We start from the raw sequence: 57,464 nt of genomic DNA, 5'->3' as shown, positions 1-57,464 counted from the left end.
TGTTCGCGGGCGAGGGTGATCATCCGCTCGGAGATGTCGAGTCCGACCACCTGCGCGGCACCGGCGCGACACAGCAAGCGGGTGAAATGCCCTTCCCCGCAGGCGACGTCGAGCACCTTCTTGCCCGTGACGTCGCCGATGACGTTCAGAAAGGAATAGGTCTCGACGCGCTCTCTCCAGGGCTGCGTCTTGGCCTCCTGGTACTGCTCGGCGATATGCCCCTCGTTGTAGTCGATCGCCACGGCGCACCCACCCCTACCTCCGACACGATCCGATCCCCCATGGCGGAGATCCACTTCACAACCTAGCCCCGATCGGTCGATGCACCGGGTCGGGACTGCACCTGCGTCGATGGGGCCTTTGATGGGACCTTGGTGTCTGAAGGCCGGTCGCCACCCGACGGTCAAGGCCGGCGAACACAGAGAGCAGCGTTGGCACCCACGGCCCATCAAAAAAAGCAGGTCAGGGGCGGAAATCGCCTCTGACCTGCTTTTCTTGTGGAGCTGCCGGGAATCGAACCCGGGTCCTACGGCATTCCCTCGAGGCTTCTCCGTGCGCAGTTCGCTGTGTCTCTACTCGGATCTCCCGGTCACGCGAACAAGCCGGGGATGACGATCCCAGTCGCTGTGGATGTCCCGATGAGTCCCGCGACCGAACTCATCGGTGGAGCCCTCTAGCTGATGCCAGGGTCCGGTCCGAGGGCGCTACCGGCCTGACAGACTAGCCGTCGCTTAGGCAGCGAGGGCGTAGTCGCGCTGATTGGTATCGGCGCTTAATTGGTTGCAACGACGCTTAACGGTGGTCTCTTGCCTGCACCGGCACGCTTCCCTTGATTCGATGCGCGAAGTCGAAACCGTTCAGCCCCTTGTCTTGGATATTGTCTGTGACACTTCGGCATCCCTGCCGACGATCGGCAGGACTCTCAATGATAGCCCCCGATACAACACAGTCCAGCCAATAAATAGTCCCGATCCGTCCCGGCTCAGATCCCAGCCTCAGATGACCGGGTCAGATCACGTAGTTGAGCCGGGTCACGATCGTCTCCCCCACCTCGACGTCGCCGGCGTAGTCCACGGCGTCCGGGCGCGCCGGGCACATCGGGCGCCCGCCGCACAGCCGGGTGAACTGCAGGCCGTCGAGGGTGATGGTGGTGGTCGCCTCGGCGCCGTCGAAGTCGTCGACCAGCGCGGCGCGCCCGTCGACGGCCACCCGCACCGTGCGCTGCAGCGGTCCGGTCAGCTCGAAGGTCACCCGTGCCCCGTCGGGGGCCTTACCCAGCTTGCCGACGACGAACGGCATGCTCGCGGCGATCTCGTCCAGTGCCAGCGCGGTGTCCGGACCGCTCAACTCCGCATCCGTCGACGGCTTGCCGACGGCCTGGCGGATGTCCTGTTCGTGGATCCAGCAGTCGAACACCCGGATCCGCATGAACCGGCCGTAGGTGTCGGGCCCGGCCGGGGTCATCGTCTTGGCGTTCCACGCCGGCTCGATCATGTTGCTCAACATGGTCCGCCGCTGCCCGGTGATGTCGCGGAACCGCTCCAGCATCTGCGCCGGAGTCTCGGCGCGCAGAAAGCGCACCCAGGCCTCGTTCATCGCACCGATCTCGTTGCGCACGTGCTCCAGTGCACCCAGGTCGACGTCCGGCTCCGGGGTGGGCACACCGAGCAGCATGGACTCGGTGCCAATGATGTGGGAGACGACGTCCTGCACGGTCCAGCCCGGCAGTGCGGTCGGTGTCTGCCAGTCGGCCTCGGGCAGGCCGGACAGCAGTGCGTCGATCCGGTCCCAGCTCGCGAAGAGCCCGGCCAGGATGTCGTCCTTGTCGAGGAGGGTCATGGGGCGTGCGGGGCTGCTCATTGGGCTGACGTTACGCCCCGGGGACGACGGACGGTCTCAGCCCGCGGCGATCATCGCCACCGACGCCAGCGCCAGCACCATCCCCAGTGCCTGCCACCGGGTCACCCGCTCCTTAAGCACCACGATGGCCAGCAGCACGGTGGCCGCCGGATACAGCGACATCAGCACACCGGCCAGCGACAACAGCGAGGCGTGCAGCGCCAGCAACATCGTCACGTTGGCGACCGCGTCGAGCACCGCGGCCAACAGCGCCAGCCGAAAGGGCTCGCCCCGGGGCAGCACCAGGTTGCCCGACCCGGCCGCCACCGCGAACACGATGACGGTGGCCGCGATCCTGGCGAAGACCAGGGGCCACAGGCCCGCCTCGACGGGAGCCTGCGCGATCAGCACGAAGTTCAGCCCGAACGCCAGCCCCGCACCGACGGTCAGCCACGCGACCGTTTTGGTGAACCGGTGGGCCTTGACGTCCTCGTCGGTGGCGTCGCGACTGACCAGCACGACCGCCACCAGGGCGATGACGACACCGATATTGGCCACCAGCGCGGGCCGCTCGCCCAGTGCGACCCCGACACCGACGGGTAGCCCGGCGACCAGGATCGCCGTCAGCGGAGACACCACCGAGATCGGGCCCGAACCCAGTGCCGCGTAGAACCACCACACCCCGAACGCCTGGCTGACCCCGCACAGCGTGCCCCACATCAGCGCCGGTGCGGACACCTGGCCGCCGACGGCGACGGCCGGGATCACCAGCAGCACGATCGCCACGGGGTAGGACACCAGCACGACGCGCAGGGCGGCCACCCGGCGCGACGCGATGCCTCCGACGAAGTCGCTGATGCCGTAGCCGAACGCCGACACCAGGGCGAACAGGATTCCGGTCAGGGCATGCCCTTGGCGCGGCGGCCCAGTTCCCGGCTGATCTCCCGCTGGGCGTCGCGGCGGGCCAGGTCCTGACGCTTGTCGTGGGCCTGTTTACCGCGGGCCAGCGCCAGTTCCACCTTGACCTTGCCGTCGGAGAAGTACAGCGACAACGGGACCAGGGTCAGGTTGCCGTCGCGGATCTTGCCGACCAGCGTGTCGATCTGGCGCCGGTGCAGCAACAGTTTGCGGTTGCGTCGCGGCGCATGGTTGGTCCAGGTGCCGTGGTGATACGCCGGGATGTGCAGGTTGCGCAGCCACACCTCGCCGTCGTCGACGGTGGCGAACGCGTCCGCCAGCGACGCCTGGCCCTCGCGCAGGCTCTTCACCTCGGTGCCCTGCAGCACCACGCCGGCTTCGAAGGTGTCCACGACGGCATAGTTGTGCCGCGCCCGGCGGTTGGTCGCCACCACCTGACGCCCGTGGCCGTCGGCCTTGTTGGTCTGCTTGGGTTTCTTGGCCACGGAAACCTACCTGCGCACGTACAGGCGCAACGTCACGTAGCCCGTCACGCCGGCCATGATCACCCCGACCGCCAACAGGATCGGTGAGATGTAGAGGATGTCCGCATAGTCGATCCGGGCGATCAGATTGGCTTGGTAGAACTGGTCGAGGGCCCGCTCCAGGAACGCCGCACGCACCACGATCAGACCCGCGATCGCGATCACCACGCCGATGGTGGCGGCCAGCACCGCCTCGAGCAGGAACGGCAGCTGGGTGTACCACCTGCTGGCGCCCACCAGACGCATGATGCCGATCTCGGTACGGCGGGTGTAGGCCGCCACCTGGACCATGTTGGCGATCAGCAGGACCGCGCCGACCGCCTGGACCAGCGCCACCGCGAAGGCGGCGTTGGACAGCCCGTCGAGCACGGCGAAGAGCCGGTCGATGAGTTCCTTCTGGTTGAGCACACTGCGCACCCCGGGCTGGCCGATCATCGCCTCGTCGAAGGCGGCGTGCTGTTCGGGGTCGTCGAGTTTGACGATGAACGACGCCGGGAAGGCGTCCTTGCCGGCCACGTCCTTGAACTGCGGGATGCGCCGGATCGCGTCCTCGTAGGCGTCGTCGCGGTTGAGGAAGCGCACGGACTTGACGTCGTCGCGCTCCTCGATCTTGGCGCGCAACCCCTTGCACAGATCGGAGTCGCAGGTCATGTCGTTGGCCGAGATGTCGTCGGTCAGGAAGACCTGGGTCTCGACGCGGTCGAGGTAGATGTTCTTGGAGTGGTCGGCCAGCCGCAGCACCAGCAGCCCGCCGCCGAACAGCCCGATCGAGATGGCGGTGGTCAGGATCATCGCGATCGTCATGGTGACGTTGCGACGCAGGCCGGTGACGACCTCGTTGAGTAGGAATCCGGCGCGCACTTACCGGTCCATCCCGTAGACACCGCGCTGCTCGTCGCGGACCAGCCGGCCCAGTGACAGCTCGACCACCCGCTGGCGCATCGCGTCGACGATGTGGTGGTCATGCGTCGCCATCAGAACCGTCGTTCCGGTTCTGTTGATGCGCTCCAGCAGGTCCATGATGTCCTTGCTCGTTTCGGGGTCCAGGTTGCCGGTGGGCTCGTCGGCCAGCAGCACCAAGGGACGGTTGACGAAGGCGCGGGCGATGGCCACCCGCTGCTGCTCACCGCCGGAGAGCTCGGCGGGCAGCCGGTTGGCCTTACCGGACAGCCCCACCATCTCCAGGACGTCGGGCACCACCCGGTTGATGGTGTCGCTGCGCTTGCCGATGACCTCCAGGGCGAAGGCGACGTTCTCGAACACCGTCTTCTGCTGCAGCAGCCGGAAGTCCTGGAAGACGCAGCCGATCACCTGGCGCAGTCCGGGCACATGCCGCCCGGGCAGCTTGTTGACATGGAACTTCGACACCTGGATGTCGCCGGATGTCGGGGTCTCCTCGGCCAGCAGCAGCCGGATGAACGTCGACTTGCCCGAGCCGGAGGGGCCGATGAGGAAGACGAACTCACCCTTGTCGATCTTGAGACTCACGTTGTCCAGCGCCGGCCGCGCCGACTGCTTGTACTGCTTGGTTACGTGGTCGAGGGTGATCATCACGGCACGCCAGTGTAGCGGGGCCGAGGGCCCGCGCCGTTACTCCGACGTCGGCGCCGGTGTCGGTGTCGTCGCGGTGGTGGCCGGAGCCGGTGTCGTGGTGACGGTGGGAGTCGTCGCCGGGGTCTGCCCGAACGGGTTCGGCAACGTGAGTTCCGGTGGGGTGCTCCCGTCGGGCCCGGTGGTGTCGGTGGGAGTCTCCGGCGACGTGGTCGGGCTGGTCTCGCTGGTGGTGGGGGTCGTGGTGAGGGTGGTTGTCGGCGGCGCGGTGCGGACCTGGGTCCTCGGCACCCACGTGTACTCGGGGTCGGGCACGAACCCCGGTGGAACCACCTGGGTTTCGGGAGTGGGTGAGACCGGCGGCTGATAGGTCTGGTAGACCCAGGTCAGCGCGGCGAACACGATGACCAGGACCGCCGTGGAGGTGCGCAGCCGGCCGCCCGGCAGGTACTTCGGCCAGGTGTGGTCGGGGCGGTGCCACTTCTTCCAGAACCCGGTCATCACTGCCCCGGCCCCCGGGGTGTCTCGCGGGCGACCGGCGCCATGGTGCCGACGGTGGGCCCACCCGCCTGCTGGGTGGCGATGCCGGCCTGGGTGAGCGCGGCGATGATCCGCAACCGCAGCAGCCGGCCGACCTCGAACTGCTTACCCGGAAGCGTTCTGGCCACCATCCGCAGGTTCACCGTGTCGACCTCGATGCTCTCCACACCCATCAGCTGGGGTTCGTCCAGCAGCAGCGGACGCAGTTCGGAGTCCTCCATCGCCGTGGAGCCGACCTGATGCAGCAACTCGTTGACCCGGTTGAGGTCGGCGGTCGTCGGCACCGGGATGTCGACCACCGCACGCGCCCAGTCCTTGGACATGTTGAGCGAGCGCACGATGTTGCCGTTGGGGATGGTGTACATCTCGCCCTCGACGGTACGCAGCTTGGTGACCCGCAGCGTGACCTCTTCCACCGTGCCCAGCGAGTCCTGGGCCGCGCCGCTGCCCAGCTGGACGAGATCGCCGAACCCGTACTGGCGCTCGGTGATGATGAAGAATCCGCTCAACAGGTCCTGCACCAGCCGCTGCGCCCCGAAGCCCAGCGCCGCGCCCAGTACGGCGGCCGGCGCGGCCAGCGAGCCGATCGGGATGCCGACGATATCGGTGATCTGCACCGCGACGACGACGAACACCAGCGCGATGGACACCCAGGAGATCACCGATGCCACGGCCTGGCGGTGTTTGGCGGTCTCCGATCGCACCAGCTGATTGGTCTGCTGGTATTCGGCGTCGATCCGGCTGGTGATCCGCCGGGCTACCCAGGCGATGAACCGGGCGATGAGCATCGCCCCGACGACCAGGATCGCGATGCGAAGACCGGGACCGCGGATCCAGAGGCCGACCTCGTCGTTCCAGAAGTCGTGCCACCCCCGCGCCCACCCCAGGGCCAGATAGTCAGTCGTCATCTCTGCTGTTGCGCCATCTGATGCCGGCCTCGAGGAAGCCGTCGATTTCGCCGTCGAGCACCGAGGCGGGGTTGCCGACCTCGTACTCGGTGCGCAGGTCCTTCACCATCTGGTACGGATGCAGCACGTAGGAGCGCATCTGGTTGCCCCACGAGCTGCCGCCGTCGCCCTTGAGGGCATCCATCTCGGCGCGTTCCTCCTGGCGCTTGCGTTCCAGCAGCTTGGCCTGCAGCACGCGCATGGCCGCCACCTTGTTCTGTAGCTGTGACTTCTCGTTCTGGCAGGTGACCACGATGCCGGTCGGAATGTGGGTGAGTCGCACCGCGGAGTCGGTGGTGTTCACCGACTGCCCGCCGGGACCACTGGAACGGTAGACGTCGACACGGAGGTCGTTCTCCGGGATGTCGATGTGGTCGGTGGTCTCCACCACGGGCAGCACCTCGACGTCGGCGAAGGAGGTCTGGCGCCGGCTCTGGTTGTCGAAGGGACTGATACGCACCAGCCGGTGCGTGCCCTGTTCGACGGACAGCGTGCCGTAGGCGAAGGGGGCGTGGACGGCGAACGTGGCGCTCTTGATACCCGCTTCCTCGGCGTAGGAGGTGTCGAAGACCTCGACGGGATACTTGTGCTTCTCGGCCCACCGCATGTACATCCGCATCAGCATCTCGGCCCAGTCGGCGGCATCGACGCCGCCCGCGCCGGAGCGGATGGTGACCACGGCCTCGCGCTCGTCGTACTCCCCCGACAGCAGGGTGCGCACCTCCATGGCCTCGATGTCCTCGCGCAGCCGCACCAGCTCGGCGTCGGCCTCGGCGAGTTCGTCGGAGGCCTCCTCCTCGGCCGCCAGCTCATAGAGCACGGGAAGGTCGTCGAGGCGTTGCCTGAGTTCCTCGACCCGGCGCAGCTCTCCCTGGGCATGCGACAGGTCGCTGGTCACCTTCTGGGCGTGCACCTGGTCGTCCCACAGGTTGGGGTCGGAGGCCTCGGACTCCAATTTCTCGATGCGTCGGCGCAGCCCGTCGACGTCGAGCACCCTCTCGACGGTCGTCAGGGTGGTGTCGAGGGCAGCGAGATCGGTTTGACGGTCAGAGTCCACGACCATTGAGGTTACCGGCTCGCAACACCCGCACGGCCGATCGCTCCGACTCCGGGCGAGCGCCACAGGCGGCGTTTACCATCGGGTCTGTAAACAGCATGTGCATTTCGCGACTCGACACGCCCGGCCGGTCCAGCCCAATGACCGGTGACAGTCGCCTGCGCACTCCGCACCTCTTCCTCCGGCCGCCGCGCCACAGCCCCGTGCGCCTGGCCGGGCACCGACAGAAAGCGCACCATCCATGGCACAGACGCGCCCCTATCACGTCGCGATCGTCGGCTCCGGACCCTCCGGTTTCTTCGCCGCCGCGGCGCTGCTGAAGGCCGCCGACAGTTCTGAGGATCTCGACGTCCGCATCGACATGCTGGAGATGTTGCCGACGCCGTGGGGTCTGGTGCGCTCGGGCGTGGCTCCCGATCACCCCAAGATCAAGACGATCACCGCGCAGTTCGAGAAGAGCGCCAAGGACCCGCGGTTCCGCTTCTTCGGCAACATCCGGGTCGGCGAACACGTCCATGCCGGCGAGCTCGCGGAACGCTACGACGCGGTGATCTACGCGGTCGGCGCGCAATCCGACCGGCCCCTGGGGATTCCCGGTGAGGATCTGCCGGGCAGTGTGGCCGCCGTCGACTTCGTGGGCTGGTACAACGCCCACCCGCACTTCGAGCACATGGCCCCCGATCTGACCGGCGGGCGGGCGGTGGTCGTCGGGAACGGCAACGTGGCGCTGGACGTGGCCCGGATCCTGATGACCGATCCCGCGGCCCTGGCCAGCACCGACATCGCCGACCACGCGCTGGAATCGCTGCACGGCCAGGCCGTCGAGGAGGTCGTGGTGGTCGGCCGCCGGGGGCCGCTGCAGGCGACGTTCACCACCCTGGAACTGCGCGAGTTGGGCCATCTTGAGGGCCTGGAGGACGTCGACATCGTCTTGGACCCGACGGATTTCGCCGGTATCACCGATGCCGATCTGGAGGCGGCCGACAAGAAGGTGCGGCAGAACATCAAGGTGTTGCGGGGCTTCCTCGACCGGCAGCCGACGCCGGGCCACCGCCGGATCGTCTTCCGGTTCCGCACCTCGCCGATCGAGATCAAGGGCTCCGAGCGGGTCGAGTCGGTGGTCCTGGGCCGCAACGAGCTGGTGGCCGACGACAACGGCCGCATCGTTGCCAAGGACACCGGGGTGCGCGAGGAGCTGCCCGCTCAGCTGGTGGTGCGCGCGGTCGGCTACCGGGGTGTGCCCACCCCGGGACTGCCGTTCGACCAGCGCAGCGGCACGATCCCGCACACCGACGGCCGCATCCGGGACAGCCGCAACGAGTACGTCGTGGGCTGGATCAAGCGGGGCCCGTCGGGCGTGATCGGCAGCAACAAGAAGGACTCGGCGGACACCGTGGCCACGCTGCTGGCCGACCTGTCCGGGGCCGCGCTGGCCGAAGTCGGAACCGACTACTCCGACGCGCTCGTCGCCTGGTTGCTCGAACGGCAACCGAAGCTGGTCACCGACGACCACTGGAAGGTGATCGACGAGCACGAGCGCACGTCGGGCCGGCCGCACGGGCGTCCACGGGTCAAGCTGACCAGCGTCGCCGAGCTGCTGCGCGTCGGACACGGCTGAGCGCAAAGCCCGAGCCGCCCCCGGCGAGTACCCGACCGACCGTGAATTGTCGGCCCGCCGAGTACTATCGAACATATGTTCGAGACATTGTCGGAGGTGGCTCCCGACGCCGACGAGGCGCAGCTCATCGCGCGCATCGAATGGCTGGAGCGCCTCAAATCCGCGGCCGCGGCGGGCCAGGCCCGGGCCGCGGCCGCCTTCGACGCCAAGCGCCGCGCCGCCGAGCAGGAGGCCGGCCTGCCGGCGCGGCGGCGCGGCCGCGGGATCGCGGCCGAGATCGCGCTGGCCCGGCATGACTCCCCCGCCCGCGGCGGGCGCCATCTCGGATTCGCCCGGGCGCTGGTACACGAGATGCCGCACACGCTGGCCGCATTGGAGACGGGCGCACTCTCGGAATGGCGCGCCACCCTGGTCGTCCGCGAATCGGCGTGCCTGGATGTCGAGGACCGTCGCACCCTCGACGAAGAGATCTGCGGCGACCCCGGAAAACTGGCCGGACTGGGTGACGCGCGGATCGCCGCCGAGGCCAAGGCGATCGCCTATCGCCTCGACCCCCAGGCCATCGTCGACCGCGCGGCCCGGGCCGAGGCCGAGCGGCGGGTCAGTATCCGCCCGGCTCCCGACACCATGACGTATGTGACCGCGCTCCTGCCGGTCGCCCAGGGCGTGTCGGTGTACGCCGCCCTCAAACGCCAGGCCGATACCTGTTGTGACGGCCGCAGCCGGGGCCAGGTCATGGCGGACACGCTGGTCCAGCGGGTCACCGGGCAGGCCACGGCCGACGCCGCCCCCATCGCCGTGAACCTTGTCATCACCGATGACACGCTGCTGGGCGGCGACGACATCCCGGCCGACATCGCCGGCTACGGCCCGGTGCCGGCCGGGGTGGCACGACAGTTGGTTGCCACGGCCACGTCCTCGGCACGCGCGACGCTGCGGCGGTTGTACCGGCATCCGAAGTCCGGGGCGCTGGTGGCCATGGAATCGCGGGCACGGCTGTTTCCGAAGGGCCTGTCCGCCTTCATCGCCGTGCGCGACGGCACCTGCCGCACTCCGTATTGCGATGCCCCCATCCGTCACACCGACCACGCGACACCGAGCTCACGCGGCGGCGCCACCAGCGCCGACAACGGTGACGGCCTGTGCGCGGCCTGCAACTACGCCAAGGAGGCCGCCGGGTGGACGGTGACCACCCACACCGATGAGAACGGCACGCACACGGCGTTCGTGACCACACCGACCGGGTCTCGGCACAGATCGACGGCCCCACCACTTCGCGGACCGGCGCATTTCGACCTCGCCGTCACGGAGAAGTGCATCGCCATCGCGCTTGCCCGTCACGCGGCCTAGGTCGCGACACTCAGGCCGGCGGCGGCTCCGGTGGCGGCGCCGCCGGGGCGAAGTTCCAGTTGTCCGGGTTCTTCGGGGAGTACACGACGGGCATCAGCGCGCCCATCGTGGGCCACTCGTCGACGTCGACGGCCATCTGCTGATAGACGACGTGCTCGTTGACGGTGGGCCCGCTGATCACTCCGCTGATCGTCACGTACTGCTGTCCGGTCACGTTCTCCGGACGGGGGCTGACCCCGGTCACGAGCAGGGTCCCGTGTACCGCGTCGGCCCCGCGCGGGCCGCGCTTGATCAATCGCGGTCCGATGAGCAGCACGAGCGCACCGACCAGCAAGATGATCATCCCGAGTTCCCACACAAGGTCATGGTAGGTCGTGAGGACGCCGTGGTAGGACTGCTGCCATGAACGCCGATGACCTGTCCCTGGCTCTCGAGCTGGCCGAGCACGCCGATCGCTTGACCATGAACCGATTCGGCGCGCTCGATCTGCGCATCGACACCAAGCCCGACCTGACGCCGGTGACCGACGCCGACCGCGGCGCCGAGACCGCACTGCGCGAGCTGCTGTCCGCCGCACGTCCCGACGACGCGGTGTTCGGCGAAGAATTCGGTGGGCGCACCGATTTCACCGGCCGGCACTGGGTGATCGACCCGATCGACGGCACCAAGAACTTCGTCCGCGGGGTGCCGGTGTGGTGCACCCTGATCGCGCTCCTCGAGGACGGGGAGCCGACCGTCGGCGTGGTCAGCGCGCCGGCTCTGGCACGGCGATGGTGGGCAGCGCAGGACCGGGGGGCGTACGGCTCGTTCGCCGGGAACACCCGGCGGCTCTCGGTCTCCGGCGTCACCGACGTCGAGTCCGCCAGCCTGTCCTACTCCGACCTGACCACCGGGTGGGAGGACCGTCGGGAGCAATTCGTCGCCCTCACCGACGCGGTGTGGCGGGTGCGCGCCTACGGGGACTTCTGGTCGTACTGCATGGTGGCCGAGGGGGCGGTCGACATCGCCTGCGAACCGGAGGTGAAGGTGTGGGACATCGCCCCCCTCGACCTGCTGGTTCGCGAGGCGGGCGGCCGGTTCACCAGCATCGACGGGGCACCCGGCCCCCACGGCGGCAGCGCACTGGCCACCAACGGGCCGCTACACGGCCAGGTGCTCGAGCGCCTCTCGATCATGTGATATAGCTAACAAAATTACTGTATCTTACTCTGGAGTAAGATACCGTTGGCGGCACAAGCTTCCCCGACCTTGAGGCTGCAGACAATGACCAACACCATTTCTCGCCCCGGCCACGAAAGCGCGGTCGGCCTCCAGAAGCACCGGCGCAGCGTGACCGACATCGGCCTGGCGCTCATCACCCCGCTGGTTGGCCAGGAATTCCTCGACCGCTACAACCTGCGGGACCCGCTCAACCGGGGCCTCAAGTACGGCGTCAAGACCGCCTTCTCCGCCGCCGGCGCATCCACCCGTCAGTTCAAGCGCGTGCAGGCCCTCGGCAAGGCACCGACCCGGCTCAAGCCCAGCGGCGCAGACTATTTCGACCTGACGCCGGACGACGACCAGAAGATGATCCTGGAGACGGTCGAGGAGTTCGCCGCCGAGATCCTGCGCCCGGCGGCCCGCGACGCCGACGATGCCGCACGCTATCCGGCCGGCCTGATCGCCAAGGCCGCCGAACTGGGCATCACGGCGATCAACGTTCCCGAAGACTTCGACGGGATCGCCGAGCACCGCACCACCGTCACCAACGCTCTGGTCGCCGAGGCGCTGGCCTACGGAGACATGGGCCTGGCCCTGCCGATCCTGGCGCCCGGCGGCGTGGCCTCGGCCCTGACCCACTGGGGCAGCGCGGATCAGCAGGCCACCTACCTGGCAGAATTCGCCGGCGAGAACGTGCCGCAGGCCTGCCTGGCGATCGCCGAGCCGCATGCGCTGTTCGACCCCACCGCGCTGAAGACCACCGCGGTCCGCACGCCCAGCGGGTACCGGCTCGACGGCGTCAAGTCGCTGGTGCCCGCCGCCGCGGACGCCGAGCTGTTCGTCATCGCCGCCCAGCTCAACGGCAAGCCGACCCTGTTCATCGTCGAGGCGGCCAACCCCGGCGTGACCGTCAAGGCCGACCCGAGCATGGGTATCCGGGCCGCGGCCCTGGGTCAGGTGGAGCTGGACAAGGTCTCGGTGCCGCTGCACGCGCGCCTCGGCGAGGACGTCAGCGAGGCCGAACACGCCCAGAACTACTCCGAGGCCATCGCGTTGTCGCGGCTGGGCTGGGCCGCCCTGGCCGTGGGCACCTCGCACGCGGTGCTCGACTACGTGGTGCCCTACGTCAAGGAGCGCGAGGCTTTCGGGGAGCCGATCGCCCGCCGCCAGTCGGTGGCGTTCATGTGCGCCAACATCGCCATCGAACTCGACGGGCTGCGGATGATCACCTGGCGCGGGGCGGCCCGCGCCGAGCACGGTCTCCCGTTCGCACGCGAAGCGGCACTGGCCAAGAAACTCGGCACCGACAAGGGCATGCAGATCGGCCTGGACGGCGTACAGCTGCTCGGCGGCCACGGCTACACCAAGGAACACCCGGTCGAGCGCTGGTACCGCGACCTGCGGGCCCTCGGCGTCGCCGAGGGCGTCATCGTCCTCTGAGCCGGCCACCCGAGACGAACGGAAAGACCTGACATGGCAATCAATCTGGAAATGCCGAAGAAGCTGCAGGCCGTCATCGAGAAGGGCCATCAGGGCGCCGCGGAGATGCTGCGCCCCATCTCCCGCAAGTACGACCTGAACGAGCACGACTACCCCGTCGAGCTGGACACCCTGGCCAGCCTGTTCGAGGGCATCTCCGCGGCCAAGACCATCAGCTTCGCCGGCGCCGAAGCGTTCCGCGACGGCGAGGACGGCCCGAAGGGCAACGTCAACGGCGCCAACATGTCCGCGCTGCTCAACGCGCTGGAGATCTCGTGGGGCGATGTGGCACTGCTGCTCTCGGTGCCCTACCAGGGGCTGGGCAACGCCGCGATCTCCGGTGTCGCCACCGACGAACAGCTGACCCGTCTGGGCAAGGTGTGGGCCGCCATGGCCATCACCGAGCCCGGCTTCGGATCCGACTCCGCGGCGGTCTCCACCACGGCCACCCTCGACGGTGACGAGTACGTGATCAACGGAGAGAAGATCTTCGTCACCGCCGGGTCGCGTGCCAGCCATATCGTGGTGTGGGCGACGCTGGACAAGACCAAGGGCCGCGCGGCGATCAAGTCGTTCATCGTCCCGCGCGAGCACCCCGGCGTCACGGTCGAGCGCCTCGAACACAAGTTGGGCATCAAGGCGTCCGACACGGCGGTCATCCGCTTCGACAACGTCCGCATCCCCAGGGACAACCTGCTCGGCAGCCCGGATATCAACGTGGAGAAGGGTTTTGCCGGGGTCATGGAGACCTTCGACAACACCCGCCCCATCGTCGCCGCGATGGCAGTCGGCGTCGCGCGCGCGGCCCTGGAGGACCTGCGCAAGATCCTCACCGACGCCGGGGTCGAGATCTCCTACGACAAACCCGCCCACGCTCAGAGCGCGGCGGCCGCGGAGTTTCTGCGGATGGAGGCGGACTGGGAGGCCGGCTACCTGCTGACCGTGCGCTCGGCATGGCAGGCCGACAACGGCATCCCCAACTCCAAGGAAGCCTCCATGGGCAAGGCCAAGGCCGCCCGGGTCGCCAGCGACATCACCCTCAAGGCCGTCGAGATGGCAGGCACCGTCGGCTATTCCGAGCAGAGCCTGCTGGAGAAGTGGGCCCGGGATTCGAAGATCCTCGACATCTTCGAGGGCACCCAGCAGATCCAGCAGCTGGTGGTGGCGCGGCGGCTACTCGGGCTGTCGTCCACCGAGCTCAAGTAACGGGCCCGGCCACGCCGTCGAGCCGGGCGCGTACGTCGTCGCCGAGTTCGATGCCGGCGACGGCGAGGTTCTCCTCCAGGTGACCCCGCGAGGACGTGCCGGGGATGAGCAGCACGTTGGGCGCCGTGTTCAGAGTCCACGCCAGCGCCACCTGTGCCGGCGTGCACCCCAGCGCGGTGGCCGCCCGCCGCACCTCGGGGTTGCCCAGAACCGGGTTGTCGGGCGCGAAGGCCGATCCCAACGGGAAGAACGGCACGAACGCGATCCCGCGGGCCACGCATTCGTCCAGCACGCCCTGCGAGGAACGGTCGACGAGGTTGTAGGGGTTCTGCACGCAGCCGATCTCGGTGCGGCTCAGCGCGTGCAGCAGGTGTGCGCGGGTGACGTTGGACAGCCCGATGGTTCCGATCAGTCCGTCGTCGCGTGCGGCGATCATCGCGTCGAGCTTGGCGTCGAAGTGCTCATCGGGGCCCTCGTCATCCATCAGCCGCAGGTTCACCGCCGCGAGATGGTCGGTTCCCAGGGTCTGCAGGTTGGCCTCGATGTCCGCGCGCAGCGCCGCGGGATCCTCCACCGGCAGCCAGGCACCCGCGTCGTCACGCCGGCCGCCCACCTTGGACACCAGCGCCAGCCCGTCGGGATACGGATGCAGTGCCTCCCGGATCAGCTCATTGGCCACCCGCGGCCCGTAGTACTGGGCGGTGTCGATGTGGTCGACGCCCAGTTCGACGGCGCGCCGCAGCACGGCCACGGCCTCGTCGCGGTCACGCGGCGGTCCGAACACCCCCGGCCCCGGCAACTGCATGGCGCCGAAGCCCACGCGGTGGACAGACACCGAACCCAACGTGAAACGACTCATGCCGGTTCCCAACGGCCGGGGCGTCAGAATCCATCCCGCACGACGACCCGCGTCCGCCCGGTCACCCCGCCGCCCAGGATCGTCTTGAGCACCTCGGGGGTCTCCAGCACCGAGACGTCGCGGGTGATCCGCTCCAGGTGCGCGGGCTGGAGCCCGGTCTCGATCTGGCGCCACACCTCGCGCCGCTCGCCGATGGGCAGAAGCACCGAGTCGATCCCCGCCAGCGTCACTCCCCGCAGGATGAACGGATGGACCGTGGCCGGCAGGTCCGCCGATCCGGCCAGTCCGGAAACAGCCGCGAGGCCACGGTATTTCATGGTGCTCAGCGCGTAGGCCAGGGTCTTGCCACCGACACAGTCCACGACCGCGGCCCAGTGCGCCCTGCCCAGTGCGCGCACCTTGTCCTCGGGGCCGGGCACCCGGCCGATCACCTCACGGGCACCGAGATCGCGCAGCAGCTCGTGCGCGTCGTCCTTGCCGGTGGAGGCCACCACCTCGTAGCCCAGGCCGGCCAGCAGGTCCACACTGATGCTCCCGACACCGCCGGTGGCACCGGTCACCAGCACCGGACCGTCCGCGGGCAGCACACCGTGGGCGCGGATCGCGTCGACGCTCATCGCGGCGGTGAACCCGGCCGTGCCGATCGCGGCGGCCTGCGCCGTGCTCAGGGTGTCCAGTTTGACCAGGTAGTCGGCCGGGTAGCGGGCCACTTCGGCGTAGCCGCCGTGGCGTCCGGTGCCGATGTCGTAGCCGTGGGCCACCACCGCGTCACCCACCGCGAAGTCCTCCGAGGAGCTGGCCGTCACCGTGCCGGCGACGTCGATGCCCGGGATCAGCGGGTAGGACCTGGCCACACCCGCTTTCGGTGTGACGGCCAGCGCGTCCTTGTAGTTCACGCCGGAGTACTCCACCGCGATGGTGACCTCGCCGTCGGGCAGGAAGGACTCGTCGACCACCTCGTGCCTGACGACGACGCCACCTTCGGCGTCCTCGTGCGCGACCAGTGCGTTGATTTCCGTCATGGCTGCCATCATGCTCCCCGGGCGCGACGGGCCGACAGACCCGTCTTTGGCCTCCGCCCGGCACGGTGCTGGCAGAGTGGTCCTCGCGACATCGCGATCCGTGCGCGTAACGGCCTAGGGAGGACTCGTCATGGCGAAGGCAGTCAAGAAGTCGGCAGTCAAGAAGTCGGCAGCCACGAAGTCGGCACCGCAAAAATCGGCACCGCAGAAGTCGGCAGCGAAAAAGCTCCCGCCGAGTCCGGCCGAACCCCACCTGGCCCGCGAGCACCTGCCGATACCGGACACCAAACACGTCGGGCTGACCACCTATGACGCCAAGGACCCCAACACCAAGTATCCGCCGATCAAGGAGTTGCGCCCGCCCAAGGGCGCGCCGAATGTCCTGATCGTGCTGATCGACGATGTCGGGTTCGGGGCGTCCTCCGCGTTCGGCGGGCCCTGCCACACCCCGGTGGCCGAACAGCTCGCGGGCGAGGGCCTCAAGCTCAACCGGTTTCACACCACCGCCCTGTGCTCACCGACCCGTCAGGCGCTGCTGACCGGCCGCAACCACCACTCCGTCGGGATGGGAGCCATCACCGAGATGGCCACCTCGGCTCCGGGCAACAACAGCATCCGGCCCAAGGACAAGGCCCCGCTGGCCGAGACGCTCAAACTCAACGGCTACTCCACCGCCCAGTTCGGCAAGTGTCACGAGGTGCCGGGCTGGGAGGTCACCCCGGTCGGGCCGTTCGACCACTGGCCGACCGGTTCGGGTTTCGAGTACTTCTACGGTTTCGTCGGCGGGGAGGCCAACCAGTACTACCCCGGGCTGTACGAGGGCACCAACGCCGTCGAGCCGCCGCGCACCCCCGAGGAGGGCTACACGCTCACCGAGGACCTGGCCGACCACGCGATCACCTGGGTGCGCCAGCAGAAGGCGCTGATGCCCGACAAGCCGTTCTTCATGTACTTCGCCCCCGGCGCCACCCACGCACCCCACCATGTTCCCAAGGAGTGGTCGGACAAGTACCTCGGCGCGTTCGACGACGGCTGGGATGCGCTGCGGGAGAAGACCCTGGCGCAGCAGAAGAAGCTCGGAGTGGTGCCCGCCGACGCCGAGCTGACCACCCGCCACGACGAGATCCCGGCCTGGGACGACATGCCCGAGGACCTCAAGCCGGTGCTGGCCAAACAGATGGAGATCTACGCCGGCTTTCTGGAGCAGACCGATCACGAGGTGGGCCGGATCGTCGACGCGATCGCCGACCTGGGCGTGCTCGACGACACGCTGATCTACTACATCATCGGCGACAACGGGGCCTCGGCCGAGGGCACGCTCAACGGCTGCTTCAACGAGATGACCACCCTCAACGGGCTGCCCGGGATCGAGACGACGGATTTCCTGTTGTCCAAGATCGACGACTTCGGCACCCCGGCGGCCTACAACCACTACGCCGTGGGCTGGGCCCATGCGCTGTGTGCTCCGTACCAGTGGACCAAGCAGGTGGCCTCGCACTGGGGCGGCACCCGCAACGGGACAATCGTGCACTGGCCGAACGGAAACCTGGGCAATGGTGAGACCCGCGATCAGTTCCACCATGTCATCGATGTGGCGCCCACCATCCTGGAGGCCGCCGGCCTGCCCGCCCCGCACTCGGTCAACGGCATCGCCCAGGCGCCGCTGGAGGGCGTCAGCATGATGTCCTCGCTGCGCAGCGCCCGGGCCGCCGACACCCACGAGGTGCAGTACTTCGAGATGATGGGCAACCGCGGTATCTATTTCCAGGGCTGGACGGCGGTCACCAAGCACCGCACCCCGTGGAAGGCCGACACTCCCCCGCCCTTCGACGACGACGTGTGGGAGCTCTACGGCCCGGACGACTGGACACAGGCACACGATCTTGCCGCCGAGCACCCCGAGAAACTGGCTGAGCTGCAACGCCTGTGGCTGATCGAGGCCACCAAGTACAACGTCGTGCCACTCGACGACCGCGGGTTCGAACGCATCAATCCCGACATCGCCGGCCGCCCCCAGCTGATCAAGGGCAACACTCAGCTGCTGTTCTCGGGCATGCGGGTCAGTGAATGGTGTGTGCTCTCGCTGAAGAACAAGTCGCACTCGGTGACCGCGAACATCGACGTCCCCAAGGGCGGTGCCGGCGGAGTGATCGTCACCCAGGGCGGCAGTGCCGGCGGCTGGACCCTCTACGCCCACGAGGGCCGACTCAGATACTGCTACAACTTCCTGGGCATCGACTACTTCATCGTGAAGGCGTCCAGGAAGATCCCGCCCGGCAAGCACCAGGTCCGGATGGAGTTCGTCTACGACGGAGGCGGATTGGGCAAGGGGGCGAAGGTGACGCTCTACTACGACGGCGAGGCCGTCGGCAGCGGGCGGGTCAAACGCACTCAGCCCATGGCCTTCTCGGCCGACGAGGCCTGTGACGTCGGCTGTGACACCGGGTCACCGGCCTCCACCGACTACGGGCCGACCGGCAACGCGTTCACCGGCGTGATCGACTGGGTGCAGATCGATCTCGGCGAGGACAGCCACGACCACCTGATCACCGCCGAGGACCGGTTCAACATCGCCATGGCCAAACAGTAGGTACGGGGGTCGGCATGGGTGTCCTGATCAAGAATGTCCGCATCTTCGACGGCCTTTCGCGGCGCCTCGAACCCGGACACGTACTCATCGACGGACCGACGATCGCCGCAGTCGACACCTCGCCGATCGCGGAGTCGGGCGTGACCACGGTCATCGACGGGGCGGACCGGGTGCTGATGCCGGGGATGATCGACGCCCATGCCCACCTGGTCGGGATGGCCAACACCCTGCTCGATCTGGCGACGGCGTCCCAGACCCAGCTGGCGGCCACCACCCTGGCCCGCGCCAGGGGCACCCTGCTGCGCGGATTCACCACCGTGCGCGACATGGCGGGCGACACCGAGGGCATCCGGACGGTCATCGACGGTGAGCCGGAGTTGGGCCCACGGATCTACCCCAGCCAGGCCGCGATCTCACAGACCGGCGGTCACGGCGATTTCGGTTTCGTCTACGAGCGCCCGACGGCGTTGGGCGGCATCGAGTCCCGCGCCGAGACCATCGGATTCATGCGGGTGGCCGACGGGCCCGACCGGGTTCTGGCGGCGGTACGTGAACAGCTCAAACTGGGCGCCTCGCAGATCAAGCTGATGGCCGGCGGGGGTGCCGCGTCGCTCTACGATCCGCTGTACACGGTTCAGTTCACGACCGAGGAGATGCGCGCGGCGGTGCGGGCGGCCGCCGACTACGGGACCTACGTGGCCACCCACGTCTACAACGTCACCGGCATCCACCGTGCCGTGGAGGCCGGCGTGAAATCGATCGAGCACGGTCACCTGGCCGACGAGGCGACGATCGCGCTGCTGGCCGAGCGCGAGGTCTGGCTGTCCACGCAGCCGTTCGCCGAACACGACCACACCTTCGCCAACCCGGCGAGCGCGGAGAAGAACCGCGAGATCTGCGGTGGCACCCCGCACATCTACGACTGGGCCAAGCGGCACGGAGTGAAGCTGGCCTGGGGAACCGACCTGCTGTTCGAACCGGCGAACGTCTGGCGCCAAAGCGAGATGGTGGCCCGCCTGGGCGAGTACGTCAGCAATGTCGAGGCGCTCGCCATGGTGACGTCGGGCAACGCCACCCTGCTGCGCCTGTCCGGGGAACGCGATCCGTACAAGTCGGCCCGCCTCGGCGAGATCACCCCCGGGGCGTGGGCCGACGTACTGCTGGTCGACGGCGATCCCACGGCCGACCTCGCCGTCCTCGCCGATGCAGAGAAGGGCCTCGCCGCCATCGTGAAGAACGGGGTGATCGTCAAGAACACCCTGACCGGTTAGCCCGCGGCCGCCAGCCGCGGGATCAGGCCGCCGGCCAGTACGTCGTCGATCTGGCGTGCCGAAAGCCGGTGGCGCACCGGGAACGAGGTCTTCCTGGTGAGGTTCTCGACGTGCAGTCCCGGTTTGGCGGTTAGGGTGTCGCGCAGGTCGGTGAGGCGCAGCACGTCGTCCCGGTCGATGCCGTCGTAGTCGGCGGGGTCCTCGAATTCCAGGGCCAGCACACCGAAGTTGGCCAGGTTCTGCCAATGGATCCGGGCGAACGATTTGGCGATCACCACGCGCAACCCCAGGTAGCGGGGCGCGATCGCCGCGTGCTCACGCGAGGAACCCTGCCCGTAGTTGTCCCCGCCGACCACGATGTGGCCGCTCTCCTGGTTCTTCAGCGCACGGTCGGGGTAGGTCTCGTCGATCTGGGTGAAGCTGAACGTTGCCAGCCTGGGAACGTTGGAACGGAACGGCAGGGCCCGGGCGCCCGCCGGGGAGATCTCGTCGGTGGAGATGTTGTCACCGACCTTGAGCAGCACCGGCGCCTCGATCCGGTCCGGCAGGGGTGGCAGTTCCGGCAGGCTGGAGATGTTCGGCCCCTTCACCAGCTCCACGTGTTGCGCCGCCTCGGGCTCCGGCGGGGCGACCAGCATCGCGGTGTTGACCGAACGTTCGGCCGGCAGATCGAGCACCGGATAGTCGAGCCCGGTGTCCTCGGCCCACCGGCGGGGGTCGGTGATCACCCCGGTCAGCGCGGAGGCCGCGGCCGTCTCCGGCGAGCACAGCCACACCGAGTCCTCCTTGGTGCCCGACCGGCCCGGGAAGTTGCGGGGCATGGTGCGCAGGGAGTTTCGGCCGCTGGCCGGGGCCTGGCCCATCCCGATGCATCCCATGCACCCGGCCTGGTGGATCCGCGCGCCCGCCATCACCAGTTCGGTGGCGGCGCCCATCCTGGTCAGATCGGTGAGGATCTCCCGGGAGGTCGGATTCACGTCGAAACTGACCTCGGGCGCGGTCTGGCGTCCGGCCACCATCGCCGCCGCGATGGCGAAGTCGCGCAGCCCGGGGTTGGCGCTGGAGCCGATCACCACCTGGGAGACCTCCTCCCCGGCCACCTCGCGCACCGGCACCACATTGCCCGGCGAGGACGGCTTGGCGATCAGCGGTTCCAGTTCCGCCAGGTCGATGGTCTCGTCGATGTCATAGCCGGCACCGGAATCCGCGCTCAGTTCGCGGAAGTCGTCCTCGCGGCCCTCGGCCCTCAGAAAATCACGGACGGCCTCGTCGCTGGGAAAGACGGTGGTGGTGGCGCCCAGTTCGGCGCCCATGTTGGCGATCACGTGGCGGTCCATCGCCGTCAGCCCCGCCAGGCCGGGCCCGTGATACTCGATGATCCGGTTCAGGCCGCCCTTGACGTCGTGGCGACGCAGCATCTCCAGGATGACGTCCTTGGCCGAGCACCACGGTGGTAGTTCACCGTCGAGGCGCACCCCCCAGATCTCCGGCATGCGCAGGTGCAGCGGCTCGCCGGCGATGGCCAGCGCCACCTCCAGCCCACCGACGCCGATGGCCAGCATGCCCAGCGAGCCGGCCGCCGGGGTGTGCGAGTCCGACCCCACCATCGTCGTGCCCGGGATGCCGAACCGCTGCATGTGGGTCGGGTGGGACACCCCGTTGCCGGGTTTGGAGAACCAGATGCCGAATCGTTCGGCGGCGGTGCGCAGGTAGTCGTGGTCCTCGGCGTTCTTCTCGTCGGTCTGCAGCAGGTTGTGGTCGACGTACTGGACGCTGACCTCGGTCCTGGCCCGGTCCAGTCCGAGCGCTTCGAGTTCCTGCATGACCAGCGTCCCGGTGGCATCCTGGGTGAGCGTCTGGTCGATGCGGATCGCGATCTCCTCGCCGGGGGTCATCTCCCCGGACACCAGGTGCGACTCGATCAGTTTCCGGGCGATGTTGGCAGGCATCGCGGTGTTGGCAGGCATCGCGGTGTTGGCAGGCATGGTGTCGTCTTCCGTCGGGCTGCGGGGCAACACGGTCGGCGAACACCGCCCCGCGTATCAGAGCCGTACCCATCGCCGTACCCATCCACGCCGGAGCGCAACCCACACCCTTGTACCCGGACAGAACAAAAAGTAATGTCACCTTTAGTTTTGTCCCCCAGGGCCGGGAGCCTACCTCATGGAATCGTTCGTCCACCTGCGCAAAGGCACGACACCGCGGCGCCTGCACGCCGACCTCGACGGCCTCAAGGACGACGAACTCGGCCGCGGCGGCTTCACCGGACGCACCGCCAACCTGTACCGCCGCCACGACCCCACCGCCTACCGCTCGGCGGGCCCGCTGCGACCGGTCGATGTGCTCTCCGGCGAACTCAAGCCCGCCGATGCCACCGACGCATACGGCACCCCGATGCTGCTGTTCTCCAACGCCGACTGCCGCATCCACCTGTCCCGGCGCAACGAGGCGATGCCCTACTTCGCCCGCTACGTCGACGGCGACCTGCTGTGCTTCGTACACCACGGAGCGGGCCGGCTGGAAACCGAATTCGGACCGCTGGACTACCGCGACGGCGACTGGATCTACCTGCCGAAGGCCTGCACCTTCCGCCAGGCCCCCACGAGCGAGACCACGCTGCTGATGATCGAGGCCACCGACGAGTTCCGGGTACCGCCGCCGGGGCCCCTGGGCCGGCACTTCCCGTTCGACCCCTCGCAGGCGACGGTTCCCGAGCCGGCGCCCGTCGACGACGGTGACGGCCCACGGGTCGACGGCGAGTACGAGGTGCGGCTGATGCATCGCCCGATCGACGGCATCGGCACGACGACGCTCTACTACGCCCACCATCCGCTCGACGTCGAAGGCTGGCGCGGTGACAACTTCGCCTTCACCTTCAACATCGCCGACTACAACGTGGTGACCTCCGACAGCGTGCACCTGCCTCCCACCGTGCATCTGTTCATGCAGGCCACCGGGGTGTACGTGATGAATTTCCTGCCCAAGCCCGCCGAGGGTGTCCCGGGAACCGAACGCACGCCGTGGTTTCACCGCAACGTCGACTTCGACGAGATCGCGTTCTTCCACGGTGGCTCCCTCTACGGCATCCCGATGCCGCCGGGGCTGATCTCGCACGCCCCGCAGGGCGTGCACCACGGCGCCCCAGAGAAGGCACGTGAACGCGCGCGCCGTAAGTTCGACGAGTTCGACAGCGTCGACTGGAAGGTGATCGCGATCGATACCCGCGCGCGGCTCGTCCCCTCGGCCGAGGTCCTGGCCAACGATCTGGGGCAACACTGATGACCACGGCCGAGAAGGTTCCGGCCCCCGTCCGGCACGAATACGACCGAATCCCCTATCTGGTTGCCTTCCAAAACAATTCAACGGTCCGCGATGTGTACGGCGGCCTCGCCGAACTGGTGGTGCTGGAGAGCTACCTACTGCGGCCCAAGGACGCGCCGTCGGACACCGTGCTGGTGTTCATGCACCCGATCGGCGGGGGTGCCTACCTGCCGATGATCAACGCCCTGGCCCGCGCCGGACACCACGTCATCTACTGCAACAGCCGTTTCCGCGGTACCGACTCGGCGCTGCTGATGGAGAAGGTCGTCGAGGATCTCGGCGAGTGCATCAAGGACGCCAAGAACCGGCTGGGCTATTCGAAGGTCGTGCTCGCGGGCTGGAGCGGCGGCGGCTCACTGTCGGTGTTCTACCAACAGCAGGCCCAGCACCCGACGGTGACCGCCAGCCCGTCCGGGGACGGTCCGGACCTGACCAAGCTGGGGCTCATCCCCGCCGACGGCATCATGCTGCTGGCCGCCCACATCAGTCGGCACGGGACGATGACCGAGTGGCTCGACGCCTCGATCCTCGACGAGTCCGATCCCACCGACCGGGATCCCGAGCTGGACCTGTACAACCCCGACAACCCCAACCAGCCGCCGTACTCGGCGGACTTCCTGCAGCGCTATCGCGCCGCCCAGATCGCCCGAAACCGCCGAATCACCGCGTGGGTCAAGGACAAACTGGCCGAGCTCAGAGCGAGCGGCGCCCCCGGTGCGGACGTGGCCGAATTCGCCTTCGTCGTACACGGCACGATGGCCGACCCCCGCTGGCTCGACCCCGCGGTCGATCCCAACGAACGCACCCCCGGGACCTGCTACCTGGGGGATCCTCGGGTGGTGAACAACAGTCCCGTGGGCCTGGCCCGGTTCTGCACCCTGCGCAGCTGGCTGTCGCAGTGGAGTTACGACGACGCCAACGGCGACGCCGTCGAGGCCGGACCCGAGATCGCGATACCCGCGCTGGTGATCGGCAACCTCGCCGACGACGCCTGCACCCCCAGCCACACCCGCCGGATCTTCGAGGCGATCGGCCATCCCGACAAGGAGATGCACGAGATTCCCGGTGCCAACCACTACTACACCGGCCCCGATCAGCGGGAGCACCTGCGCGAGGCGGTCGGCATCTGCACCGACTGGCTGGCGCGGCACGGGTTCTCCGGAGCTCCGGCATGACCCCGACGGGTCCCCTCGACGGTGTGCGCGTCATCGAGGTCGGCACGCTGATCTCCGGGCCCTTCGCCGGCCGGCTCCTCGGGGACATGGGCGCCGAGGTGATCAAGATCGAGCCGCCGGGCCAACCGGACCCGCTGCGCACCTGGGGCCAGGCCGAACTCGACGGGCACCACTTCTTCTGGACGGTGCACGCCCGCAACAAGAAGGCCGTCACCCTGAACCTGCGCGAGCCCCGGGGCCGTGAACTGTTCCTGGACCTGGTCGAACGCTCCGATGTGATCGTCGAGAACTTTCGGCCCGGCACGCTGGAGAAGTGGAACCTCGGCTACGACGTCCTGCGCGAGCGCAACCGGGGGATCATCCTGGTGCGGGTGTCCGGCTACGGCCAGACCGGACCGGAGTCGGCCAAGGCCGGGTACGCCTCGGTCGCCGAGGCCGCCAGCGGACTGCGGCACATGAACGGCTTCCCGGGCGGACCCCCGCCGCGGCTGGCGTTGTCGCTGGGCGACAGCCTGGCCGGCATGTTCGCCGCGCAGGGAGCCCTGGCCGCGCTGTACCGCCGCACCGTCACCGGCGAGGGGCAGGTGGTCGACGCCGCCCTCACCGAATCCTGCCTGGCGGTGCAGGAGTCGACCATTCCCGACTACGACGTCGGCGGGGTGGTCCGCGGCCCGTCGGGCACCCGGCTGGAGGGCATCGCACCGTCGAACATCTACCGTTCCGCCGACGGCAGCTGGGTGGTGATCGCCGCCAACCAGGACACCGTGTTCCGGCGTCTGTGCGCGGCGATGGGCCGGCCCGAGCTCGCCGAGGACGACCGGTTCGTCGACCACCTGGCGCGCGGCCGAAACCAGGACGAGCTGGACAAGCTCATCGGCGACTGGGCCGCGCAGCGGCAGCCGGGCGACATCATCGAGACGCTGTCGGCGGCCGGGGTCATCTCCGGACCCATCAACACCGTGGCCGAGGTGGTGCGCGACCCTCAGCTGCGGGCGCGCGGAATGATCGCCGACCACTGGGACGAACGTGTCGGCCGCAACGTCAAGGGCCCCGGCGTGGTACCGGTGCTCTCGGAGTCCCCCGGCACCATCCGCGGAGCCGGACCCGCGCGGCCGGGCCAGCACAACGACGAGATCTACCGCGGCCTGCTCGGACGCACCGCCGAACAGCTCGAGCAGCTCGCACAGGAGGGAGTGCTGTGAGTGACCTACCCGCCGCGGTCACCATCCGCGAGGTCTGCCTGCGCGACGGCCTGCAGATCGAAGCCCCGATCCCGTTGTCCGCCAAGATCGAGCTGCTCGAAGCGGTCGCGGCCACCGGGGTCCGCGAGGTGGAGGCCACCGCCTTCGTCTCACCGAGCAAGGTGCCCGCGCTGGCCGACGCCGAGCAACTGGCCGCCGAGCTCGCGCGATTCGACACCATCGAGTTCTCCGCGCTGGTGGCCAGCCCCAACGGTGCGAAACGGGCGATCGCGGCCGGACTCGGCTCGATCGAATACGTGGTCTCGGCCGCCGACTCGCACAGCCGCGCCAACGTCGGCCGCGGAACCCGGGAGGCCACCGCGGCCATCGCCGACGTCGCCCGCATCGCCCACGACGGCGGGGCCTCCGTCGAGGTCATCATCGCCACGGCCTGGGACTGCCCCTACGACGGCCCCACCCCCGCCCACCGGGTGGTCGACATCGTCACCGCGGCCTGCGAGCTCGGCGCCGACCGCATCGCCCTGGCCGACACCATCGGCACGGCGACACCTCGCCGGGTGAGCGCGCTGATCGAGCAGGTTCGGCCCCTCCTGTCCGACGGGGTGTCCGACACCCCGCTGGGGGCCCATTTCCACAACACCCGCGGATCGGGTCTGGCCAGCGCATACGCCGCCGTGCAGGCCGGGGTGACCCGGCTGGACGCCTCGGCCGGCGGCCTCGGCGGATGCCCGTTCGCCCCCGGCGCCAGCGGCAACATCGCCACCGAGGACCTGGTCTACCTGCTGCGCGACAGCGGGATCGAGACCGGTGTCGACCTGCAGCGCGCCATCGACGCGGCCGGCGTCGCCGCCACCGTCGTCGGTCACGCACTGCCCAGCGCACTGCTGCGGGCCGGCGACCGGATCACGGGCTGAGCCGTGCCGCGCGAGCTGAGCACCAAGGGCCGCCAGACCCGCGAGGCCATCGCACAGGCGGCCCGGAAGCTGTTCGCCGAGCGCGGTTTCCACGGCACCACCCTGTCGGACATCACCACGGCGGCAGGCAAATCCCCGGCGGTGTTCTACCGCTACTTCGACGACAAGGAGGACCTGCTGGCGGTGCTGGCGGGGTCCTTCCTGCAGCACCTCGTCGCGAGCACCGGGCCGCAGGTGCCGCTGCCGGACTCCCCCGACGACGACGAGTACTTCACCGCCGCGGTCACCGAGTACTGGAGCACCTTCAAGCAGAACCTCGGGATCATGATCGCCGTGGCGCAGCTCGGCGCCACCCAGCAGCGCTTCGCCACCGTCCAGAACGAATTCCGCCGGTTCGGCATGAACATCGTCAGGGCGTCGGTGCTGCGTGCCCAGCAGCAGGGCTACGGGGCCGACCTCGATCCCGACCACATCGCGCTCGCGATGTCCCTGCTGTTCGAGAACTTCACCACCGTCTACCTCCGGCCGGCCGCCGGGGCACTCGGGGTGCACCCCACCGACGAGGACGCGGTGCGCACCCTGGCAACGATCTGGAAGAGAACCCTCTACGGAGACACCCAGGGAGACACCCTCGGGGGAGACACCCTCTACGGAGACTAGGAGAGTCATCAGCGTGGATTTCACTCTGCCCGAACATCTTCCCGAGCTGCTCGCCGACATGGACGCCTTCATCGAGGCGGAGATCAAACCGCTGGAACGCGAGCACATGCAGTACTTCGACCGGCGGCGCGAGTTCGCCCGCACCGATCTCGAGCGCGGCGGGATACCACGACGCGAGTGGGAGGACCTGCTCGACGAGATGCGCCGGCGCGCCGACGCGGCCGGGTGGCTGCGCTACGGGCTGCCCGCCGAGTTCGGCGGCCGGGACGGCACCAACCTTGACATGGCCGTCATCCGGGAGCACCTGGCACATCGGGGGCTCGGCCTGCACAACGACCTGCAGGACGAGTCCTCGATCGTGGGCAACTTCCCGCAGGTGATCATGATGTCGCGGTTCGGCACCGACCAGCAGCGCGAGGACTGGTGCGAGGCGCTGATCACCGGTGAGCGTTCGATGGCGTTCGGCCTCACCGAACCCGACCACGGCTCGGATGCCACCTGGTTGGAGACCCGCGCCGAACGCGACGGAGACCAGTGGGTGATCAACGGGGCCAAACGCTGGAACACCGGGGTGCACCGCGCCACCCACGACCTGGTGTTCGCGCGCACCTCCGGTGCGGCCGGGCAGGCCACCGGGATCACCGCGTTTCTGGTTCCCACCGACGCCGACGGATTCGAGGTGCCCTACTACTGGTGGACGTTCAACATGCCCAGCGACCACGGCGAGGTCGAACTCAACGACGTCCGGGTGCCCGCCGACGCCGTGCTCGGCGAGGTCGATCACGGTCTGGCGGTCGGGCAGACGTTCCTGCACGAGAACCGCATCCGCCAGGCGGCCAGCAGCCTGGGTGCGGCCCAGTACTGCATCGACCGGGCCGCCGACTACGCGGGTGACCGCGTGGTGTTCGGCAAACCGCTGTCGGTGAACCAGGCCGTGCAGTGGCCGCTGGCCGAACTGCAGACCGAGGCTCAGATGGTGCGACTGCTGGTCTATTACGCGGCCTGGCACCTGGACCGCGACCATCACATGGAGGTCTCCGACAAGGTCTCGATGGCCAACTACCGGGCCAACCGACTGGTGTGCGAGGCCGCCGACCGGGCCATGCAGATCCACGGCGGCGTCGGGTACAGCCGGCACGAACCCTTCGAGCACATCTACCGTCACCACCGCCGCTACCGGATCACCGAGGGCGCCGAGGAGATCCAGATCCGCAGGGTCGCCCAGCGCATGCTGAAGTTCGGCCGGCGGGGCTGACGTGACCGCCGCCAGGTCCGAACCGGCAGAAACCGACCTGCAGGAGCGCCTGAGGACCGCGCTGCGCCCGGTGCTGGGCGCCGACGTCTCGGTCTCGGCGCTGCGCCGGCTCACCGGCGGCGCCAGCCGCACCACCTGGGCGTTCACCGCCGACACCGGCACCGGGGCGCGCGGGTTGATCCTGCGCACCGGCCCGCCCGACGAGGTGCACGCCGGCATGGAACTGGAGGCCCGCGTGCAGACACTCGCCGATGCGGCGGGCACCCCGGTCCCCGAGATCCTGGTGGCATCCAATTCCGCTGAACTACTGGGCAATCCGTACCTGATCTGCACCGAGATCCCCGGTGAGACGATCGTGCGCCGCATCCAGCGCAGCCTCGACGACGACGGCCGGGCCCGGCTGCTCCACCAGTGTGCGGCCGCCCTGGCGGCCGTACACCGCACCGACCCGGCCGAGGCCGGCCTGTCCCCCACCGACCCGCTGGCGCAGTGGCGGGCCGAGCTGGACGCGATGGGCGACACCACGGCGACCTTCGAGTGGGCGTTTCGCTGGCTGCAGGCGCGACGACCGCCCGCGTCGACGCCCACCCTGGTGCACGGCGACTTCCGGATGGGCAACCTGATCGTCGACGACCGGGGCCTGGCCGCGGTGCTGGACTGGGAGCTGGTGCACGCCGGCGACCCGGCCGAGGACCTGGCCTGGTTCTGCATCCGGGCCTGGCGATTCGGCGCCGGCGGCGACCGCGGGGCCGGCGGCCTGGGGCCGATCGAGGATTTCCTGGCCGCCTACCGGGAGGCCTCCGCGACGCCCGTCGACCGCGACACCTTCCACTGGTGGCTGGTGCTGGCGACCCTGCGCTGGGGGGTCATCTGCCGCTATCAGGCCGAACGTCACCTCTCGGGGCAGACCCCGTCGGTCGAGCTGGCCACCATCGACCGGCGGGTCTGCGAAACCGAATGGGATCTCCTCGAGCTGCTGGATTCGGTGGCCTCCCCAATGCTCCAACACCCGGCGGCCCACCCGGCAACCGCGCCGGCGGCGCGCCCGGGACCGCACGGACGCCCCACCGCCGCCGAACTCGTCACCGCCGTGGCCGACTTCCTGGACGGCGACGTGCGGGCGGCCACCACCGGGCAGGTCAACTTCCACGCCCGCGTGGCCGCCAACGCGTTGCGCATGGTGCAGCGCGAACTGGACTCGACCGACACCTCGGCGGTCACCGCGGCACTCGCGGGTCTCGGCGTGGCCGACGAGGCCGCGCTGGCCGCCGCGGTGCGCCGCGGCGATTTCGACGACCGGCGCGATGCGCTGGCCTCCTGCCTGACCGTGTTGGTGCGCCATCGGCTCGCGGCGGCCCACCCCGGATACGCGGCGCACCGACCGGGAGCACCGCCGCCTCCGACGTAGCCGACCCGCTGTGAGAATGCTGTACGGGCCGGGTCGATCCCGGGGTTGATCAAAGTGCGCTGGCCGGAAGGGAATTGTTTGTAGCATCGGCGATGTGCCCGATCCCCGGCCGACACCCGCCGCCGCGCTTCGCGTCCTGGTGTACAGCAGCAACGCGCGCACCCGCGAGCAGGTGATGCTCGCCCTCGGCAGGCGGATTCACCCGGAGCTGCCCGAGCTGAGCTACGTCGAGGTCGCGACCGCACCCGTGGTCGTCCAGCAACTCGACGCCGGCGGGATCGATGTGGCGATCCTCGACGGTGAGGCCACCCCGGCGGGCGGGATGGGAGTGGCCAAGCAGATCAGGGACGAGGTCGCCGACCCCCCACCGATCCTGGTCCTGACCGGCCGCGCCGACGACGCCTGGCTGGCGAAATGGTCCCGCGCGGACGCGGCGGTGCCCCACCCCATCGACCCGATCCGCCTCGGTGACGCCGTGGTCGGCCTGCTTCGCGCGTCAGTGTAGGCACGTAGCCACCGACGCCACTGCCCGGACACGCCCGCCAAAATCACAGCGCCCCTTGATTGTTCGCAATCCATGCAGGCAGCGGCGGAACGCCGATATTTCGTGATCGATCCTATCGAAATAGGCCAACCCGGCAGTCAAGATCGCTAGGCTGTGTCTGAGCTCACATCCACAGCCCAGCGAGGAGCGATACGGCCGGATGAATCTCTACGTCCCCATCCTGGTTCTCGGCGCGATCGCGACGGCGTTCGCGGTCGGATCGGTCGGGATCGCGCTGGCGATCGGGCCCCGGCGCTACAACCGGGCCAAACTGCAGGCCTACGAATGCGGCATCGAACCGGCGGTCCAGGACGCCGGCGCGGGCCGGTTTCCGATCAAGTTCTACCTGACCGCGATGTTGTTCATCGTGTTCGACATCGAGATCGTGTTCCTGTACCCGTGGGCCGTCGCCTTCGACCAACTCGGGGTGTTCGCGCTGGTGGAAATGGTGTTGTTCATGCTCACCGTCTTCGTCGCCTACGCCTACGTGTGGCGGCGCGGCGGTCTGGACTGGGACTGAGGCGCATGGGACTGGAGGAACAACTGCCGGGCGGCATCCTGCTGTCCACGGTGGAGAAGGTCGCGGGATTCGTCCGCAAGGGCTCGTTGTGGCCGGCGACATTCGGGCTGGCCTGCTGCGCCATCGAGATGATGGCCACCGCGGGCCCGCGGTTCGACCTTGCCCGGTTCGGCATGGAGCGGTTCTCGGCGACGCCCCGGCAGGCCGATCTGATGATCGTGGCCGGTCGGGTGAGTCAGAAGATGGCCCCGGTGCTGCGGCAGGTGTATGACCAGATGGCCGAACCGAAGTGGGTGCTGGCAATGGGGGTCTGCGCCTCCAGCGGGGGGATGTTCAACAACTACGCGGTGGTGCAGGGCGTCGACCACGTGGTCCCGGTCGACATCTACCTGCCCGGCTGTCCACCCCGCCCGGAGATGCTGCTGCACGCGATCCTGACGCTGCACGCCAAGATCGCGGAGATGCCCCTGGGCGTGCACCGCGACGAGGTCGTCGCCGCCACCGAGCGGGCCGCCCTGGCCGCCCCGACAACCCTGGAGTTGAAGGGACTGTTGCGGTGAGCGCGCGGCGGGGCATGTTCGGGGTGTCGGGGTCCGGGGACACCTCGGGCTACGGGAGGCTGGTGCGCGAGCAGCAGGCACCCCAGAGCAGTCCGCGCCCCTTCGGCGGGTACTTCGACGAGGTGGTCGACCGGTTGGCCGAGATGCTCGCCGGGGCCGGTATCGACCTGAACGAGGCGGTGCCCCGGGTGGTGGTGGACGCCGGACAGCTCACCCTGGAGGTGCACCGCGGGCACCTGGTCGCGGTGACGCGGGCGCTGCGCGACGACCCCGGACTGCGGTTCGAGCTCTGCGCCGGGGTGTCGGGGGTGCACTACCCCGACGCGGCCGGGCGGGAGCTGCGCGCGTTCTACCCGTTGATGTCGATCACCCACAACCGGCGCATCGCGCTCGAGGTGGCCTGCGGCGACACCGATCCCCACGTGCCCTCGCTGGTGTCGGTGTATCCGACCACCGACTGGCACGAACGCGAGACCTACGACTTCTTCGGCATCGTCTTCGACGGGCATCCCGCGCTGACCCGCATCGAGATGCCCGACGACTGGGTGGGGCACCCGCAGCGCAAGGACTACCCCCTCGGTGGGGTGCCCGTCGAGTACCACGGCGCCCAGATCCCCCCACCGGATCAACGGAGGGCCTACCACTGATGACCGGAACCGACTTCTCCGGCACCACGATCACCCTCGGTGGCCAGGACTGGGACGAGATCGTGGCCCTGGCCCGGGACGCGGCCCCGGATGCCGCCGAGCGGATCGTGGTCAACATGGGCCCCCAGCATCCGTCCACCCACGGGGTGCTGCGGCTGATCCTCGAGATCGAGGGCGAGACCGTCACCTCGGCGCGCTGCGGTATCGGCTATCTGCACACCGGAATCGAGAAGAACCTCGAGTTCCGCACCTGGACGCAGGGCGTCACGTTCGTCACCCGGATGGACTATCTCTCACCGTTCTTCAACGAGACGGCCTACTGCCTGGGCGTGGAACGCCTGCTCGGCATCACCGACCAGATCCCCCAGCGCGCCAACGTGATCCGGGTGATGCTGATGGAGCTCAACCGCATCTCCAGCCACCTGGTGGCCCTGGCCACCGGTGGCATGGAACTGGGCGCGATGAGCGCGATGTTCTACGGCTTCCGGGAACGGGAGCTGATCCTCGGTGTCTTCGAGGCGATCACCGGGCTGCGGATGAACCACGCCTACATCCGCCCCGGCGGCCTGGCCGACGACCTACCGGAGGACGGCGTCACCCGGGTCACCGAGCTGCTCGACGTGCTGCCCGGACACCTGCGCCAGCTGGAGGAGCTGCTGCGCGAGAACGCCATCTGGAAGGCCCGCACCCGCGACATCGGCTATCTGGACCTGACGGGGTGCATGGCGCTGGGCATCACCGGGCCCGTCCTGCGCTCGGCCGGACTCCCCCACGATCTGCGCAAGGCCCAGCCCTACTGCGGCTACGAGGACTACGAGTTCGATGTGATCACCGACGACGCCTGTGACTGCTACGGGCGCTACCTGATCCGGGTCAAGGAGATGAACGAGTCGCTGCGGATCGTCCGGCAGTGTGTGGAGCGCCTGGAACCCGGACCGGTGATGATCGACGACAAGAAACTGGCCTGGCCCGCCGATCTGTCCCTGGGGCCCGACGGGCTGGGCAACAGCCCCGCCCACATCGCCCGGATCATGGGAACCTCGATGGAGGGCCTGATCCACCACTTCAAGATCGTCACCGAGGGATTCCGGGTCCCCGCCGGGCAGTGCTACGTGGCGGTGGAGAGCCCCCGCGGCGAACTCGGGGTGCACATGGTCTCCGACGGCGGCACCCGGCCCTACCGCGTGCATTACCGCGATCCGTCCTTCACCAATCTGCAGGCGGTCGCGGCGATGTGCGAGGGCGGCATGGTCGCCGACGTGATCTCCGCGGTCGCCTCGATCGACCCGGTCATGGGAGGGGTGGACCGATGAGCTCCGTGGACCTGCAACTCGGCCCGCGCCCGGACGAGCCCGGACCGCCGATCGGCGGGCCGCGCGCCTACCCCGCCGATGTCACCGAGCGGTTGGCCGCCGAGGCCGCGGCGATCATCGACCGCTACCCGCAACCGCGCTCGGCGCTGCTGCCGCTGCTGCACCTGGTGCAGGCCGAGGACGGGTACCTGACGTCCGCCGGAATCGGCTTCTGTGCAACACAACTGGGCCTGTCCGAGGCGGAGGTCAGCGCGGTGGCCACCTTCTACTCGATGTACCGCCGCACGCCCACCGGCACCTATCTGGTCGGCGTGTGCACCAACACGCTGTGCGCGGTGATGGGCGGCGACGCGATCCTGGAGGCACTGGAGCAGCACCTCGGACTGGAGCCCGGTGAGACCACCGCGGACGGCGCCGTCACGCTGGAACACATCGAGTGCAACGCCGCCTGCGACTACGCGCCGGTCATCATGGTCAACTGGGAGTTCTTCGACAACCAGACACCGGCCGGCGCGCGCGAGTTGGTCGACGCCCTGCGGGCGGGCGGGCAGGTCAGTCCCACCCGCGGCGCACCGCTGTGCGGCTTCTCCGAGACCGCACGCATGCTGGCCGGTCTGCCCGCCGGACACGGCGAGACGGGGCCGGCGGGCCCCGCCACCCTGGCCGGGCTGCGGATCGCCCGCGAACGCGGCATGGTGGCTCCCCCGCTCACCGACGGCACCGACCCGGCTGCAACGGAATCGGGAGACTGAATGCCCAACACCGCGATGCCCAACACCGCGATGCCCAACACCGCGCTGACCCCCGTCCTGAGCCGATTCTGGGACGAGGACGAGTCCTGGACCCTGGCGACGTACCGCCGCCACGACGGCTACCGCGCCCTGGCCAAGGCGCTGGCGATGGATCCCGACGACGTCATCGCACTGGTGAAGGAGTCGGGGCTGCGGGGCCGGGGCGGGGCCGGTTTCCCGACCGGGACCAAATGGTCGTTCATCCCCCAGGACGACACCGGCGCCGGGGCCAAACCGCACTACCTGGTCATCAACGCCGACGAATCCGAGCCGGGCACCTGCAAGGACATTCCGCTGATGCTGTCGGCTCCGCACTTCCTGATCGAGGGTGCGGTCATCGCCGCCTACGCGATCCGGGCCCGCCACGCGTTCATCTACGTGCGCGGCGAGGTGGTGCCGGTGTTGCGGCGGCTGCAGAACGCCGTCGCCGAGGCCTACGAGGCCGGCTTCCTCGGGCACGACATCGCCGGCTCGGGCTTCGACCTGGACCTGATCGTGCACGCCGGTGCCGGCGCCTACATCTGCGGTGAGGAGACGGCGCTGCTGGACTCCCTGGAGGGCCGGCGTGGCCAGCCCCGGCTGCGCCCGCCCTTCCCGGCCGTGGCCGGCCTGTACGCGTGCCCGACGGTGGTCAACAACGTCGAGTCCATCGCCTCGGTTCCGCCGGTGGTGCTCGCAGGGGTGGACTGGTTCCGGTCCATGGGCTCGGAGAAGTCCCCCGGGTTCACGCTGTACTCGCTGTCGGGGCACGTCGCGGCGCCGGGACAGTACGAGGCCCCGCTGGGCATCACGCTGCGCGAGCTGCTGGAGTACGCCGGTGGGGTACGCGCGGGCCACGAACTGAAGTTCTGGACCCCGGGCGGCTCGTCGACACCACTGCTGACCGCCGAACATCTCGACGTACCACTGGATTACGAGGGAATGGCGTCGGTCGGGTCGATGCTCGGCACCAAGGCGCTGCAGATCTTCGACGAAACCACCTGCGTGGTGCGGGCGGTCCGTCGCTGGACACAGTTCTACGCCCACGAGTCCTGCGGGAAGTGCACCCCGTGCCGGGAGGGCACCTACTGGCTGGCCCAGATCTACGAACGGCTGGAGACCGGCCGGGCAACCGAGCGGGACCTCGGCACGCTACTGGACATCTCCGACGCCATCCTCGGCAAGTCGTTCTGTGCGCTCGGCGACGGCGCCGCCAGCCCGATCATGAGCTCGCTGAAGCACTTCCGCGCCGAATACGAGGCACACCTGGCCGGCGGCTGCCCGTTCGACCCCTACGCCTCGATGCTGGACGCGCCGCAGGAGGTGGGGGCATGACACTGGCCGACAGCGCACGGGACGACACCGACGTCGAGATGGTCCACCTGACCATCGACGGTGTGGACGTGTCGGTTCCCAAGGGCACGTTGGTGATCCGGGCCGCCGAGCTGATCGGCGTGCAGATCCCGCGGTTCTGCGACCATCCGCTGCTGGACCCCGTCGGTGCGTGCCGGCAGTGTCTGGTCGAAGTGGAGGGCCAACGCAAGCCGATGGCATCGTGTACCACCACCGTCTCCCCGGACATGGTGGTGCACACCCAGTACACCAGCGAGGCCGCCGACAGGGCGCAGCACGGCGTGATGGAACTACTGCTGATCAACCACCCGCTGGACTGCCCGGTCTGCGACAAGGGCGGCGAGTGCCCGCTGCAGAACCAGGCGATGTCCAACGGCCGCGCCGAATCGCGGTTCGTCGACGTCAAACGCACCTTCCCCAAGCCGATCAGCCTGTCCAGCCAGGTGCTGCTGGACCGCGAGCGCTGCGTGCTGTGCGCGCGGTGCACCCGCTTCTCCAACCAGATCGCCGGGGATCCCTTCATCGAGCTGCTCGAGCGGGGGGCGCTGCAGCAGGTCGGCATCGCCACCGGGGAGGCGTTCGACTCCTACTTCTCCGGCAACACCGTGCAGATCTGCCCGGTGGGGGCGCTGACCGGCACCGCCTACCGGTTCCGCGCCCGGCCCTTCGACCTGGTGTCCTCGCCGAGCGTGTGCGAACACTGCGCCTCGGGCTGCGCCCAGCGCACCGATCACCGCCGCGGCACCGTCCTGCGCCGCCTGGCCGGCGACGATCCCGAGGTCAACGAGGAGTGGAACTGCGACAAGGGACGCTGGGCGTTCACCTACGCCCGAGTCGGCGACCGCGTCACCACCCCGCGGGTGCGCGACGCCGACGGCACCCTGCGGCCGGCGTCGTGGTCGGAGGCCATCGGGGTGGCCGCCGCCGGACTCTCCGCGGCCACCCCGATGGCGTCCGGGCGGGCCGGGGTGCTCGTCGGCGGCCGGGCCACCGTGGAGGATGCCTACGCCTACTCGAAGTTCGCCCGGATCGTGCTCGACACCAACGACATCGACTTCCGCGCCCGCGCCCACAGCGCCGAGGAGGCCCGGTTCCTCGCCGGCCGCGTCGCCGGCCGGCCGGCCCCGGTCGGCTACGCCGAGCTGCAGCGGGCACCGGAGGTGCTGCTGTGCGGCTTCGAACCCGAGGAGGAGTCGCCGATCGTCTTCCTGCGGCTGCGCAAGGCCGTCCGCAAGCACGGCCTGCGGGTGCGTGCCGTCGGCCCGTTGCGGTCCCGGGGGCTGGACAAGCTCGACGGCGAGCTCATATCCACCGCGCCCGGCGCCGAGGCCGCCGCCCTGGAATCCCTGGACCTGCCCGCCGGCGCGGTGGTGCTGGCCGGGGAGCGGCTGGCCGCGGCCCCGGGCGCGTTGTCGGCGGCGGCCCGGCTGGCCGACCGGACCGGGGCGCGCCTGGCCTGGGTGCCCCGCCGGGCCGGAGAACGCGGCGCGCTGGAGGCGGGCTGTCTGCCCACCCTGCTGCCCGGCGGCCATCCGGTGGCCGACCCGCGGGCCCGGGCCCGCATCGCCGCGGCGTGGAACGTCGACGCCCTGCCGGACGGGCCCGGACGCGACACTGCGGGAATCCTCGAAGCGGCCGCCGCCGGGGAGCTCGACGCGCTGGTGATCGGCGGCGTCGAACTGGATGACCTGCCCGACCCGGCCGCCGCCCGGGCCGCGGTCGCGGCCGCCCCGTTCGTCGTCAGCCTGGAGCTGCGCGAGAGTGCCGTCACCGACCTGGCCGACGTCGTGTTCCCCGTCGCCCCGGTGGCCGAGAAGGGCGGCTCGTTCCTGAACTGGGAAGGCCGACAGCGCGCCTTCGGCCCCGCCCTGACCACCAACGCCACACCCGACCTGCGGGTCCTGGCGATCCTGGCCGACGAACTCGGAGTGGATCTGGGGGTCCGCACCGCCGAGCGGGCCCATGACGAGCTGGCCGGCCTGGGCAGCTGGTCCGCGACGACGGACGTGGCCACCGATGTCGGGACGGACCTCGGGGCCGACACGGCCGACTCGCCGCCACCGGCGGCCGGGCAGGCGGTACTGGCGACGTGGCGGATGCTGCTGGACCGGGGTCGCCTGCAGGACGGTGAGCCGTACCTGGCCGGAACCGCCCGCCCGGTCGTGGCCCGCCTCTCGGCGGCGACCGCGGCCGAGATCGGCGCCGGCGACGGGGATCTGGTGTCGGTCCGCACCGACCGGGGAGCCATCGTGGTGCCGCTGGTGATCACCCCGATGCCGGACCGGGTGGTGTGGCTGCCCACCAACTCCCCCGGCTCGGCGGTGTACGCCACGCTGGGCGCCGGCGCCGGCGCGGTCGTCGGCATCTGCCGCGGGGAGGTGTCATGACCTACCCGGACCCCACCGTGTTCGGGCACGACCCGTGGTGGCTGATCCTGGCCAAGGCGCTGGGCGTGTTCGCGTTCCTGCTGCTGACCGTGCTGGTGGCGATCCTGGCCGAACGGAAGATCCTCGGCCGCATGCAATTGCGCTACGGACCCAACCGGGTCGGCCCGTACGGGCTGCTGCAGAGCCTGGCCGACGGCGTCAAACTGGCCCTCAAGGAGGGCCTGACCCCGGCCGGGGTGGACAAACCCATCTACCTGATGGCCCCGGTGATCGCCGTCATCCCGGCCATCCTGGCGTTCGCGGTGATCCCGATGGGGCCGGTGGTCAGCGTGTTCGGCCACCGCACCCCGCTGCAGCTGACCGACCTGTCCGTCGCGGTGCTCTACGTGCTGGCGGTCACCTCGATCGGCGTCTACGGCATCGTGCTGGCCGGCTGGTCCTCGGGGTCGACCTATCCCCTGCTGGGCGGGCTGCGCTCCTCGGCGCAGGTGGTGTCCTACGAGATCGCCATGGCGCTCTCGTTCGCCGCGGTGTTCCTCTACGCCGGCACCATGTCGACCTCGGGAATCGTGGCCGCCCAGACCCACACCTGGTTCGTGTTCCTGCTGCTGCCGTCGTTCCTAGTCTACGTCACCGCCATGGTCGGGGAGACCAACCGGGCCCCGTTCGATCTGCCCGAGGCCGAGGGCGAACTGGTCGGCGGCTTCCACACCGAGTACAGCTCACTGAAGTTCGCGATGTTCATGCTCGCCGAGTACGTCAACATGACCACCGTCTCCGCGCTGGCCACCACCATGTTCCTGGGCGGCTGGCATGCGGTCTGGCCGATCAGCCTGATCCCGGGCGCCAACACCGGCTGGTGGCCCCTGATCTGGTTCGTCGCCAAGGTCTGGGCGTTCCTGTTCTTCTACATGTGGCTGCGCGCCACGCTGCCCCGCCTGCGTTACGACCAGTTCATGGCGCTGGGCTGGAAACTGCTCATCCCCCTGTCGCTGACCTGGATCATGGTGGTCGCCCTGGCGCACACCCTGCGGTCCGGCGGGGCCGCCCCGTGGACCACCGCCGTGCTCTACGTCGGGTTCTTCCTCGCGGTCATCGGACTGGCCGCGCTGTGGAACCGGCACCGCCGCGCACGCCGCCATCGGCGCGCCCCGAACCCGTTGGCGTCCACCGGCTTCCCCGTGCCCCCACTGCCACCTCGATCCGAGGAGACAACCCGTGTCTAAGCTGCTCGACACCGTCGCCGGTTTCGGTGTCACGCTCGGCTCGATGTTCAAGCGCCCGATCACCGAACAGTATCCCGACGACAAACGCCCGACCGCGCCGCGCTACCACGGCCGCCACCAACTCAACCGCTACCCCGACGGCCTGGAAAAGTGCATCGGCTGTGAGCTGTGCGCCTGGGCGTGCCCGGCCGACGCCATCTACGTCGAGGGCGCCGACAACACCGAGGCGGAGCGCTACTCCCCCGGCGAACGCTACGGGCGCGTCTACCAGATCAACTATCTGCGCTGTATCGGCTGCGGGCTGTGCATCGAGGCCTGCCCCACCCGCGCCCTGACGATGACCAACGACTACGAAATGGCCGACGACAACCGTGCCGACCTGATCTACGGCAAGGACAAGCTGCTGGCCCCCCTGCAGCCGGGGATGGACGCGCCTCCACACCCGATGGCCACCGACGCCACCGACGACGACTACTACCTCGGCAACGTCACCCCGGACGGGGTACGCCGGTGACCGCCACCTCCACCACCGAGGCCGTCGTGTTCTGGGTGCTGGCGGTGCTGGCGGTGGCCGGGGCGATCGGGGTGGTGGCCGCGCCGAAGGCCGTCTACTCGGCGATCTTCCTGGCCTCCACCATGATCAGCCTGGCGGTGCTCTACGTCGCACAGGATGCGCTGTTCCTCGGGGTGGTCCAGGTGGTGGTCTACACCGGCGCGGTGATGATGCTGTTCCTGTTCGTGCTCATGCTGATCGGCGTCGACTCCTCGGAGTCACTGGTCGAAACGATTCGCGGCCAGCGGGTCTCGGCCATCGTGCTGGGCGTCGGTTTCGGAGTCCTGCTGATCGCCGGGATCGGAACCGCGTTCGCCGCCCCCGGCGCCGGCTTCGCCGGGATGGCCGAGGCCAACGCCGGCGGCAACGTCGAGGGACTGGCGGCACTGATCTTCACCCGCTATCTGTGGACGTTCGAGTTGACCAGCGCCCTGCTCATCACCGCCGCGCTGGGGGCCATGGTGCTCACCCACCGGGAACGCTTCGAGAGGCGAAAGACCCAACGCGAGCTCGCCGAGGCGCGGTTCCGCAACCTCGACACCGGCGCCGACCCCGACACCGGCCCCGGCTTCGATCCGGCACGGTATCCGGGGACGCTGCCGGGTTCGGGCGTCTACGCCCGCCACAACGCGGTCGACATCCCGGGCCGGCTGCCCGACGGCACCGAGGCGGCCGTCTCGGTCAGCGCCATCCTGACCCGGCGCGGCGTCGCTCCCGAGACCCCCGGGGACGGCGGGAGCCACCCATGAACCCCGCGAACTACCTGTACCTGTCGGCGTTGCTGTTCACCATCGGCGCCGCCGGAGTCCTGCTGCGGCGCAACGCGATCGTGATGTTCATGTGTGTGGAGTTGATGCTCAATGCCGCCAACCTGGCCTTCGTCACCTTCTCCCGGATGCACGGGCACCTCGACGGGCAGGTGGTGGCGTTCTTCACCATGGTGGTCGCGGCCTGCGAGGTGGTCGTCGGGCTGGCGATCATCATGACCATCTACCGCACCCGACGCAACGCCAACGTCGACGACGCGCACCTGCTGCGCCACTAGGGGGCGAGGATGGGACTGGTCTGGCTGATCGTGGCGCCGCTGGCCGGGGCGGTGGTGCTGCTGCTGGGTGGGCGGCGCACCGACCGGTGGGGCCACCTGCTGGGCTGCGCCACCGTGGTGGCGGCCTTCGGCGTGGCGGTGGCGGCCTTCGCCGGACTGCTCGGGCGACCCGCCGAGGACCGCACCGTGCACCAGGTGCTGTTCTCCTGGGTTCCGGTGGGCGAGCTACGGGTCGACTTCGGCCTGCAACTGGACCAGCTCTCGGTGTGTTTCGCGCTGCTGATCACCGGGGTGGGCGCGCTGATCCACATCTACTCGATCGGATACATGGCCCACGATCCGGATCGGCGGCGGTTCTTCGCCTACCTGAACCTGTTCGTGGCCGCGATGCTGCTGCTGGTCCTGGCCGACAACTACCTGGGGCTCTACGTCGGCTGGGAGGGCGTCGGTCTGGCCTCCTACCTGCTGATCGGATTCTGGTCGTCCAAACCGAGCGCGGCGACCGCGGCCAAGAAGGCGTTCGTGGTCAACCGGGTCGGCGACGTCGGCCTGGCGGTCGCGGTGATGGTCATGTTCGCGACTGTCGGATCCATCTCCTACGCCGGCGTTTTCGCCGCCGCCCCCCGGCTCGGTGACACCACCCTGACGGCGATCGGGTTGTTGCTGCTGCTGGCCGCCTGCGGCAAGAGCGCCCAGGTGCCGCTGCAGTCCTGGCTCGGCGACGCGATGGAGGGCCCCACCCCGGTGTCGGCGCTGATCCACGCCGCGACGATGGTCACCGCCGGGGTGTATCTGATCGTGCGGTCGGGTCCCGTGTTCGACCTGGCGCCGGCCGCGCAGACCGCTGTGGTGATCGTCGGGGCCGTCACCCTGTTGTTCGGGGCGATCATCGGCTGCGCCAAGGACGACATCAAGAAGGCCCTGGCCGCGTCCACCATGAGTCAGATCGGCTACATGGTGCTGGCCGCGGGGCTGGGCCCGGCCGGCTACGCGGTGGCGATCATGCACCTGCTGACCCACGGCTTCTTCAAGGCGGGACTGTTCCTGGGGGCCGGGTCGGTGATGCACGCCATGGCCGACGAGACCGACATGCGCCGCTTCGGCGGCCTGCGCAACGTCCTGCCGATCACCTTCCTCACGTTCGGGCTCGGCTATCTGGCCATCATCGGGATCCCCCCGCTGGCCGGATTCTTCTCCAAGGACGCCATCATCGAGACCGCGTTCGCCGCCGGCGGACTGCGCGGCGCGCTGCTGGGCGGGGCGGCCCTGCTGGGCGCGGGTATCACCGCCTTCTACATGACCCGGGTCATGCTGATGACCTTCTTCGGGTCGCGCCGCTGGACCGAGGAGGCCGCCGGCGCCCACCCGCACGAGGCCCCCGCGGTGATGACCGTCCCGATGATCATCCTGGCCGTCGGCTCGGTGGGCGCCGGAGCCGTGCTGGCCGTCGGCGGCACCCTCACGCACTGGCTGGAGCCGGTCGTCAACCCCGCCGGCGCCCACGAGGCCCACCTCGGGATCCCGATCTGGGCGCTGACGGCGATCACCCTGTCGGTGGTCGCCGTCGGGGTCGGTCTCGCCTACCGGATGTACGCCGCGACGGTGCCCGAGACGGCCCCCGAGGATGTCTCCGCGCTGACCGTCGCCGCGCGGCGCGACCTGTACGGCGACGCGGTCAACGAGGCGGTGTTCATGCGGCCCGGCCAACAGCTCACCCGCGACCTGGTGACCCTCGACAACCGTGGCATCGACGGCGCCGGCAGTGCCCTGGCCGCCGCGGTGGCCGCCCTGTCCGCCGGATTACGCCGCCTGCAGACGGGTTTCGCCCGTTCCTACGCGCTGTCGATGCTGGGCGGTGCCGCGCTGATCGTGGCGCTGATTCTGGCGGTGAGGGTGTGGTGAGGGTGTGGTGACGCGATGCTGCTGACGGTTCTGTGGGCGGTACCCCTGGTGGGGGCCGCGATCATCATCGTGCTGCCGCCGGCGGCGCGGCTGGCCGCCAAGTACGCGGCGCTGGCGGTGGCGGTGGCGGTGCTGGCGGTCACCGCGGTGCTGGCGGTGCGCTTCGATCCGGGTGGCGACCGCTACCAGTTCGTCGTCGACTACAAGTGGATTCCGTCGTTCGGCACCGGCTACATCCTGGGCGTCGACGGCATCGCGCTGGCCCTGGTCGTCTTGACCGCCGTGCTGGTCCCCATCCTGTTGCTGGCCGGGTGGAACGACGCCGCCGGCCGCAGCGGCCTGGCCGGGCGCTCCGAGCACAGCTACGTGGCGCTGATCCTGGCCGTCGAGGGCATGGTGTTGATGTCACTGGTGGCCCTCGACGTGCTGCTGTTCTACGTGTTCTTCGAGGCCATGCTCATCCCGATGTACTTCCTCATCGGCGGGTTCGGGGCGTCCCCGCAGCGGGCGTCGAAGGCCGCGGTGAAGTTCCTGCTGTACAACCTGTTCGGTGGGCTGATCATGCTGGCCGCGGTGATCGGCCTCTATGTGGTCACCGCCACCAGCGGCGCCTTCGCCGCCGGCACGTTCGACTTCCGCGCCGTCGTCGACGCGGTCTCCGCGGGAACGCTCGGCGCCAGCCCCGCCGTCCTCAACGCCCTGTTCCTGGGCTTCATGTTCGCCTTCGCCGTCAAGGCCCCGCTGTGGCCGCTGCACCGCTGGCTGCCCGGGGCGGCCGCCGAGGCCACCCCGGCCTCGGCGGTGCTGATGATGGCGGTGATGGACAAGGTCGGCACCTTCGGCATGCTGCGCTACTGCCTGCAGCTGTTCCCCGAACCGTCGATGCTGTTCCGTCCCGCGATCATCGCCCTGGCCGTCATCGGGATCGTCTACGGCGCCGTGGTGGCCATCGGCCAGACCGACGTGATGCGCCTGATCGCCTACACCTCGATCAGCCACTTCGGCTTCATCATCCTGGGCATCTTCGTGATGACCAGCCAGGGCCAGGCCGGGTCCACCCTCTACATGGTCAACCACGGCATCTCCACGGCCGCACTGTTCCTGGTCGCCGGGTTCCTGGTGTCGCGGCGGGGCAGCCGGCTCATCGCCGACTTCGGCGGGGTGCAGAAGGTGGCGCCGGTGCTGGCCGGCACCTTCCTGATCTCCGGGCTGGCCACCCTGTCGCTGCCGGGTCTGGCACCGTTCATCAGCGAGTTCCTGGTGCTGCTGGGCACGTTCACCCGCTACCCGGTGTTCGCGGTGATCGCGTCGAGTGCGCTGGTGCTCTCGGCGGTCTACGTGCTCTGGCTCTACCAGCGCATGATGACCGGCCCGGTCCGCGACGGCAACGAGCGGCTGCGTGATCTGGTGCCGCGCGAGATCGCGGTGGTGGCGCCGCTGGTGGCGCTGCTGCTGGTGCTGGGGGTCTATCCCAAACCCGCCCTGGACGTCATCAACCCCGCGGTCGATCACACCCTGACCACGATCGATCAGCACGACCCGGCACCCCGGGTGGCGGAAGGTCCGGTGAAATGAGTCTCCCCACACCGAGTATCGAGTACGGCCTGCTCTCCCCCCTGCTCATCGTCTTCGGTGTCGCCGTGGCCGGGGTGCTCGTCGAGGCACTGCTGCCGAGGGCCGCCCGCTACCGTGCGCAACTGGTGTTGGCACTGGGCGGCCTGGCCGCGGCCCTGGTCGCCGTGGTGGTGCTGGGCCGCCACCTGGCCGGCACCGGCCGGGTCGCGGTGCTGGGCGCCGTCGCCGTGGACGCCCCGGCCCTGTTCCTGCAGGGCACGATCCTGCTGGTGGGCCTGCTGGGCGTGTTGCTGATCGCCGAGCGGCGGATACCGGCCGCGGAGGATCCCGACGGCGGCGCGGGCGGGCTGGACGCCTTCACCCCGCAGGCTCCGGCGGTGCCGGGAAGCGTGGCCGAGAAGACGGCCGCCAGGGCCGGCATCACCCAGACCGAGGTCTTCCCGCTGACCATGTTCGCCACCGGCGGCATGCTGCTCTTCCCGGCGGCCGACGACCTGCTGGCCATGTTCATCGCGCTGGAGGTCCTCTCGCTGCCGCTGTATCTGCTGTGCGGGCTGGCCCGCCGCCGCCGGCTGCTCTCCCAGGAGGCCGCCCTGAAGTACTTCCTGCTTGGCGCGTTCTCCTCGGCCTTCTTCCTGTACGGAATGGCGCTGCTCTACGGCTACAGCGGGACGTTCTCGCTGACCGGTATCGCCGCGGCCGTCGAGAGCGGAACCGACACCCGGAACGCGTCCCTGGCGCTGATCGGGATGGGCCTGCTGGCCGTCGGCGTGCTGTTCAAGGTCGGCGCGGTGCCGTTCCACTCCTGGATTCCCGACGTCTATCAGGGTGCGCCGACCCCGATCACCGGCTACATGGCCGCGGCCACCAAGATCGCCGCATTCGGTGCGATGCTGCGCATCTTCTACGTCGGCCTGCCCGGGCTGCACGTGGAATGGCGCCCGGTGCTGTGGGCGGTGGCGATCGCGACCATGGTGGTCGGCACGGTGACGGCGGTGAGCCAGAACGACGTCAAACGCATGCTCGCCTACTCGGCGGTGGCCCACGCCGGGTTCATCCTGACCGGCGTGATCGCACTCACCGACAGCGGTGTCTCCGCGACGCTGTTCTACCTGTTCGCCTACGGGTTCTCCACGCTGGGGGCGTTCGCGGTGGTCAGCCTGGTCCGCGACCGCTCCGGGCACGAGGACACCGAGCTGGCGCACTGGGCCGGCCTGGGACGTCGCTATCCCGTTGTGGGAGTGGTGTTCTCGCTGTTTCTGCTGGCGTTCGCCGGTATCCCGCTGACCAGCGGGTTCGTCAGCAAGTTCGCGGTGTTCAAGGCCGCCGGCGAGGGCGGGGCGATCCCCCTGGTCATCGTCGGCGTGATCGCCAGCGCGGTGGCCGCCTACTTCTACGTCCGGGTGATCGTGCTGATGTTCTTCACCGACCCGCCCGAGGACGCACCCGAGGTGGTGACCCCGAGCTGGACCAGCACCGCGACGGTGACCCTGACCGCGGCCATCACGCTGGCGTTGGGCGCGTTGCCACAACCGCTGCTCGACCTGGCCAACGAGTCGACGCAGTTCGTCCGTTAGCGTCATCGGATGACGCCCGTCCTCATCGCCGACCACCCCGCAGACCAGATCTCCGGCCACGGCACCGTCCGGATCGTCACGATGAACCGGCCCGGGGCGCGAAACGCCTTGAACCGTTCACTGATCCACTCGCTCTTCGATGCGCTGACCGATGCCGACGCCGACCCGGCCGTGCGCGCGATCGTGCTGACCGGCACCGACCCGGCATTCTGCGCCGGCGTCGACCTCAAGGAGGCCCAGCGGCTCGGCACCGAGTACTTCGGGGAGTTCCGGTCGCACAACTGCATCACCAAACCCGCGGAGCTGGCCACCCCGATCCTGGGGGCGGTCAACGGTGCGACGTTCACCGGCGGGCTGGAGATGGCGCTGGCGTGCGATTTCCTGATCGCCTCGGAGCGGGCGGTCTTCGCCGACACGCACGCGCGGGTGGGGATCCTGCCCGGCGGCGGCATGACCGCCCGCCTGCCGCGACTGGTCGGTGCGGCCATGGCACGCCGGTTGTCCATGACCGGCGAGGTCGTCGACGCCGCCCGCGCCGAACGCATCGGACTGGTCACCGAGGTGGTGCCGCACGGCGATCTGCTCGACCGCGCGGTCGAACTGGCCGCCGGCATCGCGGAGGTGCCCGCGCCGACCATGGCCGGGCTCAAGGCGATCTACCGCGGCGGGCTCGATCCGCTCATCGAACCGGCGTTGCGCGCCGAACAGGACATCGCCGGGGCGCAGTCCCGCGACTTCGCCGGTCTCGGTCAGCAGTTCCGTTCGGTGAGCCGGCGCAACAAGCAGCAGATCACGCCGTCCTGACGGCACCGCCCCGGCGGCGGCACACTCCCCCGCGCCGCCGGCGCCTGCAGAATCCACTACTGTAAGTTTTCCCGTATCAGCCTCCGCGAGGATCGCAGCAAGGACATGCCATGCCGACCGCCAGCCTGACGCCCTTCTTCGTGCCCGACGGCGACACCTTCGTCCCCCACGAGGTGGCCCAGGGCGGCTGGGGCCCCACGCTGGGCGGTCAGGTGGTCGGTGGCCTGCTGGCCCGCGCCGTCGAGGGCCGTCGCGCCGATCCGGAGCTCGTACCCGCCCGGCTCACGGTGGACATCCTGCGCCGGGTGGCCACCGAACCGGTCACCGTCGACGCCGAGGTGCTGCGGGTCGGCCGGCGCATGCAGGCGATCGACGCGGTCATGACCCAACGCGGCGAGACGGTGGCACGCGCGTCGGCGCTCTACCTTCGCGGCGGTGAGCAACCACCCGAAACCCCCTGGAGCACCCCCGTTTCCATACCGCCGCTGCCCGCGGAGCCGGAGCGGTTCGACACCTCGGTCCCGATGTTCATCCGCGCCTACGGCCGCGATCCCGACCACGGCGGCGGCGGATTCGAGTGGCAACACGACGGTCCGCGCTACGCCTGGCTGCGTGAGATCCGCGCACTCGTCGACGGCGAGGAGATCTCGCCGTTCGTGCGCGCCGCGATGGCCGTCGACGTCACCGCCTCGATGACCAACTTCACCACGGCGGGGCTGGGGTTCATCAACGCCGACTACACCCTGACCCTGTGCCGCCTGCCCGAGGGGCCCTACATCGGGCTGGCCGCACTGACCCACTGCAGCGCCGGCGGCGTGGCCACCGGCACCGCCGCCCTCTTCGACACCGTGGGGCAGATCGGCGCCGGTGTGACGACCTCGGTGTCGAACCCCCATTTCGCCGGAACCCCGGCCCGGGCCTGACTCAGACCGTCAGGGCGGCACTGGCGGGGTCGATCAGGACCTTCGCGTGCCGGCCCGGCGCGCCCAGCGCGTCGAAGGCGGCCTCGACCCCACCCAGGCCGACCGTCCCGGTGACCAGCGCGGAGGCGTCCAGCTTGCCGTCGGCCAGCATGTGCAGGGTGTCGCGGAATTCCAGCGGCGTGTACCCGAACACGAACCGCAGGTCGAGTTCCTTGCCGATCGCGATCGCCGGGCGCAGCCGATCGACCTCCATGCACACCCCCACCACCACGATCCGGGTGGCCACCGGCGCCTCGGCGGCCACCGCGTCGATCATGCCGGGCACCCCGACGCATTCGAAGACGACAGGGCGCTTCGGGCCGGCCGCCCCGAGGCGGTCCGCGAGCCGGTAGAGCCTGGCCCACCCCGGCAGCCGGCGCATCCTCTCCATCGAGCCCACCCCCAACGAATACAGCGAGGCGGCCGAGGTGAACACGCCCCGGTGTTCGGCCATCGCGTCATACGGTGAGTCCAGCGCCGGGTCGACGACGACGTCGGCTCCGCACCGGGTGGCCAGTTCCCTGCGTCGGGCGGAGAAGTCGCTGGCGATGATCGTCGCCACACCGAGGGCCTTGAGTTGGCAGATGACGGCCAGCCCGACCGGGCCGCAGCCCACCACGGCCGCGACGTCGCCGCGCCCGATCTCGCTGCGGCGCACGGCATGCAGTGCAACCGCCATCGGTTCGGTGAGCGCGGCGGTGTCCAGATCCAGCCCGTTGGGAACCGCGAACGTCATCGAGGCCTCGGCCAGCACCCGCTCGGCATAGCCGCCCGGCGCCAGCGGCGACAATCCGGTCAGGTGCACCTCGCCGTCGGCGCGCAGCAGCGGGAAGGACACCACCGGGGTCCCGGGCCTGAACGCCTTGCCCACGCCGCGCCCCCGCTCGGCCACCTCACCGCAGAACTCGTGCCCCAGCACCACCGGGGTGTCGCCGCGCATGAACCCGTCATAGCCGACCGCCGACATCACCCCGGTCAGTTCGTCGGCGTGCACCCGGGCATGCAGGTCCGAGCCGCAGATGCCGCAGCGCCGCACGTCCAGCACCAACTGGCCGGGCCCGGGCCGGGGCGTGGGCAACTCCACCACCGACAGCTCCCCGTGCAGGCAGCTCACGGCTTTCATGGTGTCCATCGTGTTCCCTCCTTCAGGGTCCGAACGGATCGAAGCTGCCATCGAGCACCTGCCGGTGGCCGATGGTCCGACCGGTGACGGTCTGCGGATCGACGAGCGCCAGCCGCACCACCGCCTCGGCGAAATCCTCCTCCGAGCCGACGTCGTCGAAATCGGTGCGGTAGTACGACAATCCCGGCGTCAGCATGGCCTGCGACGGGGACAGCGCGTTGACCGCGATGTTGCGCCTCTGCAGCTCGTAGGCCGCCGATTCGGTCAGATGCTCCAGCGCCGCCTTGGATCCGCCATAGCCGGGCAGGACACCGCCGGAGAAGTCGCGGTAGGGGCCCGCCCCGGGAATCCGCGAGGCCACCGAGCTGATGTTGACGATCGCGCCGCCCCCGGCGTCGATCATGTCCGGGACCACCAGCTGCATCAGCTCGTAGGCGGCGAACACCGCGATCTCGAAGTGCCGCCGAAACGCGTGCACCGGGGTGCCGACGAAGGGCGGCCAGTCCGCGCGCGGGGCCGCCGTCGTGGGCGGCCCCGCGGCGGCCCGCGTGGCGCCGGGCCGCGGCGGGCGGCCCGGCGCCGTGAACGCGGCGTTGTTGACCAACAGGGTGACCGGGCCGAACGCGGCGCGGGCCTGCTCGACCAGGCGGGGCAGGTCGTCGCGGTCGGTCAGATCCGCACGAATCGCCACGGCGCGGCCGCCGGCGGCCTCGATGTCGGCGACCGTGTCGCCGATGGTTCCGGGCAGCTTGTCGTTCCACACCCGTTCGGTGCGGGCCGCCACCGCCACCGCGGCGCCCTGTGCGGCCAGGGCCAGCGCGATCGCGCGGCCCAGCCCCCTGCTGGCGCCCGTGACGATCGCGGTCCGTCCGTTCAGCCGGACACCCATCACCTATCTCCTCACTTGGTGGACGACCCCGTGGACGACTATGGCGGTGGTCTGATCCACCCAGTCGTCGCCGAGTTCTCCATCCCCGAACGGGCCGGGCGCCAGCAGTATCCGAAGCAGGGTGGCGCCGCCGATCACCTCGACGAGCCGGTCGGGGTCGATGTCGGCGTGCACCTCACCGCGGGCGACGGCGTCGGCCACGCGCTCCCGCACCGCGGCGAACACCTCGGTGAACCGGCCCATCACCCGGGTGTTGAGGTCGGGGTCGTCGGCCATGTCGGCGATCAACCCGGGCAGCGCGGCGCGCACCACCGGTGTGGTGAACACGTCGCGGGCCGCGGCGATCATCGCGCGCACGTCGGCGGCGATGTCGCCGGCGGGCGCCGCCAGTGCGGTCGGGGCGGCCGGGAACGCCGCCTCGTGCACGAGCTCGGCCTTGCCGGACCACCGCCGGTACAGCGCCGTCTTGGTGGTGCCGGCCCGCTCGGCCACGGCGGCCATCGTCAGGTTCGCGTAACCGATTTCGACAAGCAGGTCCGCCGTGGCGGCGAGTATGGCAGCGTCGATACGCGGGTCGCGGGGCCGCCCCGCCCCCGGGGTCTTGTCAAGCGATGACGAGCCTGCTTTCATCATAACGCTACCAACCGTATCGTATTTGCAGCGGAGGAAGTACCGTGGCCAGTGACCAGACCGTCGACAGCGGTGTCGACACGTCCGTATCGGAGGTCGACCATCTGCAGCGCTCCAGTCGTGACCTGACCACCCTGCCGACGGTGTTGTCGCACTGGCTGTCCTCCGTCATGCCCGGGGGTGTCACCCCCGACATCACCGTGGAGAGCGGCATCGACTCCAACGGCATGTCCTCGGAGACCATCATGCTCACCGGGCGCTGGACCGAGGACGGCGTCGCCCGCGAACAGAAGTGGGTGGCCCGGGTCGCCCCCACCGACGACGACGTTCCGGTGTTCTCCTCCTACCGGCTGGACCACCAGTTCGACGTCATGCGGGCCGCCGGCGAACTGACCGACGTGCCGGTGCCGCGGGTGCGCTGGCTGGAGAACACCGGCACCGTACTGGGCACCCCATTCTTCCTGATGGACCACGTCGAGGGCGTGGTGCCCCCCGACGTCATGCCCTACACGTTCGGCAACAACTGGTTCGCCGACGCCACGCCCGAACAGCAGCGCCGACTGCAGGACGCCACGGTGGAGGTGATCGCGAAGCTGCACGCGATCCCCGATGCCGCGAGCCGGTTCGACTACCTCGCCGAGGCCAACCCACCCGGGGACACCGCGCTGCGCCGCCAGCTCGAATGGCTCACCCGCTGGTATGACTTCTCGTCACCCGACATCGGCCGGTCCCCGCTGGTGGAGCGGGCCCTGGTCTGGCTGCAGGACAACTTCCCCACCGACGTCGCCGCCGGGCAGTCGGTGCTGGTGTGGGGCGATTCGCGGATCGGCAACGTGCTCTACCGCGATTTCCGGCCGGTCGCGGTGCTGGACTGGGAGATGGCCACCATCGGCCCCCGCGAGCTCGATGTCGCCTGGATGATCTTCGCCCACATGGTTTTCCAGGAACTGTGCGGGCTGGCAGGCATGCCCGGGCTGCCCGGGGTGCTGCGCGAGGAGGACGTGCGCACCACCTACCGCGACCTCACCGGCGCCGAGATCGGCGACCTGCGCTGGTTCTACATCTACTCCGGGGTGGTGTGGTGCTGCGTGTTCATGCGAACCGGGGCGCGCCGGGTGCACTTCGGTGAGATCGAGCGCACCGACGACCCCAACTTCGTGGAATCGCTGTTCTACCACCGGTCACTGCTGGAACGCCTACTGGAAGGACACCCGTGATGCTGGGCCCGATGGACGAATACCCGGTTCACCAGATCCCGCAGCCGATCGCCTGGCCGGGCTCCTCGGACCGCAACTTCTACGACCGCTCCTATTTCAACGCCCACGACCGCAGCGGCGACATCTTCGTGATCAGCGGCATCGGCTACTACCCCAACCTCGGGGTCAAGGACGCCTTCCTGCTGATCGCCCGTCGAGACGGGGCGTTCGGCAGCTCCGGGCACACCCAGACCGCGGTGCACCTGTCCGACGCGATCGACGCCGACCGGCTGCACCAGCGCGTCGGCAACTACCGGGTCGAGGTCGACGAGCCGCTGCGCAGGCTGCGCATCGTCCTCGAGGAGACCGAGGGCGTGGCCGCCGACCTCACCTGGGAGGGTCTGTTCGGCGTGGTGCAGGAACAACCGCACATCATGCGGCGCGGCAACCGGATCACACTGGACGCCCAGCGGTTCGCCCAGCTGGGCGCCTGGCGCGGGCACCTGCAGGTCGACGGGCAGCTGGTCACCGTGGACCCCGACGTGTGGATCGGCAGCCGCGACCGGTCCTGGGGCATCCGCCCGATCGGCGAGGCCGAGCCGCCCGGGCGGCCCGACGACCCGCCGTTCGAGGGCATGTGGTGGCTCTACATCCCGATGGCCTTCGAGCACTTCTCCATCGTGCTGATCATCCAGGAGGACCCCAGCGGGTTCCGCTCGCTCAACGACTGCACGCGGATCTTCCCCGACGGACGCGTCGAACAGCTCGGGTGGCCGCGGATCAGGATCCACTACCGTTCGGGCACAAGGATTCCCACCGGCGCGACGATCGAGGCCACCGCACCCGACGGCTCGGCCGTGCACTTCGACGTGGAGTCCAGGCTGCCCTGCCCGATTCACGTCGGCGGCGGTTACGGCGGGGACCCGGACTGGATCCACGGCATGTGGAAGGGCGAGAAGTTCACCGAACGGCTCACCTACGACATGACCGATCCGGCCATCGTGGGACGGGCCGGCTTCGGCGTGATCGACCACGTGGGCCGGGCGGTGTGCCGCGACACCGCCGGCGAGCACGAGGGCTGGGGCCTGTTCGAACACGGCGCGCTGGGCCGCCACGACCCGTCGGGCTTCGCCGACTGGCTCACCGTCGCCGAATAGCGATTTCGGTGCAGCCGGTCCCGCTGGACGGGACCGGCTGCACCGAAATCGCGGTGGGCTAGCGTGGCGGGCATGCGCGCGATCCAGATCACCCGGCTCGACGGTCCCGATGCGATCGAACTCAACGAGGTCGACGAGCCCGCCGGCGTCCACGACGACACCAACGTGGTCATCGAGGTCCACGCCGCGGGCGTGGCCTTCCCCGATGCCCTGCTCTCGCGCGGGCTCTACCAGTACAAGCCGGAGCCGCCGTTCACGCCCGGGGGCGAGGTGGCCGGCGTCGTGCGCAGCGCCCCCGCCGGCGCGCACGTCTTCCCCGGCGACCGGGTGCTCGGGCTGACCATGATCACCGACGGAATGGCCGAGGTCGTCGCACTGCCGCCCGACCGGGTCTTCCGGCTTCCGGACAACGTCTCCTTCGAGGCCGGTGCGGGGGTGCTGTTCAACGACCTCACCGTCCATTTCGCGTTGCGCACCCGCGGGCGGCTGATGCCCGGGGAGACCGTCCTGGTGCACGGGGCCGCCGGCGGGATCGGCACGTCCGCACTGCGGCTGGCACCGGCGCTGGGCGCCGGGCGCACCATCGCCGTGGTCTCCACCGAGGACAAGGCCGCCATCGCCAGGGCGGCCGGGGCGTCGGAGGTCGTGCTGGCCGACGGGTTCAAGGACGCCGTGGCGGAGCTGACCGACGGCCGCGGTGTCGACATCGTGGTGGACCCGGTCGGTGGCGACCGCTTCACCGATTCGCTGCGCTCGCTGGCGCCGGCCGGCCGGCTGCTGATCATCGGCTTCACCGGCGGCGAGATCCCCACGATCAAGGCCAATCGGCTGCTGCTGAACAACGTCGACGCGGTCGGGGTCGGCTGGGGCGCCTGGGCGATGTCACACCCGGGCTATCTCGCCGAGCAGTGGGACGAGCTGGAGTCGCTGCTGGCCTCGGGCAGGGTCAGCGCACCACAGCCGCAGGTCTTTCCCGCCGAGCAGGCCGGCGCGGCCCTGGCCTCGCTGGAGAACCGCACCGCCCACGGCAAGGTCGTCCTGCGATTTCGGTGCAGCTAGTCCCGCTGGGCGGGACTAGCTGCACCGAAATCACCGTAGGAGTCACCGCAGGGCGTCGACGATTGCGCCGAGCACCCCCGGGTCGATGACGCCGGGCTGATAGAGGCACACCGTGTCCACGGTCATGTCGTCGATCCCGCGGACCCGGTCGCGAATGTGCGCGGCGATCTCGGCGGGGGTGCCGCAGGCGGCGACGGTGTGCAGTATCTCGTCGTCGATGAGCCCGCCCATCTCCTGCCAGCGGCCCTGCTTGGACAGCGCGTTCAACTCGTCCTGCAGCGCGCCCCAGCCGTGCGCCTCCAGCACCGGGCGGTAGGCCGGGGTGGAACCGTAGAACGCCAGCAGCCGCCGTGTCGCGGTGTGATCGTCGCCGGCGGACACGATGATCTCCGGTATCAGCGCCAGCGGCCGCGCCCCGCCGGCGCGGCCGGCCAGCCCCGCCCGCACCGAGGGCAGCGTCGTCTCCTGCAGGAACCGCCGGCTGCCGAACGGCATGACCAGCAGCCCGTCGGCGTGTTCGGCGACCGCCCGCGTCAGGCGGGGCCCCAGGGCGCCGACGAAGATCGGCGGTGGCCCGTACGGGTTCGGGCCGGGGCTGAACGTCGGGGTCATCAGGGTGTGCCGGTAGAACTCGCCGCGGAAGTTCAGCCGCTCCCCGCTCTCCCAGGCCGAGAAGATCGCCCGCAGCGCCGCGATCAGTTCGGTCATCCGCGCGACGGGGCGGTCGAAGTCGGCGCCGAACCGCTTCTCGATCTGGGTCCGGATCTGGGTGCCCAGCCCCAGGGTGAACCGTCCCCCGGACAGCAGCTGGTGGTCATTGGCCTGGTGGGCCAGATGAATCGGGTTGCGCGGAAACGCGATCGCGACGTTGGTCATCAGATCGAGACCGCCCACCGTGCTGGCCAGGGTCAGCGGGGTGAACACATCGTGGGGGCCCTCGAAGGTGAAGACCCCGGCCGCACCGGCCTCACGCAGTGCGCGGGCCCGGTCGATCGCATCGGCCGGGCCCAACAACGCCGTCAGGATCTTCATCGGGACTTCACGGGGGGAGCCTAATGCGCTTGACTGGTCGGTGTGCGTGACCGGGCAGATGTCGTCGTGGTGGGTGCGGGGTTCGCGGGGTTGTCCGCGGCGCGGGACCTGCGCCGCCGCGGCCATGACGTCATCGTCCTGGAGGGCCGCGACCGGGTCGGCGGACGGTCCCACACCGGCGCGGTGGCCGGACTGCCCGTCGATCTGGGCGCCACCTTCGTGGGCCCCACCCAGGACGCGGTGCTGCGGCTGGCCACCGAACTCGGCTGCACCACCACACCCACCTATTGCACGGGCGCCAACGTGATCAACTGGCGCGGGCGGGTCCGGTCGTATTCGGGCACCGTCCCGTCGCTGTCGGTGGGCGGGCTGCTCAACGTGGCCCGCATCCGTTGGCAGTTCGGCCGCCTCACGCGTGGTGTGCCGGTGGACAAGCCGTGGACCGCCGCGTCGGCGGCCCGCCTGGACGGCCAGTCGCTGGCCCAGTGGCTCCGCTCGGTACGGGCCTCCAGCACCACCCATGACCTGATGGCGATCATGTCGCGGGTCACCTGGGGCTGCGAACCCGACGAGGTGTCCATGCTGCAGGCCGTGCGCTACGTCAAGGCCGCCGGCGGGCTGGACCGCATGCTCGACGTGACCGGCGGGGCACAGCAGGACCGTTTCCCGGCCGGCACCCAGCAGATCGCCCTGCGGATGAGCGAGGAACTCGGCGACGGCGCCGTGGAATGTGACGCCGTGGTCACCACCATCGACCACGAGGAGCCCGGCACCGTGGTGGTGGGCTGCTCCCGCGGGGAGGTCACCGCCTCGGCGGTGGTGGTGGCGGTGCCCCCGCAGCACCGCGCCGCGATCGCCTTCTCGCCCGCGCTGCCGGCCGAGCACACCCGGCTCACGCAGATCTGGCCGCAGGGCACCCTGAGCAAGGCCTACGCCGCCTACGAGACTCCGTTCTGGCGCTCCGACGGCCGTTCCGGTGAGGCCCTGTCCGACACCGGCCCGGTGTTCATCACCTTCGACGTCAGCCCCCGCGACGACGGGCCCGGTGTGCTGCTGGGCTTCGTCGACGCGCGCGAGTTCGACGCGCTGGCCCCCGAGCAGCGGCGCAGCCGGGCGCTGGCCGGCTTCGCGGCGCTGTTCGGCGACGCGGCGCTGGACCCGATCGACTACCTCGACCACTGTTGGGGCCTGGAGCCGTTCGCCCCCGGCGGGCCGACCGCCGCAGTGCCGCCGCAGTCGTGGAGCACCGTCGGCCGGTGGCTGCGCAGCCCGGTGGGCCCGGTGTTCTGGGCCGGCACCGAGACCGCCGACGAGTGGACGGGCTTCCTCGACGGGGCGGTGCGCTCCGGTCTGCGCGCCGCCGCCGAGGTCGACGCCCTGCTACGGGCCTGATCCGGACCCGCCGGCGGACTCCGCCAGTGCGCGCAGGTGGCGGTTGACCTCCGCGGGACGCTCGAGGATCGCGCAGTGACCGCCGGCCAGTTCCACCAGCTCCACCAGGTTGGGCACCGAGCGCGCGATCCGGCGCTGGGCGGCCAATGGCAGCAGCCGGTCGTGATGGCTGCCGATCACCAGCGTCGGTACCGTCAGGCCGTCCAGGCGGATGTGGCGCCGTTCGATCGAGTCCATGAGCATGCGGGCGCAACCGCCCCGGCCGGCCGGCGGGGTCTTCTCGTAGAGCTCGTAGACGAACTCGGCGACATCCGGATGGGCGTCACGGCCCACCGCGAGCGTCGCGACGAACCGGCGGCTGGCCCGCTCGGCGGCGCGCAGGGCCGGTACCCCGCCGAAGGTCCGCACGATGCGGGTCCCGACGGCCACCCGCGGGGCGGCCAGCCGTGCATGCAGCGGCAGGAAATTCAGCTGGCGGAAGATCTCACCGGTGGTGGTGTTGATCAGGGCCACGGCGTCCGCGCGCTGCTCGACGCGGTGCCGGTAGCGCTCCGACCAGGCCTCGATGGCGATACCGCCCATCGAATGCCCGGCGATGACGGCCCGCTCGCCGGGGGCCAGCGTCGCCTCCAGCACCGAGTCCAGGTCCGACGCCAGGTGGTTGAGCGTGTAGTGGCCCCGGGCCGGCACGCCGCTGCGGCCGTGGCCGCGATGGTCGTAGGCGATCACCCGGTAGTCGCGGGCGAGGTCGGCGATCTGCTCCCGCCATACCCGGATGGCGCAGGTGATGCCGTGGGACAACACGATCGGGTAGCCGTCGGGTGGACCGAAGACCTCGGTGTGCAGGCGGGTGCCGTCGGCCCCGCGCACGATCACCGGACGGCCTGGGGGCAGCTGCGTGGGCGGCCGCACCGGACTGGGATGGCCCATGATGTTGCTCTCCGTGCCGGGCCCGGCCTCGTCGCCGGGTGTGGGTCACCAGGATAACCGCGCCGAGGCGTCGCTGGCCAACCGGTGGGTCGGGAGCCGCGACCCGGCTGCGGACCGCTACAACACCTCGTTGATCTCGTTCTTCAGGGTCTCGGCCTGCGTACCGAACACCGCCTGCACGCTGTTGCCGACCTCGATGACCCCGGCGGCACCCAGGGTGCGCAGCCGCGCCTGGTCGACTTTGCCCGGGTCGGAGACCTCCATGCGCAGCCGGGTGATGCAGGCGTCGACATTGACCAGGTTGTCCCGCCCGCCGAACGCGGCGATCAGCTGTTCGGCCCGGGTTGCGGCGGGGGACGCCCCGGCCACTGTCGACGCCTCCACCCCGTCCCTCTCACCCACCCACACCCCC

Annotated in this window: 54 protein-coding genes and 1 other RNA gene (1 of these 55 running past the window's edge); 35 read left to right on the top strand and 20 right to left on the bottom strand. The window is 69.8% G+C overall.

The window, feature by feature from the left end:
- The 10 genes from CSR00_RS06845 to prfB all read right to left on the bottom strand — a co-directional run.
- Positions 1-242: the start of a class I SAM-dependent methyltransferase gene (locus CSR00_RS06845; protein WP_099021639.1), read on the bottom strand. The gene continues 502 nt to the left of window position 1, outside the view; 242 of the gene's 744 nt are visible here — the first part of the coding sequence; the start codon lies at positions 240-242; its stop codon lies beyond the left edge, outside the window.
- 253 nt (positions 243-495) lie between these two features.
- Positions 496-865, bottom strand: a transfer-messenger RNA (tmRNA) gene (ssrA, locus tag CSR00_RS06840).
- A gap of 143 nt (positions 866-1,008) precedes the next feature.
- Positions 1,009-1,860 carry a maleylpyruvate isomerase family mycothiol-dependent enzyme gene (locus CSR00_RS06835; protein WP_099021638.1) on the bottom strand — a complete coding sequence of 284 codons (852 nt, stop codon included), beginning with the start codon at positions 1,858-1,860 and terminating at the stop codon, positions 1,009-1,011.
- A 36-nt stretch (positions 1,861-1,896) separates the two neighbouring features.
- Positions 1,897-2,742 carry a DMT family transporter gene (locus tag CSR00_RS06830; protein ID WP_141564301.1) on the bottom strand — a complete coding sequence of 282 codons (846 nt, stop codon included), beginning with the start codon at positions 2,740-2,742 and terminating at the stop codon, positions 1,897-1,899.
- Complete coding sequence (gene smpB / locus CSR00_RS06825) at positions 2,739-3,242, bottom strand: SsrA-binding protein SmpB (RefSeq protein ID WP_099021637.1); 504 nt, start codon at positions 3,240-3,242, stop codon at positions 2,739-2,741. The genes CSR00_RS06830 and smpB overlap by 4 nt, the downstream gene beginning before the upstream one ends.
- A 6-nt stretch (positions 3,243-3,248) precedes the next feature.
- Positions 3,249-4,142: a permease-like cell division protein FtsX gene (gene ftsX, locus CSR00_RS06820; RefSeq protein ID WP_099021636.1), complete on the bottom strand. Its 894-nt coding sequence runs from the start codon at positions 4,140-4,142 to the stop codon at positions 3,249-3,251.
- A complete protein-coding gene (gene ftsE, locus CSR00_RS06815) occupies positions 4,143-4,832 on the bottom strand; it encodes a cell division ATP-binding protein FtsE (protein ID WP_099021635.1) in 690 nt (229 codons plus the stop codon).
- A gap of 39 nt (positions 4,833-4,871) precedes the next feature.
- Positions 4,872-5,333, bottom strand: a complete 462-nt coding sequence (locus tag CSR00_RS06810; protein WP_099021634.1) for an Rv3103c family proline-rich protein — start codon at positions 5,331-5,333, stop codon at positions 4,872-4,874.
- Positions 5,333-6,280 (bottom strand): mechanosensitive ion channel family protein, encoded by a 948-nt coding sequence (locus CSR00_RS06805; protein WP_099021633.1) that lies wholly within the window; start codon positions 6,278-6,280, stop codon positions 5,333-5,335. The genes CSR00_RS06810 and CSR00_RS06805 overlap by 1 nt, the downstream gene beginning before the upstream one ends.
- Positions 6,270-7,376: a peptide chain release factor 2 gene (gene prfB, locus CSR00_RS06800; protein ID WP_099021680.1), complete on the bottom strand. Its 1,107-nt coding sequence runs from the start codon at positions 7,374-7,376 to the stop codon at positions 6,270-6,272. The genes CSR00_RS06805 and prfB overlap by 11 nt, the downstream gene beginning before the upstream one ends.
- A 241-nt stretch (positions 7,377-7,617) precedes the next feature.
- Here prfB and CSR00_RS06795 point away from each other — a divergent pair, with 241 nt between their 5' ends.
- Entirely contained in the window at positions 7,618-8,994 is a 1,377-nt protein-coding gene (locus CSR00_RS06795) for an FAD-dependent oxidoreductase (RefSeq protein ID WP_099021632.1), read from the top strand.
- Positions 8,995-9,069: 75 nt separating this feature from the next.
- On the top strand, positions 9,070-10,344 hold the full coding sequence (locus tag CSR00_RS06790) for an HNH endonuclease (protein WP_099021631.1): 1,275 nt from the start codon (positions 9,070-9,072) through the stop codon (positions 10,342-10,344).
- A gap of 10 nt (positions 10,345-10,354) precedes the next feature.
- Here CSR00_RS06790 and CSR00_RS06785 read toward each other — a convergent pair whose 3' ends face one another.
- Entirely contained in the window at positions 10,355-10,702 is a 348-nt protein-coding gene (locus CSR00_RS06785; protein WP_099021630.1) for a hypothetical protein, read from the bottom strand.
- A gap of 44 nt (positions 10,703-10,746) precedes the next feature.
- Here CSR00_RS06785 and hisN point away from each other — a divergent pair, with 44 nt between their 5' ends.
- The 3 genes from hisN (at position 10,747) to CSR00_RS06770 (ending at position 14,229) form a co-directional block, all read left to right on the top strand.
- Complete coding sequence (gene hisN / locus CSR00_RS06780; protein WP_099021629.1) at positions 10,747-11,523, top strand: histidinol-phosphatase; 777 nt, start codon at positions 10,747-10,749, stop codon at positions 11,521-11,523.
- A gap of 84 nt (positions 11,524-11,607) precedes the next feature.
- The gene (locus CSR00_RS06775) at positions 11,608-12,984 is read left to right on the top strand and encodes an acyl-CoA dehydrogenase family protein (protein WP_099021628.1); all 1,377 of its coding nucleotides are present in this window, start codon (positions 11,608-11,610) and stop codon (positions 12,982-12,984) included.
- Between the two features lie 33 nt (positions 12,985-13,017).
- A complete protein-coding gene (locus CSR00_RS06770; RefSeq protein ID WP_099021627.1) occupies positions 13,018-14,229 on the top strand; it encodes an acyl-CoA dehydrogenase family protein in 1,212 nt (403 codons plus the stop codon).
- Here the strand turns inward: CSR00_RS06770 and CSR00_RS06765 are convergent.
- Positions 14,222-15,088 (bottom strand): oxidoreductase, encoded by an 867-nt coding sequence (locus tag CSR00_RS06765; RefSeq protein ID WP_099021626.1) that lies wholly within the window; start codon positions 15,086-15,088, stop codon positions 14,222-14,224. The two genes, CSR00_RS06770 and CSR00_RS06765, sit on opposite strands and share 8 nt — an antisense overlap.
- A 23-nt stretch (positions 15,089-15,111) precedes the next feature.
- A complete protein-coding gene (locus CSR00_RS06760; protein ID WP_099021625.1) occupies positions 15,112-16,110 on the bottom strand; it encodes an MDR family oxidoreductase in 999 nt (332 codons plus the stop codon).
- Positions 16,111-16,240: 130 nt separating this feature from the next.
- Here CSR00_RS06760 and CSR00_RS06755 point away from each other — a divergent pair, with 130 nt between their 5' ends.
- Both CSR00_RS06755 and CSR00_RS06750 read left to right on the top strand, forming a co-directional pair.
- Positions 16,241-18,700 (top strand): arylsulfatase, encoded by a 2,460-nt coding sequence (locus CSR00_RS06755; protein ID WP_099021624.1) that lies wholly within the window; start codon positions 16,241-16,243, stop codon positions 18,698-18,700.
- Between the two features lie 14 nt (positions 18,701-18,714).
- The gene (locus CSR00_RS06750; RefSeq protein ID WP_099021623.1) at positions 18,715-19,971 is read left to right on the top strand and encodes a metal-dependent hydrolase family protein; all 1,257 of its coding nucleotides are present in this window, start codon (positions 18,715-18,717) and stop codon (positions 19,969-19,971) included.
- Here the strand turns inward: CSR00_RS06750 and CSR00_RS06745 are convergent.
- On the bottom strand, positions 19,968-21,920 hold the full coding sequence (locus tag CSR00_RS06745) for an aconitate hydratase (protein WP_099021679.1): 1,953 nt from the start codon (positions 21,918-21,920) through the stop codon (positions 19,968-19,970). The two genes, CSR00_RS06750 and CSR00_RS06745, sit on opposite strands and share 4 nt — an antisense overlap.
- Before the next feature lie 214 nt (positions 21,921-22,134).
- Between CSR00_RS06745 and CSR00_RS06740 the strand changes: the two genes are divergently transcribed.
- The 24 genes from CSR00_RS06740 to CSR00_RS06625 all read left to right on the top strand — a co-directional run bounded on the left by CSR00_RS06740 (position 22,135) and on the right by CSR00_RS06625 (position 47,605).
- Entirely contained in the window at positions 22,135-23,250 is a 1,116-nt protein-coding gene (locus CSR00_RS06740) for a homogentisate 1,2-dioxygenase (RefSeq protein ID WP_099021622.1), read from the top strand.
- Positions 23,250-24,467 (top strand): alpha/beta hydrolase family protein, encoded by a 1,218-nt coding sequence (locus CSR00_RS06735; RefSeq protein ID WP_099021621.1) that lies wholly within the window; start codon positions 23,250-23,252, stop codon positions 24,465-24,467. The genes CSR00_RS06740 and CSR00_RS06735 overlap by 1 nt, the downstream gene beginning before the upstream one ends.
- Positions 24,464-25,669 carry a CaiB/BaiF CoA transferase family protein gene (locus CSR00_RS06730; RefSeq protein WP_099021620.1) on the top strand — a complete coding sequence of 402 codons (1,206 nt, stop codon included), beginning with the start codon at positions 24,464-24,466 and terminating at the stop codon, positions 25,667-25,669. Before CSR00_RS06735 ends, CSR00_RS06730 begins: the two co-directional genes overlap by 4 nt.
- Positions 25,666-26,583 carry a hydroxymethylglutaryl-CoA lyase gene (locus CSR00_RS06725; RefSeq protein WP_099021619.1) on the top strand — a complete coding sequence of 306 codons (918 nt, stop codon included), beginning with the start codon at positions 25,666-25,668 and terminating at the stop codon, positions 26,581-26,583. Before CSR00_RS06730 ends, CSR00_RS06725 begins: the two co-directional genes overlap by 4 nt.
- 3 nt (positions 26,584-26,586) lie before the next feature.
- The gene (locus tag CSR00_RS06720) at positions 26,587-27,243 is read left to right on the top strand and encodes a TetR/AcrR family transcriptional regulator (protein ID WP_099021618.1); all 657 of its coding nucleotides are present in this window, start codon (positions 26,587-26,589) and stop codon (positions 27,241-27,243) included.
- A 13-nt stretch (positions 27,244-27,256) separates the two neighbouring features.
- Positions 27,257-28,498, top strand: a complete 1,242-nt coding sequence (locus CSR00_RS06715) for an acyl-CoA dehydrogenase family protein (protein WP_099021617.1) — start codon at positions 27,257-27,259, stop codon at positions 28,496-28,498.
- A 1-nt stretch (position 28,499) separates the two neighbouring features.
- Positions 28,500-29,906: a phosphotransferase gene (locus tag CSR00_RS06710; RefSeq protein ID WP_245905873.1), complete on the top strand. Its 1,407-nt coding sequence runs from the start codon at positions 28,500-28,502 to the stop codon at positions 29,904-29,906.
- A 94-nt stretch (positions 29,907-30,000) separates the two neighbouring features.
- Entirely contained in the window at positions 30,001-30,411 is a 411-nt protein-coding gene (locus tag CSR00_RS06705; RefSeq protein ID WP_099021616.1) for an Rv3143 family two-component system response regulator, read from the top strand.
- A 199-nt stretch (positions 30,412-30,610) separates the two neighbouring features.
- Complete coding sequence (locus CSR00_RS06700) at positions 30,611-30,970, top strand: NADH-quinone oxidoreductase subunit A (protein WP_099021615.1); 360 nt, start codon at positions 30,611-30,613, stop codon at positions 30,968-30,970.
- Positions 30,971-30,975: 5 nt separating this feature from the next.
- On the top strand, positions 30,976-31,530 hold the full coding sequence (locus CSR00_RS06695) for a NuoB/complex I 20 kDa subunit family protein (protein WP_099021614.1): 555 nt from the start codon (positions 30,976-30,978) through the stop codon (positions 31,528-31,530).
- Positions 31,531-31,544: 14 nt separating this feature from the next.
- The gene (locus CSR00_RS06690; RefSeq protein WP_099021613.1) at positions 31,545-32,177 is read left to right on the top strand and encodes an NADH-quinone oxidoreductase subunit C; all 633 of its coding nucleotides are present in this window, start codon (positions 31,545-31,547) and stop codon (positions 32,175-32,177) included.
- Complete coding sequence (gene nuoD, locus CSR00_RS06685) at positions 32,177-33,490, top strand: NADH dehydrogenase (quinone) subunit D (protein ID WP_099021612.1); 1,314 nt, start codon at positions 32,177-32,179, stop codon at positions 33,488-33,490. Before CSR00_RS06690 ends, nuoD begins: the two co-directional genes overlap by 1 nt.
- Positions 33,487-34,242: an NADH-quinone oxidoreductase subunit NuoE gene (gene nuoE, locus CSR00_RS06680; protein ID WP_099021611.1), complete on the top strand. Its 756-nt coding sequence runs from the start codon at positions 33,487-33,489 to the stop codon at positions 34,240-34,242. Before nuoD ends, nuoE begins: the two co-directional genes overlap by 4 nt.
- Positions 34,243-35,595 carry an NADH-quinone oxidoreductase subunit NuoF gene (nuoF, locus tag CSR00_RS06675; protein WP_328514685.1) on the top strand — a complete coding sequence of 451 codons (1,353 nt, stop codon included), beginning with the start codon at positions 34,243-34,245 and terminating at the stop codon, positions 35,593-35,595. It begins immediately after the preceding gene.
- Complete coding sequence (locus tag CSR00_RS06670) at positions 35,592-38,000, top strand: NADH-quinone oxidoreductase subunit G (protein ID WP_099021610.1); 2,409 nt, start codon at positions 35,592-35,594, stop codon at positions 37,998-38,000. The genes nuoF and CSR00_RS06670 overlap by 4 nt, the downstream gene beginning before the upstream one ends.
- Complete coding sequence (gene nuoH, locus CSR00_RS06665) at positions 37,997-39,226, top strand: NADH-quinone oxidoreductase subunit NuoH (RefSeq protein WP_099021609.1); 1,230 nt, start codon at positions 37,997-37,999, stop codon at positions 39,224-39,226. Before CSR00_RS06670 ends, nuoH begins: the two co-directional genes overlap by 4 nt.
- Complete coding sequence (gene nuoI / locus CSR00_RS06660; RefSeq protein ID WP_099021608.1) at positions 39,219-39,740, top strand: NADH-quinone oxidoreductase subunit NuoI; 522 nt, start codon at positions 39,219-39,221, stop codon at positions 39,738-39,740. The genes nuoH and nuoI overlap by 8 nt, the downstream gene beginning before the upstream one ends.
- A complete protein-coding gene (locus CSR00_RS06655) occupies positions 39,737-40,528 on the top strand; it encodes an NADH-quinone oxidoreductase subunit J (RefSeq protein ID WP_099021607.1) in 792 nt (263 codons plus the stop codon). Before nuoI ends, CSR00_RS06655 begins: the two co-directional genes overlap by 4 nt.
- Positions 40,525-40,824, top strand: a complete 300-nt coding sequence (gene nuoK, locus CSR00_RS06650) for an NADH-quinone oxidoreductase subunit NuoK (protein WP_099021606.1) — start codon at positions 40,525-40,527, stop codon at positions 40,822-40,824. Before CSR00_RS06655 ends, nuoK begins: the two co-directional genes overlap by 4 nt.
- Before the next feature lie 9 nt (positions 40,825-40,833).
- Positions 40,834-42,726, top strand: coding sequence for an NADH-quinone oxidoreductase subunit L (nuoL, locus tag CSR00_RS06645; protein WP_099021605.1), 1,893 nt, complete (start codon positions 40,834-40,836; stop codon positions 42,724-42,726).
- Between the two features lie 15 nt (positions 42,727-42,741).
- On the top strand, positions 42,742-44,301 hold the full coding sequence (locus CSR00_RS06640) for an NADH-quinone oxidoreductase subunit M (protein WP_099021604.1): 1,560 nt from the start codon (positions 42,742-42,744) through the stop codon (positions 44,299-44,301).
- On the top strand, positions 44,298-45,878 hold the full coding sequence (gene nuoN / locus CSR00_RS06635) for an NADH-quinone oxidoreductase subunit NuoN (RefSeq protein ID WP_099021603.1): 1,581 nt from the start codon (positions 44,298-44,300) through the stop codon (positions 45,876-45,878). The genes CSR00_RS06640 and nuoN overlap by 4 nt, the downstream gene beginning before the upstream one ends.
- A gap of 9 nt (positions 45,879-45,887) precedes the next feature.
- Complete coding sequence (locus tag CSR00_RS06630; protein WP_099021602.1) at positions 45,888-46,682, top strand: enoyl-CoA hydratase; 795 nt, start codon at positions 45,888-45,890, stop codon at positions 46,680-46,682.
- A gap of 110 nt (positions 46,683-46,792) precedes the next feature.
- Entirely contained in the window at positions 46,793-47,605 is an 813-nt protein-coding gene (locus CSR00_RS06625; RefSeq protein ID WP_099021601.1) for a thioesterase family protein, read from the top strand.
- A 1-nt stretch (position 47,606) separates the two neighbouring features.
- Here CSR00_RS06625 and CSR00_RS06620 read toward each other — a convergent pair whose 3' ends face one another.
- From CSR00_RS06620 to CSR00_RS06610, 3 genes are read right to left on the bottom strand one after another with little or no spacing between them, the layout of a single operon-like run.
- A complete protein-coding gene (locus CSR00_RS06620; RefSeq protein WP_099021676.1) occupies positions 47,607-48,767 on the bottom strand; it encodes a zinc-binding dehydrogenase in 1,161 nt (386 codons plus the stop codon).
- 22 nt (positions 48,768-48,789) lie between these two features.
- Complete coding sequence (locus tag CSR00_RS06615; RefSeq protein WP_099021675.1) at positions 48,790-49,656, bottom strand: SDR family NAD(P)-dependent oxidoreductase; 867 nt, start codon at positions 49,654-49,656, stop codon at positions 48,790-48,792.
- Between the two features lie 3 nt (positions 49,657-49,659).
- Entirely contained in the window at positions 49,660-50,286 is a 627-nt protein-coding gene (locus CSR00_RS06610) for a TetR/AcrR family transcriptional regulator (RefSeq protein ID WP_099021674.1), read from the bottom strand.
- Between the two features lie 44 nt (positions 50,287-50,330).
- Here CSR00_RS06610 and CSR00_RS06605 point away from each other — a divergent pair, with 44 nt between their 5' ends.
- From CSR00_RS06605 to CSR00_RS06595, 3 genes are all read left to right on the top strand, one after another.
- Positions 50,331-51,503 carry a phosphotransferase family protein gene (locus CSR00_RS06605; RefSeq protein WP_099021600.1) on the top strand — a complete coding sequence of 391 codons (1,173 nt, stop codon included), beginning with the start codon at positions 50,331-50,333 and terminating at the stop codon, positions 51,501-51,503.
- Entirely contained in the window at positions 51,503-52,639 is a 1,137-nt protein-coding gene (locus tag CSR00_RS06600; protein ID WP_099021599.1) for an Rv3169 family protein, read from the top strand. Before CSR00_RS06605 ends, CSR00_RS06600 begins: the two co-directional genes overlap by 1 nt.
- Before the next feature lie 72 nt (positions 52,640-52,711).
- Positions 52,712-53,698, top strand: coding sequence for an NADPH:quinone oxidoreductase family protein (locus CSR00_RS06595; RefSeq protein ID WP_099021598.1), 987 nt, complete (start codon positions 52,712-52,714; stop codon positions 53,696-53,698).
- Positions 53,699-53,740: 42 nt separating this feature from the next.
- Here the strand turns inward: CSR00_RS06595 and CSR00_RS06590 are convergent, their stop codons facing one another.
- Positions 53,741-54,730, bottom strand: coding sequence for a TIGR03617 family F420-dependent LLM class oxidoreductase (locus CSR00_RS06590; RefSeq protein WP_099021597.1), 990 nt, complete (start codon positions 54,728-54,730; stop codon positions 53,741-53,743).
- A gap of 42 nt (positions 54,731-54,772) precedes the next feature.
- Between CSR00_RS06590 and CSR00_RS06585 the strand changes: the two genes are divergently transcribed.
- Entirely contained in the window at positions 54,773-56,122 is a 1,350-nt protein-coding gene (locus CSR00_RS06585; RefSeq protein WP_218014432.1) for a flavin monoamine oxidase family protein, read from the top strand.
- Here the strand turns inward: CSR00_RS06585 and CSR00_RS06580 are convergent.
- Both CSR00_RS06580 and CSR00_RS06575 read right to left on the bottom strand, forming a co-directional pair.
- Positions 56,111-57,052: an alpha/beta fold hydrolase gene (locus CSR00_RS06580; RefSeq protein ID WP_099021595.1), complete on the bottom strand. Its 942-nt coding sequence runs from the start codon at positions 57,050-57,052 to the stop codon at positions 56,111-56,113. The genes CSR00_RS06585 and CSR00_RS06580 overlap by 12 nt on opposite strands.
- 117 nt (positions 57,053-57,169) lie before the next feature.
- A partial coding sequence (locus CSR00_RS06575; RefSeq protein ID WP_176561934.1) for a PTS sugar transporter subunit IIB occupies positions 57,170-57,464 on the bottom strand: 295 nt, incomplete at its 5' end.

Source organism: Mycolicibacterium palauense (assembly GCF_002592005.1).
In the GTDB taxonomy this organism is placed as follows: Bacteria; Actinomycetota; Actinomycetes; order Mycobacteriales; family Mycobacteriaceae; genus Mycobacterium; species Mycobacterium palauense.
Note: the sequence above shows the minus strand (reverse complement) of the source record. Positions and strands in the feature narration are given on the sequence as shown.

Coding starts and splice junctions, on each gene's coding strand:
- CSR00_RS06835 (WP_099021638.1), bottom strand. CDS start 1,860: ATGAGCAGCCCCGCACGCCCCATGACCCTCCTCGACAAGGACGACATC.
- ftsE (WP_099021635.1), bottom strand. CDS start 4,832: ATGATCACCCTCGACCACGTAACCAAGCAGTACAAGCAGTCGGCGCGG.
- CSR00_RS06810 (WP_099021634.1), bottom strand. CDS start 5,333: ATGACCGGGTTCTGGAAGAAGTGGCACCGCCCCGACCACACCTGGCCG.
- CSR00_RS06805 (WP_099021633.1), bottom strand. CDS start 6,280: ATGACGACTGACTATCTGGCCCTGGGGTGGGCGCGGGGGTGGCACGAC.
- CSR00_RS06795 (WP_099021632.1), top strand. CDS start 7,618: ATGGCACAGACGCGCCCCTATCACGTCGCGATCGTCGGCTCCGGACCC.
- CSR00_RS06790 (WP_099021631.1), top strand. CDS start 9,070: ATGTTCGAGACATTGTCGGAGGTGGCTCCCGACGCCGACGAGGCGCAG.
- hisN (WP_099021629.1), top strand. CDS start 10,747: ATGAACGCCGATGACCTGTCCCTGGCTCTCGAGCTGGCCGAGCACGCC.
- CSR00_RS06775 (WP_099021628.1), top strand. CDS start 11,608: ATGACCAACACCATTTCTCGCCCCGGCCACGAAAGCGCGGTCGGCCTC.
- CSR00_RS06770 (WP_099021627.1), top strand. CDS start 13,018: ATGGCAATCAATCTGGAAATGCCGAAGAAGCTGCAGGCCGTCATCGAG.
- CSR00_RS06765 (WP_099021626.1), bottom strand. CDS start 15,088: ATGAGTCGTTTCACGTTGGGTTCGGTGTCTGTCCACCGCGTGGGCTTC.
- CSR00_RS06760 (WP_099021625.1), bottom strand. CDS start 16,110: ATGACGGAAATCAACGCACTGGTCGCGCACGAGGACGCCGAAGGTGGC.
- CSR00_RS06755 (WP_099021624.1), top strand. CDS start 16,241: ATGGCGAAGGCAGTCAAGAAGTCGGCAGTCAAGAAGTCGGCAGCCACG.
- CSR00_RS06750 (WP_099021623.1), top strand. CDS start 18,715: ATGGGTGTCCTGATCAAGAATGTCCGCATCTTCGACGGCCTTTCGCGG.
- CSR00_RS06745 (WP_099021679.1), bottom strand. CDS start 21,920: ATGCCTGCCAACATCGCCCGGAAACTGATCGAGTCGCACCTGGTGTCC.
- CSR00_RS06740 (WP_099021622.1), top strand. CDS start 22,135: ATGGAATCGTTCGTCCACCTGCGCAAAGGCACGACACCGCGGCGCCTG.
- CSR00_RS06735 (WP_099021621.1), top strand. CDS start 23,250: ATGACCACGGCCGAGAAGGTTCCGGCCCCCGTCCGGCACGAATACGAC.
- CSR00_RS06730 (WP_099021620.1), top strand. CDS start 24,464: ATGACCCCGACGGGTCCCCTCGACGGTGTGCGCGTCATCGAGGTCGGC.
- CSR00_RS06700 (WP_099021615.1), top strand. CDS start 30,611: ATGAATCTCTACGTCCCCATCCTGGTTCTCGGCGCGATCGCGACGGCG.
- CSR00_RS06695 (WP_099021614.1), top strand. CDS start 30,976: ATGGGACTGGAGGAACAACTGCCGGGCGGCATCCTGCTGTCCACGGTG.
- CSR00_RS06690 (WP_099021613.1), top strand. CDS start 31,545: ATGTTCGGGGTGTCGGGGTCCGGGGACACCTCGGGCTACGGGAGGCTG.
- nuoD (WP_099021612.1), top strand. CDS start 32,177: ATGACCGGAACCGACTTCTCCGGCACCACGATCACCCTCGGTGGCCAG.
- nuoE (WP_099021611.1), top strand. CDS start 33,487: ATGAGCTCCGTGGACCTGCAACTCGGCCCGCGCCCGGACGAGCCCGGA.
- nuoF (WP_328514685.1), top strand. CDS start 34,243: ATGCCCAACACCGCGATGCCCAACACCGCGATGCCCAACACCGCGCTG.
- CSR00_RS06670 (WP_099021610.1), top strand. CDS start 35,592: ATGACACTGGCCGACAGCGCACGGGACGACACCGACGTCGAGATGGTC.
- nuoH (WP_099021609.1), top strand. CDS start 37,997: ATGACCTACCCGGACCCCACCGTGTTCGGGCACGACCCGTGGTGGCTG.
- nuoK (WP_099021606.1), top strand. CDS start 40,525: ATGAACCCCGCGAACTACCTGTACCTGTCGGCGTTGCTGTTCACCATC.
- nuoL (WP_099021605.1), top strand. CDS start 40,834: ATGGGACTGGTCTGGCTGATCGTGGCGCCGCTGGCCGGGGCGGTGGTG.
- CSR00_RS06640 (WP_099021604.1), top strand. CDS start 42,742: ATGCTGCTGACGGTTCTGTGGGCGGTACCCCTGGTGGGGGCCGCGATC.
- nuoN (WP_099021603.1), top strand. CDS start 44,298: ATGAGTCTCCCCACACCGAGTATCGAGTACGGCCTGCTCTCCCCCCTG.
- CSR00_RS06630 (WP_099021602.1), top strand. CDS start 45,888: ATGACGCCCGTCCTCATCGCCGACCACCCCGCAGACCAGATCTCCGGC.
- CSR00_RS06625 (WP_099021601.1), top strand. CDS start 46,793: ATGCCGACCGCCAGCCTGACGCCCTTCTTCGTGCCCGACGGCGACACC.
- CSR00_RS06620 (WP_099021676.1), bottom strand. CDS start 48,767: ATGAAAGCCGTGAGCTGCCTGCACGGGGAGCTGTCGGTGGTGGAGTTG.
- CSR00_RS06615 (WP_099021675.1), bottom strand. CDS start 49,656: ATGGGTGTCCGGCTGAACGGACGGACCGCGATCGTCACGGGCGCCAGC.
- CSR00_RS06610 (WP_099021674.1), bottom strand. CDS start 50,286: ATGAAAGCAGGCTCGTCATCGCTTGACAAGACCCCGGGGGCGGGGCGG.
- CSR00_RS06600 (WP_099021599.1), top strand. CDS start 51,503: ATGCTGGGCCCGATGGACGAATACCCGGTTCACCAGATCCCGCAGCCG.
- CSR00_RS06595 (WP_099021598.1), top strand. CDS start 52,712: ATGCGCGCGATCCAGATCACCCGGCTCGACGGTCCCGATGCGATCGAA.
- CSR00_RS06590 (WP_099021597.1), bottom strand. CDS start 54,730: ATGAAGATCCTGACGGCGTTGTTGGGCCCGGCCGATGCGATCGACCGG.
- CSR00_RS06580 (WP_099021595.1), bottom strand. CDS start 57,052: ATGGGCCATCCCAGTCCGGTGCGGCCGCCCACGCAGCTGCCCCCAGGC.